Annotated in this window: 51 protein-coding genes and 1 pseudogene; 21 read left to right on the top strand and 31 right to left on the bottom strand. The window is 59.2% G+C overall.

Annotated elements, in window-relative coordinates; translation table 11 throughout:
• Positions 1-458: 458 nt before the first annotated feature.
• Both EYC95_RS26145 and EYC95_RS26140 read right to left on the bottom strand, forming a co-directional pair.
• On the bottom strand, positions 459-938 hold the full coding sequence (locus EYC95_RS26145; RefSeq protein ID WP_131062900.1) for a DUF934 domain-containing protein: 480 nt from the start codon (positions 936-938) through the stop codon (positions 459-461).
• Positions 935-2608, bottom strand: coding sequence for a nitrite/sulfite reductase (locus EYC95_RS26140; RefSeq protein ID WP_131062899.1), 1674 nt, complete (start codon positions 2606-2608; stop codon positions 935-937). The genes EYC95_RS26145 and EYC95_RS26140 overlap by 4 nt, the downstream gene beginning before the upstream one ends.
• Before the next feature lie 377 nt (positions 2609-2985).
• Between EYC95_RS26140 and ccoN the strand changes: the two genes are divergently transcribed.
• Together ccoN and EYC95_RS26125 are read left to right on the top strand one after the other, a co-directional pair.
• The gene (gene ccoN / locus EYC95_RS26130) at positions 2986-4413 is read left to right on the top strand and encodes a cytochrome-c oxidase, cbb3-type subunit I (RefSeq protein ID WP_131062898.1); all 1428 of its coding nucleotides are present in this window, start codon (positions 2986-2988) and stop codon (positions 4411-4413) included.
• A gap of 15 nt (positions 4414-4428) precedes the next feature.
• Complete coding sequence (locus tag EYC95_RS26125; protein ID WP_131062897.1) at positions 4429-4650, top strand: cbb3-type cytochrome c oxidase subunit 3; 222 nt, start codon at positions 4429-4431, stop codon at positions 4648-4650.
• Positions 4651-4780: 130 nt separating this feature from the next.
• Here the strand turns inward: EYC95_RS26125 and EYC95_RS26120 are convergent, their stop codons facing one another.
• Positions 4781-5275, bottom strand: a complete 495-nt coding sequence (locus tag EYC95_RS26120) for a hypothetical protein (protein WP_131062896.1) — start codon at positions 5273-5275, stop codon at positions 4781-4783.
• A gap of 245 nt (positions 5276-5520) precedes the next feature.
• Between EYC95_RS26120 and EYC95_RS26115 the strand changes: the two genes are divergently transcribed.
• From EYC95_RS26115 to EYC95_RS26095, 5 genes are all read left to right on the top strand, one after another.
• Positions 5521-6888, top strand: coding sequence for a hypothetical protein (locus EYC95_RS26115; RefSeq protein WP_131062895.1), 1368 nt, complete (start codon positions 5521-5523; stop codon positions 6886-6888).
• Between the two features lie 54 nt (positions 6889-6942).
• Positions 6943-7272: a hypothetical protein gene (locus EYC95_RS26110; RefSeq protein ID WP_131062894.1), complete on the top strand. Its 330-nt coding sequence runs from the start codon at positions 6943-6945 to the stop codon at positions 7270-7272.
• A complete protein-coding gene (locus EYC95_RS26105; protein WP_256657003.1) occupies positions 7269-8201 on the top strand; it encodes a halovibrin HvnC in 933 nt (310 codons plus the stop codon). Before EYC95_RS26110 ends, EYC95_RS26105 begins: the two co-directional genes overlap by 4 nt.
• Before the next feature lie 56 nt (positions 8202-8257).
• The gene (locus tag EYC95_RS26100) at positions 8258-9184 is read left to right on the top strand and encodes a halovibrin HvnC (protein ID WP_131062892.1); all 927 of its coding nucleotides are present in this window, start codon (positions 8258-8260) and stop codon (positions 9182-9184) included.
• Positions 9185-9311: 127 nt separating this feature from the next.
• Positions 9312-10004, top strand: coding sequence for an aspartate/glutamate racemase family protein (locus EYC95_RS26095; RefSeq protein ID WP_131062891.1), 693 nt, complete (start codon positions 9312-9314; stop codon positions 10002-10004).
• A 1-nt stretch (position 10005) separates the two neighbouring features.
• Here the strand turns inward: EYC95_RS26095 and EYC95_RS26090 are convergent, their stop codons facing one another.
• From EYC95_RS26090 to EYC95_RS26080, 3 genes are all read right to left on the bottom strand, one after another.
• Entirely contained in the window at positions 10006-10527 is a 522-nt protein-coding gene (locus EYC95_RS26090; RefSeq protein WP_131062890.1) for a GNAT family N-acetyltransferase, read from the bottom strand.
• 89 nt (positions 10528-10616) lie between these two features.
• A complete protein-coding gene (locus tag EYC95_RS26085; RefSeq protein ID WP_131062889.1) occupies positions 10617-11546 on the bottom strand; it encodes a LysR family transcriptional regulator in 930 nt (309 codons plus the stop codon).
• Between the two features lie 87 nt (positions 11547-11633).
• Positions 11634-12074, bottom strand: a complete 441-nt coding sequence (locus tag EYC95_RS26080) for a carboxymuconolactone decarboxylase family protein (RefSeq protein ID WP_131062888.1) — start codon at positions 12072-12074, stop codon at positions 11634-11636.
• Between the two features lie 205 nt (positions 12075-12279).
• Here EYC95_RS26080 and EYC95_RS26075 point away from each other — a divergent pair, with 205 nt between their 5' ends.
• From EYC95_RS26075 to EYC95_RS26065, 3 genes and pseudogenes are all read left to right on the top strand, one after another.
• Entirely contained in the window at positions 12280-13713 is a 1434-nt protein-coding gene (locus EYC95_RS26075; RefSeq protein WP_131062887.1) for a PLP-dependent aminotransferase family protein, read from the top strand.
• 123 nt (positions 13714-13836) lie between these two features.
• Positions 13837-14130, top strand: a complete 294-nt coding sequence (locus EYC95_RS26070) for an antibiotic biosynthesis monooxygenase family protein (protein ID WP_131062886.1) — start codon at positions 13837-13839, stop codon at positions 14128-14130.
• Between the two features lie 481 nt (positions 14131-14611).
• Positions 14612-15321: pseudogene (locus EYC95_RS26065) on the top strand (ATPase).
• A gap of 163 nt (positions 15322-15484) precedes the next feature.
• Here EYC95_RS26065 and EYC95_RS26060 read toward each other — a convergent pair.
• Positions 15485-20386, bottom strand: coding sequence for an NAD-glutamate dehydrogenase (locus tag EYC95_RS26060; protein ID WP_131062885.1), 4902 nt, complete (start codon positions 20384-20386; stop codon positions 15485-15487).
• A gap of 503 nt (positions 20387-20889) precedes the next feature.
• Between EYC95_RS26060 and EYC95_RS26055 the strand changes: the two genes are divergently transcribed.
• The 7 genes from EYC95_RS26055 (at position 20890) to EYC95_RS26025 (ending at position 28379) form a co-directional block, all read left to right on the top strand.
• Positions 20890-21243, top strand: coding sequence for a hypothetical protein (locus EYC95_RS26055; RefSeq protein ID WP_131062884.1), 354 nt, complete (start codon positions 20890-20892; stop codon positions 21241-21243).
• A 290-nt stretch (positions 21244-21533) separates the two neighbouring features.
• On the top strand, positions 21534-22493 hold the full coding sequence (locus EYC95_RS26050; protein ID WP_008150800.1) for a MoxR family ATPase: 960 nt from the start codon (positions 21534-21536) through the stop codon (positions 22491-22493).
• Between the two features lie 5 nt (positions 22494-22498).
• Positions 22499-23443: a DUF58 domain-containing protein gene (locus EYC95_RS26045; RefSeq protein ID WP_131062883.1), complete on the top strand. Its 945-nt coding sequence runs from the start codon at positions 22499-22501 to the stop codon at positions 23441-23443.
• On the top strand, positions 23440-23934 hold the full coding sequence (locus EYC95_RS26040) for a DUF4381 domain-containing protein (RefSeq protein WP_131062882.1): 495 nt from the start codon (positions 23440-23442) through the stop codon (positions 23932-23934). Before EYC95_RS26045 ends, EYC95_RS26040 begins: the two co-directional genes overlap by 4 nt.
• Positions 23927-25006, top strand: coding sequence for a VWA domain-containing protein (locus EYC95_RS26035; protein ID WP_131062881.1), 1080 nt, complete (start codon positions 23927-23929; stop codon positions 25004-25006). Before EYC95_RS26040 ends, EYC95_RS26035 begins: the two co-directional genes overlap by 8 nt.
• Positions 25003-26742 (top strand): VWA domain-containing protein, encoded by a 1740-nt coding sequence (locus tag EYC95_RS26030; protein WP_131062880.1) that lies wholly within the window; start codon positions 25003-25005, stop codon positions 26740-26742. Before EYC95_RS26035 ends, EYC95_RS26030 begins: the two co-directional genes overlap by 4 nt.
• The gene (locus EYC95_RS26025) at positions 26739-28379 is read left to right on the top strand and encodes a BatD family protein (protein ID WP_131062879.1); all 1641 of its coding nucleotides are present in this window, start codon (positions 26739-26741) and stop codon (positions 28377-28379) included. The genes EYC95_RS26030 and EYC95_RS26025 overlap by 4 nt, the downstream gene beginning before the upstream one ends.
• 136 nt (positions 28380-28515) lie before the next feature.
• On the opposite strand, the gene EYC95_RS26020 is transcribed toward EYC95_RS26025, so the two are convergent.
• From EYC95_RS26020 to EYC95_RS25950, 15 genes are all read right to left on the bottom strand, one after another.
• Positions 28516-29127 (bottom strand): formyltransferase family protein, encoded by a 612-nt coding sequence (locus EYC95_RS26020; protein ID WP_131062878.1) that lies wholly within the window; start codon positions 29125-29127, stop codon positions 28516-28518.
• Entirely contained in the window at positions 29118-30242 is a 1125-nt protein-coding gene (locus tag EYC95_RS26015) for a GNAT family N-acetyltransferase (protein ID WP_131062877.1), read from the bottom strand. The genes EYC95_RS26020 and EYC95_RS26015 overlap by 10 nt, the downstream gene beginning before the upstream one ends.
• Positions 30239-30391, bottom strand: coding sequence for a hypothetical protein (locus tag EYC95_RS30245; protein ID WP_165557507.1), 153 nt, complete (start codon positions 30389-30391; stop codon positions 30239-30241). The genes EYC95_RS26015 and EYC95_RS30245 overlap by 4 nt, the downstream gene beginning before the upstream one ends.
• Complete coding sequence (locus EYC95_RS26010) at positions 30360-30554, bottom strand: Com family DNA-binding transcriptional regulator (RefSeq protein ID WP_131062876.1); 195 nt, start codon at positions 30552-30554, stop codon at positions 30360-30362. The genes EYC95_RS30245 and EYC95_RS26010 overlap by 32 nt, the downstream gene beginning before the upstream one ends.
• 138 nt (positions 30555-30692) lie before the next feature.
• Complete coding sequence (locus EYC95_RS26005) at positions 30693-31145, bottom strand: YiiX/YebB-like N1pC/P60 family cysteine hydrolase (protein WP_131062875.1); 453 nt, start codon at positions 31143-31145, stop codon at positions 30693-30695.
• 2 nt (positions 31146-31147) lie between these two features.
• Positions 31148-31726 (bottom strand): hypothetical protein, encoded by a 579-nt coding sequence (locus EYC95_RS26000; RefSeq protein ID WP_256657002.1) that lies wholly within the window; start codon positions 31724-31726, stop codon positions 31148-31150.
• Between the two features lie 9 nt (positions 31727-31735).
• On the bottom strand, positions 31736-32884 hold the full coding sequence (locus tag EYC95_RS30765; RefSeq protein WP_256657001.1) for a hypothetical protein: 1149 nt from the start codon (positions 32882-32884) through the stop codon (positions 31736-31738).
• Complete coding sequence (locus tag EYC95_RS25985; RefSeq protein ID WP_131062874.1) at positions 32884-33432, bottom strand: phage tail protein I; 549 nt, start codon at positions 33430-33432, stop codon at positions 32884-32886. The genes EYC95_RS30765 and EYC95_RS25985 overlap by 1 nt, the downstream gene beginning before the upstream one ends.
• Positions 33425-34546: a baseplate J/gp47 family protein gene (locus EYC95_RS25980; protein ID WP_131062873.1), complete on the bottom strand. Its 1122-nt coding sequence runs from the start codon at positions 34544-34546 to the stop codon at positions 33425-33427. The genes EYC95_RS25985 and EYC95_RS25980 overlap by 8 nt, the downstream gene beginning before the upstream one ends.
• Positions 34530-34907 carry a GPW/gp25 family protein gene (locus EYC95_RS25975; RefSeq protein WP_131062872.1) on the bottom strand — a complete coding sequence of 126 codons (378 nt, stop codon included), beginning with the start codon at positions 34905-34907 and terminating at the stop codon, positions 34530-34532. The genes EYC95_RS25980 and EYC95_RS25975 overlap by 17 nt, the downstream gene beginning before the upstream one ends.
• An 80-nt stretch (positions 34908-34987) precedes the next feature.
• A complete protein-coding gene (locus EYC95_RS25970; RefSeq protein ID WP_131062871.1) occupies positions 34988-35539 on the bottom strand; it encodes a phage baseplate assembly protein V in 552 nt (183 codons plus the stop codon).
• Positions 35540-35555: 16 nt separating this feature from the next.
• Entirely contained in the window at positions 35556-36668 is a 1113-nt protein-coding gene (locus EYC95_RS25965) for a phage late control D family protein (protein WP_131062870.1), read from the bottom strand.
• A complete protein-coding gene (locus EYC95_RS25960; RefSeq protein ID WP_131062869.1) occupies positions 36656-36862 on the bottom strand; it encodes a tail protein X in 207 nt (68 codons plus the stop codon). Before EYC95_RS25960 ends, EYC95_RS25965 begins: the two co-directional genes overlap by 13 nt.
• Positions 36862-37743 carry a phage tail protein gene (locus EYC95_RS25955; protein WP_131062868.1) on the bottom strand — a complete coding sequence of 294 codons (882 nt, stop codon included), beginning with the start codon at positions 37741-37743 and terminating at the stop codon, positions 36862-36864. The genes EYC95_RS25960 and EYC95_RS25955 overlap by 1 nt, the downstream gene beginning before the upstream one ends.
• Positions 37743-40352, bottom strand: coding sequence for a phage tail tape measure protein (locus tag EYC95_RS25950; protein ID WP_131062867.1), 2610 nt, complete (start codon positions 40350-40352; stop codon positions 37743-37745). Before EYC95_RS25950 ends, EYC95_RS25955 begins: the two co-directional genes overlap by 1 nt.
• Before the next feature lie 21 nt (positions 40353-40373).
• Here EYC95_RS25950 and EYC95_RS25945 point away from each other — a divergent pair, with 21 nt between their 5' ends.
• Positions 40374-40634: a hypothetical protein gene (locus EYC95_RS25945; protein WP_165557505.1), complete on the top strand. Its 261-nt coding sequence runs from the start codon at positions 40374-40376 to the stop codon at positions 40632-40634.
• Positions 40635-40669: 35 nt separating this feature from the next.
• Here EYC95_RS25945 and EYC95_RS25940 read toward each other — a convergent pair whose 3' ends face one another.
• Positions 40670-41011 carry a phage tail assembly protein gene (locus tag EYC95_RS25940; protein WP_131062865.1) on the bottom strand — a complete coding sequence of 114 codons (342 nt, stop codon included), beginning with the start codon at positions 41009-41011 and terminating at the stop codon, positions 40670-40672.
• A gap of 160 nt (positions 41012-41171) precedes the next feature.
• On the opposite strand from EYC95_RS25940, the gene EYC95_RS25935 reads away from it, so the two are divergent.
• Entirely contained in the window at positions 41172-41471 is a 300-nt protein-coding gene (locus EYC95_RS25935; protein WP_131062864.1) for a hypothetical protein, read from the top strand.
• Positions 41472-41514: 43 nt separating this feature from the next.
• Here EYC95_RS25935 and EYC95_RS25930 read toward each other — a convergent pair whose 3' ends face one another.
• The 8 genes from EYC95_RS25930 to EYC95_RS25895 are packed head-to-tail and all read right to left on the bottom strand — an operon-like array spanning position 41515 to position 47011.
• The gene (locus tag EYC95_RS25930; RefSeq protein WP_131062863.1) at positions 41515-42039 is read right to left on the bottom strand and encodes a phage major tail tube protein; all 525 of its coding nucleotides are present in this window, start codon (positions 42037-42039) and stop codon (positions 41515-41517) included.
• Positions 42039-43463, bottom strand: a complete 1425-nt coding sequence (locus tag EYC95_RS25925; protein ID WP_131062862.1) for a phage tail sheath subtilisin-like domain-containing protein — start codon at positions 43461-43463, stop codon at positions 42039-42041. The genes EYC95_RS25930 and EYC95_RS25925 overlap by 1 nt, the downstream gene beginning before the upstream one ends.
• Positions 43464-43467: 4 nt before the next feature.
• Positions 43468-43701, bottom strand: coding sequence for a hypothetical protein (locus EYC95_RS25920; RefSeq protein ID WP_131062861.1), 234 nt, complete (start codon positions 43699-43701; stop codon positions 43468-43470).
• Positions 43692-44186 carry a Gp37 family protein gene (locus tag EYC95_RS25915; RefSeq protein WP_131062860.1) on the bottom strand — a complete coding sequence of 165 codons (495 nt, stop codon included), beginning with the start codon at positions 44184-44186 and terminating at the stop codon, positions 43692-43694. The genes EYC95_RS25920 and EYC95_RS25915 overlap by 10 nt, the downstream gene beginning before the upstream one ends.
• A complete protein-coding gene (locus tag EYC95_RS25910; RefSeq protein ID WP_131062859.1) occupies positions 44186-44617 on the bottom strand; it encodes a gp436 family protein in 432 nt (143 codons plus the stop codon). Before EYC95_RS25910 ends, EYC95_RS25915 begins: the two co-directional genes overlap by 1 nt.
• 3 nt (positions 44618-44620) lie before the next feature.
• The gene (locus EYC95_RS25905; RefSeq protein WP_131062858.1) at positions 44621-45601 is read right to left on the bottom strand and encodes a major capsid protein; all 981 of its coding nucleotides are present in this window, start codon (positions 45599-45601) and stop codon (positions 44621-44623) included.
• A 13-nt stretch (positions 45602-45614) separates the two neighbouring features.
• Positions 45615-45983 (bottom strand): head decoration protein, encoded by a 369-nt coding sequence (locus EYC95_RS25900; protein ID WP_131062857.1) that lies wholly within the window; start codon positions 45981-45983, stop codon positions 45615-45617.
• Between the two features lie 8 nt (positions 45984-45991).
• A complete protein-coding gene (locus EYC95_RS25895; protein WP_131062856.1) occupies positions 45992-47011 on the bottom strand; it encodes a peptidase in 1020 nt (339 codons plus the stop codon).
• A 169-nt stretch (positions 47012-47180) separates the two neighbouring features.
• Here EYC95_RS25895 and EYC95_RS25890 point away from each other — a divergent pair, with 169 nt between their 5' ends.
• Complete coding sequence (locus EYC95_RS25890; protein WP_131062855.1) at positions 47181-47432, top strand: hypothetical protein; 252 nt, start codon at positions 47181-47183, stop codon at positions 47430-47432.
• A gap of 50 nt (positions 47433-47482) precedes the next feature.
• Positions 47483-48337, top strand: coding sequence for an RES family NAD+ phosphorylase (locus EYC95_RS25885; RefSeq protein ID WP_256657000.1), 855 nt, complete (start codon positions 47483-47485; stop codon positions 48335-48337).
• Positions 48338-48454: the final 117 nt, after the last annotated feature.

Below are 48454 nucleotides of genomic sequence, written 5' to 3'. Positions count from 1 at the left end.
CGGTTTACGTTCCACGCTTCCTTCCCACACTCGGTCGCCCTCATGCAGTTGCGCTTCGCTTCATTCGCTGTGGCCAGCTCAAGAGAGGACTTTCACCTCTAGGATGGCGCCCATGCTGGGCGCACAAATAACTGGCCCACAGCGCCACAATCAGCAACAGCGCAATCAGCCCCAACATCTTTTTGCCCACGCTCAAACCAGACTCCTTTCTTTGCCAACTCCCTGATGAGGCGCGGACTCTACCAAAATGCCATCAGCGCCCCAAGCAAAAACACAAGAGCAAGCCTGTAGCAGCTGTCGAGCTTGCGAGGCTGCGTTCGGCGACGAAGTCGTCGTAAACCCTGCAAACGCGGTTTTCCTGTAAACCGCATCGCTTGATTTCACGACGACTTCGTCGCCGAACGCTGCCTCGCAAGCTCGGCAGCTGCTACAAAAAAAGCAGTGTTGGAGCTTGTGTGTCAGCGTCTTCTGAACAACGGCCGCGGTTCAATCACCGAACGCCCGTACAACACGCTCATCCCGGCCAGTCCCTTCAGCGCGTCCTCAGCGGATTTGTCTTCGCGCACCGCAAAGCTGTCGAAACCGCATTGGCGCATGTGGCTGAGCTGATCGCGCAGCACATCACCGACCGCGCGCAACTCTCCCGTCCAGCCCGATCGAGTGCGCAGCAGGTACGCCTGGCTGTAACCGCGACCGTCGCGAAAACTCGGGAAATCCAGCGCAATCAGCGGCAATGAGTCAAACCACGGCTTGAGGCTTTCCACTTCATCATCCGGCCCCAGCCATACCGCATGCTGCGCCGGCTCCAGAAGCCAGCGACTCAACGGTAATATCAGCGGCCCGGCCGGTAACTCACCCTCCAGTTCCCGGACCATTACCCACGGATCGTCAGCTACAATCCGCGCCACACCCTCCTCTAGTCGCAGCAGATTGTTCATGCCGAGACCTCCAGCACCTTCGGATAAACCTTCTCCTTGAATGGCTCAAGACCGATGCGTTGCAGAGTGTCGACGAACAGTTCTTCGCTCTCGCGGTAACTGACGAACGTAGCGATGATCCGCTCGATTACCTCGGGCACTTCGGCGGCGCTGAAGGACGGGCCGATGACCTTGCCCAGGGCGCTGCTCTTGCCCTGGCTGCCGCCGAGGGTGATCTGGTACCACTCGCTGCCGTTCTTATCGACCCCCAGAATGCCGATGTTGCCGATGTGGTGGTGACCGCAGGCGTTCATGCAGCCGGAGATGTTCAGGCTGATGTCGCCCAGGTCGTGGAGGTAATCCAGGTCCTCGAAACGGCCTTGGATCGCTTGGGCAATCGGGATCGATTTGGCGTTGGCCAGCGCGCAGAAATCGCCGCCGGGGCACGCGATGATGTCAGTCAGCAAACCGATATTGGCGCAGCCCAGTCCTTGCTCGCAGGCCAGGCACCACAGCGTATAGAGATCAGCCTTGGGCACGTCCGGCAGCACGATGTTCTGTTCATGGGCGATGCGAATCTCGCCGAAGCCGAACTGCTCGGACCACTCGGCCACGGCCGTCATCTGCTCGGTCGTCACGTCCCCCGGCGGTGAGTCGAAGCCCGGTTTGGTCGACAGCACGACGCTGGTGTAACCCGCGACCTTGTGCGGCTGGACGTTGCGCGTGACCCAGCGCGCGAAGGCTGGGTTCTCGGCCAGGTGTGTGCCGAAATCCAGGTCAGTGTCGGACAGTGAACGGTAGTCGGGGGACACGAAGGCACTGGCGACACGCTCATACTCGACGTCGGTCAACTGCGCCGGGCCGTCCTTGAGGTACTGCCATTCCTCCTCCACTTCCTTGGCGAAGGCTTGGATGCCCAAGGCCTTGACCAGAATCTTGATCCGCGCCTTGTATTTGTTGTCGCGTCGACCGTGGCGGTTGTAGACCCGCAGCACCGCCTCGACGTAGGACAGCAAATGCTGCCACGGCAAGCCCTCGCGGATCTGCAGGCCAAGTATCGGCGTGCGCCCCAGCCCACCGCCAACGATGACCCGCAACAGCATCTGCCCACTGTCATCGCGATAAAGGTAGAGCCCGATGTCATGCATCATAATGGCGGCGCGGTCCTGCTCCGCCGAGCAGATGGCGATCTTGAACTTGCGCGGCAGGAACAGGAACTCCGGGTTGATGGTCGACCACTGGCGCAGGATCTCGGCCAGCGGTCGTGGGTCCATCAGCTCGTCCGCCGCCACACCGGCAAACGCTTCGGTGGTGATGTTACGCACGCAGTTGCCGGAGGTCTGGATTGCGTGCATCTCGACCTGGGCCAGCCGTTCGAGAATGTCCGGCACCTGCGCCAGTTCGATCCAGTTGAACTGCATGTTCTGCCGGGTGGTGAAGTGGCCATATCCGCGATCATAGTCCCGGGCGATGCTCGCCAGCGTACGCATTTGCCTTGCGCTCAGGGTCCCGTAAGGGATCGCCACACGCAGCATGTAGGCGTGCTTTTGCATGTACAGGCCGTTCTGCAAACGCAGCGGCAGGAACTCTTCTTCACTCAACTCGCCCGTCATGAAACGCTCGACCTGATCGCGAAACTGCGCAACGCGTTCGAAGACCAGGGCCCGGTCATAGTCATCGTACTGATACATGTGGCTACCTCATCAGGGTCTGGCATTGAACCTGTGGGAGCGGGCTTGCTCGCGAAAGCGTTGTGTCAGGCGACATCACTGCTGACTGTGCCACCGCCTTCGCGAGCAAGCCCGCTCCCACAGGGAATGTGGTGCGCTCGGGCTCTGTGGCTCGTTTGAGGTGTCGACTATGAACCTGCAGCGCAGTGCGTTACAGATTCACCTGAATACTAAAAAACCATATCAGAGCGCGTCAGATCACAGCAGGCATGCCTTGCATCTGATCCGCATAAACTCGGTTTTTCTGAGTCTGTTTTGTTTCCGACAGGGTTTCTACAGTTGACGGCATGCCAGTCCGGGTGGCCTGGCAAGACTTTGCAACCGTGGAAGCATTGACCATGAGCACAGCAACAATCGGACAGGCCTATAACTACAAGGTCGTCCGCCAATTCGTCGTGGCAACCATCGTATGGGGTGTCGTGGGAATGGCGATGGGGGTATGGATTGCCTCTCAGCTGGTGTGGCCCGAGATGAACCTCGACCTGCCGTGGACCACCTTCGGCCGCTTGCGCCCGCTGCACACCAGCCTGGTGATTTTCGGCTTTGCCGGCAGCGCGCAATTCGCTGCCAGCTACTACGCGGTGCAGCGCACGTGTCAGGTGCGGCTGTACTCCGACAAACTCGCCGCGTTTACTTTCTGGGGCTGGCAGTCGGTGATTGTGGTGATGCTGATCACCCTGCCGCTGGGCTACACCACCACCAAGGAATATGCCGAGATCGAATTTTCCGGCGCGGTGTGGATGACCGTGGTGTGGGTCGCTTACGCCATCGTGTTCTTCACCACCGTGGTGCAACGCAAAACCAAACATATCTATGTCGGCAACTGGTTCTTCGGCGCCTTCATCGTGGTGATTGCGATGTTGCACGTGGTCAATCACCTGTCGATTCCGGTGGACTGGTTCAAGTCATACCCGGTGTATTCCGGTGCCACCGACGCGATGGTCCAGTGGTGGTACGGGCACAACGCCGTAGGCTTTTTCCTGACCACCGGATTCCTGGGGATGATGTATTACTTCGTACCAAAACAAGTCGGGCGACCGGTGTATTCCTATCGTCTGTCGATCGTGCATTTCTGGGCGCTGATCACCCTGTACATCTGGGCTGGCCCGCACCACTTGCACTACACCGCGTTGCCGGACTGGGCGCAGTCACTGGGGATGGCGATGTCGCTGATCCTGCTGGCGCCGAGCTGGGGCGGGATGATCAACGGGATGATGACGCTCTCCGGGGCCTGGCATAAGTTGCGCACCGACCCGATCCTGCGCTTTCTGGTGCTGTCGCTGGCCTTCTACGGGATGTCGACGTTCGAAGGGCCGATGATGGCGATCAAAACGGTGAACGCCCTCTCCCACTACACCGACTGGACCATCGGCCACGTGCATGCCGGCGCCCTCGGTTGGGTAGCGATGATCACGTTTGGCGCCATCTACCACATGGTCCCGAAAGTCTTCGGTCGCGAGCAGATGTTCAGCACGCCGCTGATCAACCTGCACTTCTGGCTGGCGACCATCGGCACGGTGTTGTACATCGCCTCGATGTGGGTCAACGGCATCACCCAAGGGTTGATGTGGCGTGCAATCAACAACGACGGCACGCTGACCTATTCGTTCGTCGAGGCGTTGCAGGCCAGCCATCCGGGGTTCGTGGTGCGTTTTGCTGGCGGCGTGTTCTTCCTTAGCGGGATGTTGCTGATGGCGTACAACACCTGGCGCACCGTGCGGGTTTCGGACGTGGCGATGGCCGAACTTGAAGCGCAGATTGCCTGAGGCGAGGAGCTAAAGATGACCGAGATTGTGCTGAATCTGTTTGGAGTCGTGGGGTTTTGGCTGGCGATCGAGTATTGCTTGAAACATCAGACGGCTGAGAGTCTGGAAGATGCCAGCCTGATGCCGTTTGCCGATGACCCTGAGGTGGCGCGGCGGGTGGAGCTGGCGACCGGGAAGACCGTAAAAGCAGTGGCGCCGGAAGAAGCCAAACCCGGTTGGGGCAACCTCGAAATCTGACACACACCAAACCAATGTAGGAGTGAGTCTGCTCGCGATTGCGGTTTAGCATTCAACATTTATGTTGGCTGTCCCACCGCCATCGCGAGCAGGCTCACTCCCACAGGGTTCTGTACCAGGCTCGGTGGATTCAGCCACGTTCGCGGGGAATAAGACTCTGCAACTGCTGCGCCAGGAAGTTTGCATCGAACGCAAACGTATCCGGGTCCTTCAACCCATTGGTCTTGCGCCATTGCCAGTTGGTCGACGGTGGCAGGCACACCAGCGAAATGCTGCCATAGCGCGCTGCCGTCAACCCCATCACCGCCAACGAAATCTGACCACCGACACCCATCACATCCGGCACAAACTCCACCGGTTTACCGGCGATGACAATGCCCAGTTTCTCGGTCTTGAACGTCGACGTCTCGACCGGAACACTCGGCCCTGAAGCGACATACACCTCGCGACTCACCTCCAGCAGATTCGGCGCCTGGACCGGTTCCAGCCACTGCTGGATCTGATCGAACAGTTCACCGATACGCGTCGTCCACACGGCTGATTGCGACTCAAACATTTGCTTCTTGTGCGCTTCGCTTTCTGCGTAGTGGCGAAGCATCTCGCCCAGTTGCTGTATGTCGTCCATTGCGGTGTTCCTTTGGTTGAAGCGGTGCTGCGGAAATCAATCATGGCAGATGCAAGCCACCGGCGTACGACAAAGCTGACGTGTGATCGCCCTTTAATGATGGATGAATACGACCAACGGTTACCTTTCAAGGGGTTTACTGCCTTTTACCTGTCAGATCTGACAGTAGCTGATGCCCACGTGTTGGTGTTTGATGGTCTCGCAGTCGAGATACGGATCAAACACACAACCGGGGGCCGCAGATCATGAGTTACCCACTATTGGCAATAGACAAAATATTTATTCCCCGGTGGGCGACGCCGGTCATTCATCCCGACGGTCCCGAGGGCGGTGTCGGGCTAATCCTGGTAACACCCGCCGGCGTTCAAGTGTTGGTCGACCCCTGGTTCAACATGAGTGAATACGATACTGCAGAGCTGTTGATTAATGACCTGTCCACGGCCGTCGACTCCAAAATTATCCAGCCGGGTGAGGAAAACAAAAGATTCACGTTGAATCTTCCGGGCGGGTTCGTGCAAAACGGTATCAACCGGGTTCGTTTGAAAGTCACACGTATCAGTCAGGGACCAGAAACGTCGGAGGACCTCGTCTTTCTCTTTAACACCCCCCGGCCTGGCGGTGAAGTTACCGGATCCGGGGACAATCCCAACCTTGGAATGACTCTCCCTGCGGATGTAGTCGCCAAGGGGCTGGATGCCAATCGCGCGGCGCAAGGGGTAGACGTCACACTCAAGTACCCTTACATGCGGGCGCACGACAAAATTACGCTCGATTGTGATGGCCATACTGTCCTGCATACAGTGACGGCAGCACAAGCCGCCGCCGGCACAGTGGTGTTGAGGCTTTTTGCAGATGCGTTCAAAAATGATAATCCCCAATTTGCAATGCGCTTCAGGGTCGTGGATCAAATTGGAAACTCATCCGGCCCGCAGGCAATCTGGTCGCGCACGGCTTACATCGATGTGCATATCAAACGACCGGTTCTGGATCTGAAACCGCCTAAAGTGCTGGAGGCCTTTGGAAATGATGGCAAGGAATTGACGTTTGATGACATGTACTCGGCCGAACACGCCAGAGTGCAAGTTGCTTATACCGGCTCGCTCAGCGGGCACACCGTCAAAGTGTATTGGGTTGGCCGAAACAATACCTATGGCAGTGAAGTTCAAACGATCGGGCAACCTGGCCAAACCCTGACATTCCTGATCCACCGTCTGGATGTCATCGACTGTATTGGCAGCGGCGCGAATGTGTATTACACGGTGGAATATTCCGGAATTCCAACCCCGATCCGGTCGCGCTCACTGAACCTCACCGTTACACATCAAAGATTTCATCTGCCTGAGCCCACACTGTCGTCAGATAAACGCACGGCAACCGTCAGTTATGTCGGCATGACCAGCGGATATTTGGTACGCATTGCCTGGCACGGGAAAGTCACTCGTTATGGTCCCGAAGTACCTATCACCAATACTGCTCAGATGAGGCTGTCCATTGATCCTGCCTGGATTGCTGAAAGTGCAGGACTGCCGGTGCGTATCAACTTCACGATTCTTCGCGCCGGCAGTGGTGATCGCTTGATGTTTTCGTGGATCTTGCGCTTGCAAGTCGAATAACAAACACAACAGCAAAAAAATATCTAAATATTCAGCACCCTCAAGGACGACATTATGAATCGCCACGTCTGGTCATTGCTTTTCGCAGGATTTTTCATAAGTCATCACTCAGCATCGTATGCAGATACGTTAACCAACAGCGCAGCAGAAGGCCGAAAAATAATCACACTGCAACGCTGTGCAAAATACATCGAAACCGCCGAATGGTTTCTACGGGACTACAAATGGCCTATCGCAATCACTCCCACTCCCTGCGCAAGAGAGACACAGGTAGAACAAACACCTTATCTTTTGGATGAACTTACACGGGACTATTCCAATAGTAAATACTGGAAAAACACCCATGGACTGCGTCAGCCTGTTGATGAAGGAACCTTATCGTGAAAAATTTATTCCTTATTGTATTCGTCGCATTAATCATGGGTTGCTCACCCACCCGCACAATTTTACCGAATGATGTCGGCGTCCTTGACAGCCCTGCCGCCCGGAATGGCGCGGCAGTAGCGGCCCAGCTAATAACGCTTTACGGTAGGAAGTTCCCCAATTGCAACAAGGTCGACTCTCAACCGGCGTTCTTGTGTTCTGGCGTAACACTCAGGGTGACCGTAAAAGATCCCGCTGGGCACTACAAAGTGTGGGATCCCAGTCCTGTCTCAGTAAAAAGCGGCGGTATTTCAGCCTCTTACCTGAGGGCCGACGCAAACTTCGGGCGCCTCGCATGGGGTTATGGCAATGGCTACATCTTTTACCCCTTTCTTGAACAACCGGCCGGGCTGGATCAGTTGCACTATTTATGCTCCTACACCATGGACGCTTGGGGTTGGCATCGCAGTCCAACGGAAGTTTGCGGGCCATCAGCCACTTATCCCGTACAAAGCAAACGTTGCCAGGATGCCGGTGTAACTACTGCAGCACAAGCGGTAGCTGTATGGAATATCCCGGGGGGCAGTCCTAATTTGCGCCAATGTGGTTTCGATGTCTCGGACGATCGCAATATGTTGGCAGGGCCTGCGTTTTACCAATCCTTACTGGCGAAGTCCATGCTGGGCACTACAGGCTTTAACGAACATAACGAGATCATCATTCGTACCTGGCCTGCTGGACGTGCCAATTGGTTGCCTATCATGGCGTTCTTTTTCATCGCCGGCGGCTCTAATCAAGGATTGGCGGATGCGCAATACAATCAAAAAGACTTCTACAATTCAACCAATCCGAAAAGGATTGTCCCCATCATTCGCCTGACACCGTCCGCCAGCGCAACCGGTATTACCACTTTTACGTACGTTGCCGCCGACCAGGCGGTCGGTCTATGAGCACGCCCGGAAGTTAATACAAACAATTAAAAGTACAACTTAAAACGGATAATAATATGAAACGAATTATATTAACGCTTTTTGTCGCGTCCGCCCTCGGGTGCGTACATGTCGACAGCCCAACCCAAGACTTTACAGCGTCCAGTGCATCGCAGGTGGCCATGACAGGACCGGAGGTCGTCACCTTGCTAACGACACTTTATAACCGGGTCGACCCCAACTGTAAAAACTTTCCCACCGCACCGGCATTTTTATGTTCGGGCATTGTACTCAGAGTCACGGACAAAAAGCCTGGCGAAACGCATCATGTATGGAATCCGAGCGATACTTCTGTTAGAAACGACGGTGTTTCGTTTTCCTACATCAGAAAGGATGCAAATGTCGGGCGACTCGCATGGGGGAAAAACAATGGCTACATGTTATACCCCATCTTCGGGGCGCCGCATGACAAGGTCGATCTCGATTTCCTTTGCTCCTTCCCCATCGACGGCTGGACCTGGAACCGAACCACACCGTGCGGTGCTCACGCGTCGTTTCCTTCTCAAAGCCAACGTTGTCGCAGTGCAGGTGTGACCACGGCAGAACAATGGAAGGCCGTTTGGGACAGCTCACCGACCAATCAACATATTCGCCAATGCGGTTTTGATGTTTCGGAGGCAACAGGTAAACCGGCTGCAGATGCTTTTTATCAATCCGTACGGGCAAGAGGGATGTTAGGCGCAACCGGATTTAACGAACAAAACGAAATCGTCATCAAGACATGGTCACAGAATATGCAGCAGACGCTGCCCCTGATGGCCTTCTTTTATATCTTCGGGGGGAACAATGACGGTCTTGAGGAAGCCCGTAACAACCAGAAGGATTTTTATGACTCCACCAACCCAAGGATCTGGGTGCCCGTCATAAGGCTCATTCCGTCTTCGTTACGTTCCGGCAACGCAAGTTTTCAATACGCCGCCTCGGATCAACTGGTCTCACCTTGATCGCCCGCGCCCGCATACCCCTGAAGCGGGCGCTTCAGGGCGAGCGAGACATAATCCACCCAATACACTGGCATCACCTGCCCAAAACGATGGACACTCTCCCCAGTTGGAAAAATCGGAGAGTTACATGCGCACCATCGGCCTTATCGGCGGCATGAGCTGGGAGTCCAGCGCCGAGTATTACCGCCTCATCAACCAACAGGTTCGCGACCGGCTCGGGCCGTTGCGTTCGGCGAAATTGCTCATGTACAGCGTCGACTTCGGCCCTGTCGAACAGGCCCAGCATGCGGGTCGCTGGGACGATGCGGCGGCGATTCTGGTGGATGCGGCGCGGCGGTTGGAAGCTGGCGGCGCCGAGTGCGTGGTGCTGTGTACCAACACCATGCACAAGGTGGCCGGGCAGATTCAGGCAGCCATCAATATTCCGTTTTTGCACATCGCCGACCCGACCGGGCAAGCCGCCGTGGATGCCGGTGCACTGAAGGTCGGTTTGCTCGGGACTGCCTTCACCATGGAACAGGTTTTTCTCAAGGATCGCCTGAGCGCGATGGGCTTGACGGTGCTGGTGCCGGACGCCGAAGAACGCAACGCCGTGCACCGGATCATCTATGACGAGTTGTGCGTCGGGGTGATCAACGAAGCGTCGCGCAAGGTGTATCAGCGCGTCATCGAGTCGCTGACCCGGCGAGGTGCCCAGGCGATCATTCTCGGCTGCACCGAAATCGGCCTGCTGATCAAACCCGAGCACTGCGCCCTGCCCTTGCTCGACACCACCGAACTGCATGCGCAGGCGGCGGTGGCTTTCGCATTGGGCGACTGAATCAGTCAGATCGGGGCGTGCGACGCAGGCGCGCCATGCTCAAGGTATCGACCAGCCGGCCGTCCCGCACGGCGTAGTCGCGGAACAGGCCTTCGGTCTCGAAGCCGAACTTGCGGTAGAGCCCGATGGCCGCTTCGTTGTCGGCGTACACCGAAAGCTCGACCCGTTGCAGGTTCATCCAGTTGTCGGCGACGTCCAGCGCAGCCGCCAGCAGTTTTGCCCCCAAACCTTTGCCCTGCCATTCCACCGCGACCGCCATGCCGAGACTGCCGGCATGGCTGCGGCGGATCCGCGAGAACTGTTCCAGGCCAATGTTGCCAATGACCATTCCCTGATGCAGCGCAACCAGTTTCACCAGCCGCTCGTTATCCGATGCCAGGCGTTTACGCCAGACTTCAGTGGATTGAAACGGCATTTGCAACACCTGACGGGTAATGGCCGGGTCGTTGTAGAGCGCGGTGACACCGTCGATGTGGGATTCGCTGAAGCGTTCGAGGGTGATGGCAGGTTCGGTGGCGGGCATGGGTGACTCATCCTTGATGCAGACATGGCCGGCAACTCTACAACGCGTTCTTCCTATCTGGCGAGAACCTTTGTGGGAGCGGGCAGTGTTCAGGCTTCAAACCACTCGCGCCGCTCATTGAAGGTGTTGTGGATCAGCTCGACAATCATCTGCACCTCCGCCTGCCCCTTGGACTCGGCGTTGACCGCCATCCACACCTGGCGCTGCATCGGCTGGTCGAACAGCCCCGACAGCCCCGACAGCGCAATCAGCCCGCGATCAAACCGGCTCATATAATTGGGCAGCAAACCGATGCAGGCGCTGCAACGGATCATCTCCAGCATCAGCTCATAAGAATGCAACTGCACCACGCCGGCCAGGCGCTGATCGATCACAGCGTGCCACGGCCGAAAACTCTCGACCTGACGGTCAGGCAGCCATTGCACCAACATGAAGTCGGCCAGGTCATCGAGGCTGTCGGGACGGGCCGCAACCCGCGAATAACGTTTGGCGATGTGCGGCAGATAGTCCAGTCGCGCCAGGCGCTGCGGCTCACTGATCGGGAAATTCGGGCCCGGCAGCGGTGAATCGGGGCCGGCCAACCACAGCACCACGTCGGCACTGATCGCCTGCAACGACAGTTCACTGTCCAGCGTGATGATATCCAGGCGAACGCTGGCGTTGCGTCGCAACAGCGAGACCAGATCTCGCCCCAGAATGTCGTGCAGAATCGACTCGGCCACGGCCAGTCGAATCAGCGGCTGTTCGATCACCGGCACGTCGTGCTCATGGGCCAGGGCGATCAATTGCGCCTGAAGCTGCAACCCTTCATGACTCAAGGCCAGGCCATTGTCCTGATGATTGAACAGCGAACACTGCAATTGCGTTTCAAGTTGCGCCAGGTGTTTGCGCAACTGGGTTGATTTGATGTTGAGGCTGCGGGCCGCTTGCATGAAACAACCGCAACGGGCGCTGACCCGGAAAGACTGCGCCAGTACCGGATCGATACTGGCGGCGCGGGTGGATTCCATGAATGACATCAATGACTCCTTGTCGATCTATCCTTGAAAACCTCATCCTGCGCAGCGTTTATGAACCTGACGTGACACCCGGCGCGGAAAATCGATTCAGCTGCTGGGGCTTTGCCGAAAACTCACCGCCAGGCGATTCCAGCTGTTGATCGTGGTGACCGCGATGGTCAAGTCGACCATTTCGTTTTCGTTGAACTGCTCCCGGGCCAAGGCGTAGACGTCGTCCGGCACATGGTTTTCAGAGAGCAAGGTTACCGCTTCGGTCCAGGCCAGCGCCGCGCGTTCGCGAGGGTTGAAGAAGCCGCTGTCGCGCCACACCACAATCGAATACAAGCGCCGATCGGTCTCGCCGAGCCGCCGTGCATCCACGGAATGCATGTCGGTGCAGAAGGCGCAGCCATTGAGTTGCGAGGCGCGGATCTTGATCAAATGCAGCAAGGCCGGCTCAATGCTGAGGTTGCTGGTCAAGGCCTCCATGGCAATCATCGCTTTCATCGCTTTGGGCGATGCGCTGTAGTAATCCAGGCGGGCATTCATGGAGCGACCTCTTGGATCAAATAGAGACTTCCAAGGTAGGCGCTGGCGCACGGACGTTACAGATCCAATTCAGCGAAAAAGCCGTGGACCATTCGCCGGCAGACCAATCCGGGGTTTTTCGCCCACGCAACTTCTGCACAGCGGCTCATGCGGGTAATCTGGCGCGACCCACAAGCGCCTCAATCGCCCCAGGAGCCTCGCCGGTATGGAACTTCATGTCGTCATCAACGGCCGCAAGGACCTGGCAGGCCAGTTGTACAACCAACTGCGCAGCGCCATTGAATCCGGCCGCCTGACAGCCGGGACACAGTTGCCGCCCAGCCGCTTGCTGGCCGAACAGCTGAGCATTTCGCGCAAGACCATTTCCGACACCTATGCACAACTCACGTACGAGAACTTCCTCACCGGGGTGATCGGCAAAGGCACGTTCGTCAATGCCCGGACAGCCAACGCCGCCCCCAAGCAAAGCCATTCGCAGTTGGCGAGCTTTGAGGTGATCGAGTCCTGGCGCAAGCTGCCGGTGTTTTTGCGTCACCCGACCCTGGAAGGCTCGTTACGCTACGACTTCATCGGTGGCGCGACCAGCAAAGGCCAGTTCCCGCAGGACGATTGGCGGCGCTGCACCTCCCACGCGTTACGCCAGATCGCCGCGTCGAAGGGCTTCTACAGCTTGCCCGAAGGCCTGCCGGCGCTGCGTAATGCAATCGCCCGACACATCGCGTTTTCTCGCGGGGTCAATTGCCAGGACGAAGACGTGGTGGTGTGCAACGGCGCGCAACAGGCGCTGGACTTGATCTCCCGGGTGTTGACGCGTCCAGGCAGCATTGTCGCCATGGAAGACCCCGGCTATCCGCCGGCACGTCTGTTGTTTGGCACCCACGGGGCCACGGTGATCGGGGTGCCGGTGGATGCCGAAGGGATTGAGGTGGATAAAATCCCCCTGGGCACCCGGCTGATTTACGTCACGCCGTCCCACCAGTTCCCGTTGGGCATGCCGATGAGTCAGGCGCGCCGGGTGGCGCTGCTGGAGCGGGCCCACGAGTTGGGCGCGATCATCATCGAGGACGACTACGACAGCGAATTTCGCTACGAAGGCCGCCCCACCGATTCACTGCAAAGCATGGATGAGCGCGGCATCGTCGCCTACGTCGGGACCTTTTCCAAAACCATGTTGCCGGAGCTGCGGCTTGGTTATGCGGTGTTGCCGCCGGCGATTCTTGAAGCCGTCATCCGCGCCAAGCAGCTCACCGACCTGCACACCTCCACCCTGCCCCAATGGGCGCTGGCCAAATTCATCGCTGAAGGCTGCCTGCTCAAGCACATCCGGCGCTGCCATACGATCTATGCCGGGCGCCGCGAGCGGATTCTGACGCGCATGGCGGGCGACCTTTCACCCTGGCTGGAACCTGTGCCCACTACGGCCGGTTTCCACATGGTGGTTATGTGCAAAGTGCCTATCGATATTCCATTGGTGATCGAGCTGGCCAAAAAAGTCGAAGTCGGGCTCTACGCGATCGACAGCTTTTTCTACCAGCAAGCGCCACGGGCCGGGCTTTTCCTGGGCTTTGGTGCCATCGAAACCCTGGACATCGACACCGCGCTGGACCGTTTGCACGACATTCTGCAACAGGTGGCCTGATCGATTGGTCTGCGGCTTTATCCGGCGATTGGCTATTGGCGGTCCCAAGGTGCAGGCCTATCCTGCATAAGCGTTATCCCTCAATGAGCAGGATTCGTCCGGCCTGATTCAGGAGTGTGAGCAATGTCCAACGAAGTGATCAATACCATAAAGGTGCAGGCCGCCGCCGGCCGCTCGGATGAACTGGGTAAGCAACTGCAAAAGATTGTCGACACCCTGCGTCAACAACCGGGCTGTGATTCCTATATGGTCGACCGCTGCCCAGAGGACAGCAACCGCTGGAACGTCAGCGCCCGCTGGCAATCGGAAGCGGCTATGCAGATGCATTTCAACTGCCCTGAAGTACAAGGCTTCATTGGCCTGATCGACAGCCAATTGGCGAATTCAGTGGATTTCAACAGCTTCCCGATTCGCTAGACCCTTTGTAGCAGCTACCTTGTGGCAAGGGGATTTATCCCCGTTCGGCTGCGCAGCAGTCGTAAAATCAGACCACGCGGTTTCTCAGCAGGACCGTGCTGGCCGGGTTTACAACTGCTTCGCAGCCGGACGGGGATAAATCCCCTCACGACAAGGCAGCTACAAAAAATTCTGTGTTGGATTGGTCCCCTCACCTTCCCGAATATTGGCTGTTTGATTGGATCGGACTGCGGATTATCGTTGTTTCCACTTGGAAAACTGATCGCTGAAAGACAGCCATAAATAAAAGGCCCGAATTAACGTTCCGGGCCTTTTTATTTCCCGGTGTAATGACCGGGCCTCGTTTAAGCCCAATTAAACTATTGGTCACCCAGGAAGTGCTGATTGGCTTCACTAAGCAGCGACAGGTTTAGTCTTGAAACACGCCGGGCAACCCGGCACTACAACTTTGCGACCCAAGTTGTTCCACTGGAAAAACACCATGAAACTTGCGCTTGTCAGTACCTTAACAATGACCGTTCTGTTGACGGGCTGCTCAGTTCCCACCGCACCCAAAGCGGTATCTTCGCTGGACGGCGTCTTCACTGAGCCGGTTGGCCGCAGCAGTGCCACGCATGTTCCCAATGGCAGCCATGTTTCACTGGGCATCGTCTACCGCCGCAACATCCAGGCCAACCGCGCCTACCTGCAGCACTATCAGGCCAACGCCGGCACCGGTTTCGACCAGAGCCTGCTGGTGCAGCCGATCCACGACGCCTACGTGGCCACCTCCAGGCCGGACCATGCGGTGGACTGGGTCAAGGCATCGTTGCAACGCCAGTTCGGCTCGGTGACGGTGTTCCCTGACATGCAAAGCCTCAGAGCGGCGAAGCCGGACGTGGTCGCCATCGTTGACACCCGCAGCCAATTGATGACGTCGCGCAGTTCGGATATCGAGGCAAATGTGAGTGCGGAGTTCTATGATTCGAACTTCAATTACATCGGTACTGCACAAGGCATGACGCTAAGGCGCTGAGTCCAGCGTGGGCGGATTACAAACGTAGCGAAGAGTCAGTGGCGGATATTAATGAACAACAGAATGTGCAAGTACGGGCATTACAAATGTTTGACCAGTCGCTCAGTAATTTATTGACCAGATCGACAGATAAAGTGTCGACGATCGACAACACAGCAGGTCAGAAGTTGTATTAAGGCGAATGGCCTCTTCGCGGGCAAGCCTCGCTCCTACAAGGAACCACTCATTCCCTGTAGGAGCGAGGCTTGCCCGCGAAGAGGCCCGCCCCAACACTACAAAACTTGCAGATAAAAAAAGCCCCGCCTCTTTCGAGACGGGGCTTTTTCATTCAGCGACTGATCAGGCCGCCGGCTCCAGTTCTACACTGGCGGTGACAGTGGCAGGCACTACCGCTTGCCCACTCAACGCCAGGTCCAGCAACTCACGGTTGGCCACCGCATACATCGCGTAGTCAGTGCCGCTCGCCGCACGGATCTCCACCAGCATGGCGCGCCAGCGTTCGATCATGCCTTTGTGCTCTTCCATCCACAGCGCCAGGCGTGTTTCCACGTCCTGGGTGCCGTCGCCCTGTTGCAGGACCGAGATGGTGATCGCACGTTGTTGCCAGTCAACGTCATCACGGAACGCCTCACGGGCCAGGGCCTGCCAGTTGTTTTCAACCGGCAGAGCGCTGATCTGTTGCAGGTACCAAGTGATGTCCAGCGCGCTGCCCACGGCGAAGTAAGCTTTCGCCACGTCCGCAGGGTTCTGGCCGGTCACGTCGGAAGCCTCGATGATCGGCAGCAGCGTGTACAGGTGCGAAGTGCCAGCCACCATGCGCGCGAGCAACTCCGGCACACCGGCTTCGACGTACGCCTCATAGCGGGCCTGCCAGTTCTCGTGGATCTCGCCACTGAGCAGTTCGTCGAGCTTGAGACCCAACTCCTTCAGATGCGGACCGAAGTGGGCGACGTCACGGGCAGCGTTCTGCTCGTTGCGGCGGGCACGCAGGAACCAGCGCGTAGCGCGACGGCCCAGACGCATCAGCTCGTCCATCAGCTCCAGTTGTACGTCGGCGGAAACCTGGTAATCCAGTGCTTCGATCTGACGGAACCAGTGCGGGAGATGGAAGATGTCACGCACGATCACATAGGCACCGGCCACGTTCGCCGGGCTCATGCCGGTCGACTCTTTGAGTCGTTGAACGAAGGTGATACCCATGTGGTTCACCAGATCGTTGGCGATCTGGGTGCTGACGATTTCGCGCTTCAGACGGTGACGGCGCATGGCGTCGGAGAACTTGCTCACCAGGCTCGGCGGGAAAGCGGTTTCCATGTCGCGCGTCAGGTAGTCGTCGTCCGGCACCTGGGAGTTAAGCAGCGCTTCCTTGAGGTCGATCTTGCTGTAGGAGATCAGCACCGACAGCTCGGCACGGGTCAGGCCATGGCCTGCCGCGATGCGCTCGTTGATCGCTTCTTCAGCCGGCAGGAACTCGATGGCGCGATCCAGCTTGCCGCGGCCTTCCAGATCGTTCATCAGACGCTTGTATTCGGCAATCCGCGGCAAGGCACGACGGGCCGCGAGGGACAGGGCCTGAGTCTGCTTGTAGTTATTGCCGAGCACCAGGTTGCCGACTTCGTCGGTCATGCTCGCCAGCAACTGGTTACGTTGCTTGTCGGTCATGTCACCGGCCTGAACCACTTCGTTCAGCAGGATCTTGATGTTTACTTCGTGGTCGGAGCAGTCCACGCCACCGGCGTTGTCGATGAAGTCGGTGTTGGAACCGCCGCCATTTAGACCGAATTCGACACGACCCAGTTGGGTCATACCGAGGTTACCGCCCTCGCCCACGACTTTGCAGCGCAGTTCGTTACCGTTCACGCGCAGTGCATCGTTGGCCTTGTCGCCGACATCGGCGTGGCTTTCGCTGCTGGCTTTGACGTAAGTACCGATACCGCCGTTCCACAACAGGTCCACCGGGGCCTTGAGCAAGGCATTCAGCAGTTCGGTCGGGGTCAGCTTGTCAGCCTGAATGTCGAAACGCTCTTTCATCTGCGGGGAAATCGCGATGCTTTTCGCGCTACGGGAGAAGATCCCGCCGCCTTCGGACATGATGCTGGTGTCGTAATCCGACCACGCCGAACGCGGCAGGTCGAACAGGCGCTGACGCTCGGCAAAGCTGTTCGCCGGCTCAGGGTTCGGGTCGATGAAGATGTGCAGGTGGTTGAATGCGGCGACCAGTTGCAGCGTCTCCGACATCAACAAGCCGTTACCGAACACGTCACCGGCCATGTCGCCGACACCGACCACGGTGATGCTGTCTTTCTGCACATTGATGCCGCGTTCGCGGAAGTGACGTTGTACGCCAACCCACGCGCCCTTGGCGGTGATGCCCATCTTCTTGTGGTCGTAACCGGCCGAGCCGCCCGAGGCGAATGCATCACCGAGCCAGAAGCCATAGTCGATGGCGATACCGTTGGCGATGTCGGAGAAGGTCGCAGTGCCCTTGTCCGCAGCGACCACCAGGTACGGGTCATCGTCGTCATGACGCACAACGTTGGCCGGCGGAACCAGCGCGCCGTCCTTCAGGTTGTCGGTGATGTCCAGCAGGCCCGAGATGAAGATGCGGTAGCAGGCGATGCCTTCGGCCGCGATCTCGTCACGGCTGCCACCCAGTGGCAGGCGACGCGGCAGGAAGCCGCCCTTGGCGCCGACCGGCACGATGACCGAGTTCTTCACTTGCTGGGCTTTTACCAGGCCCAGGACTTCGGTACGGAAGTCTTCTTCACGGTCAGACCAGCGCAGACCACCGCGAGCAACGTTGCCAAAGCGCAGGTGCACGCCTTCGACGCGTGGCGAGTAAACGAAGATTTCGAACTTCGGTACTGGCTTCGGCAGCTCGGGAATCTGGTGCGGGTTGAACTTGAAGCTGAAGTAGGACTTGTTCTTGCCGTTCGCATCGGTCTGGTAGAAGTTGGTCCGCAACGTGGCCTTGATCAGGTCCAGGTAGCGACGCAGGATGCGGTCTTCGTTCAGCACCTGGACTTCGTCCAGCGCGGCAATGATCGCGTGTTCCAGGCGTTGCTGCTTGTCTTCCAGATCGTCGCCGGTCAGCTTGCGCGCCAGGTAGAAACGGGTCTTGAACAACCGGGTCAACTCGCGAGCGATGTCGGTGTGGTTGTTCAGGGTGCTGGCGATGTAACCCAGGTCGAAGCCCAGACGAATCTGCTTCATGTAACGGGCGTAGGCGCGCAGCAGCGCAACATCGCGCCATGGCAGGCCGGCGGTCAGCACCAGACGGTTGAACGCATCGTTCTCGGCATCGCCACGCACGATGTGGACGAAAGCGTCCTGCAGGGTGTCGTTGAGTTGCTGGATGTCGAGTTCCAGGCCTTCGGCAGCGGTGAACGCGAAATCGTGAATCCAGAACTCGCGGCCGTTGTTGTGACGCAGGCGATACGGGAATTCACCCAACACGCGCAGACCGAGGTTTTCCAGGATCGGCAACACATCGGACAGTGCCAGCGGCGTATCTGCGTGATACAGCTTGCAGTGCAGTTCGCGTTGACCGGACACCTGACCCAATGGCTGATAGAAGCTCATCACCAGTGGATTTTTTTCGGTCAGGCTCAGCAGGTGCTGCATGTCGACCACCGCCGAATGCGCGGCGAAGCGCTCGCGGTACCCGGCCGGGAAGCCTTTCGGGAAATCGGCCAGCACATTGGTGCCGCTCGCCTCACCGAAGCTTTCAACCGTCAGGCTCGCGTAATCGTCCTGCCAGCTGCGGCAGGCTTGAACCACTTCTTTTTCCAGCAGAACCGGATCGATGTCGAGACGGTTCTTCGGGTCGACGCGCAGAATCAGTTGCACGCGAGCCAGCACGGACTCGGAGAAGAAGGTCCAGAACTCGCAATCCGAGGCTTTCAGGCGATCCATCAGCACTTGCTGGATTTTCTGGCGCACTTCGGTGGAGTAGATGTCACGCGGCACGTAGGCCAGGCAGTAGCAGAAACGGCCGTACGGGTCTTTGCGCAGGAACACGCGAATCTTGTTGCGTTCCTGGATCTGCACGATCGACATCACGGTGCTGAACAGCTCGTCCACCGGGGTCTGGAACAGATCGTCGCGCGGCAGCACTTCGACTACTTGTGCCAGTTCCTTGCCCAGGTGAGCCTTGGGCTGGAAGCCGGAACGGCGTTCGATTTCTTCGACCTTGCGGCGGATGTACGGAATGACCCGCACGCTCTCGCCATACACCGACGAGGTGTACAGGCCCATGAAACGGCATTCCTTGATGACTTTGCCGTCGGCATCGATTTCACGGATCGACACGTAATCCGGGTAGGCCGGACGGTGTACACGGCTTGGGTGTGCAGCCTTGGCGAACGACAACAGGGTCGGTTCACGCAGGTAGTTCACGGCGTAGTCTTCGATGCGCAGGTCATCGTAGGTCAGGCCGGTGCGCAGCAGTTTGGTCAGACCGAGGAAGGAGTCCTGGTCGTAGACGATGTGACCACCGTCGACTTCATCGCGAACCACAAATTCTTCATAGCCCAGGAACGTGAAGTGGTTGCCCACCAGCCATTCCAGGAAGCTTTTGATTTCGGCTTTTTCTTCTGGATCGACAGCGAACTGGCTGCTGTCCAGGTGGCTCAGGATTTCCTGGACCTTGGCTTTCATCGGTTCAAAATCGGTGACCGCGACGCGGACTTCACCGAGAACCTGCTCCAGCTCTTTGGTCAGGACATTGAGCTCGGCCGCGTTGGCGCAACGGTCGATTTCCAGGTACATCAGCGATTCTTGCAGAATGCCTTCGCCCTGGGTGCCTTTCGGCAGGATTTCCAGCAGCTCGCCCTTGCTGCCGCGACGCACGCTCAGCACAGTGGTTTGCAGGGTATGAATGCTGTAGCCGCGACGGTTCAGCTCGGTACGCACCGAGTCCACCAAAAATGGCAGGTCGTGGTGCAGCACTTCGACCGCGGTGTGGGTCGACTGCCAGCCGTGGCGTTCGTAATCCGGGTTGTAGACGCGCACTTGCGGTTGCGCGTGATCGAAGCGCTCAAGCAGGCGCCACGCAGAAAGGGTGCAGCCGGCGAGGTCGGACAACCGACGTTGGGTCAGCTCGTCCAGGGAAATGATGCCGAAGAATTGTTCAGCGAACAGCGCCACTTGTGGCAGTGCCTGTTCACTGATGTGCTGGGCCAGTGCCGCTTGCAGTTGGTGCTGGAAGTCGGCTTTGCTGGCTGCGGTGAAGAACGCCATCTGTGGTACTCCGCTTGGGCTTGTTATTGATGGAAGCGTCGCGTGCAAAACCCCTTTCGGGGCTATCCGTCACCCTGTTCCTGATTCTCGGGCAGAGGAAACAGGGTGACAGGTGGGTGAAGCTGGACGAGACACTCAGGTCACATTCACCTTCCATGAAGGGTTATCGGCAAAAACGCCTGTGCGATGAATTGCACAATGCCTTTACGGATATCCATTCGATGCGCAGCTTAACGAGTGCGGCAAGGCCTGTGCTTGCGGCGCTGCGACATATTCGGTCATCGGTACGCAGCTCGCGTCATATGCCTCGAACAACACTAGCAGCCGTGCAGGAAAACGGGCGTTTTATCCCCGGTTTTACGGTACATCCGTACCAGAAATGACCAGCAACACCCCAAGTGTTCACGACACATCCTCTGACACTCAGACAAGCAGAAATTCCCGAGGGCTGGCAGAATCGCCTTTTATTGCGTTCACAACGCTCGCCGAGCCAGGATTTCCCCATGCAAATGACCACCCCACTCTTGATCGTCAACCCGTGCGATGACGAAGAAGACAACATGGCCATGCTCTGCTGCCACAGCGAACAGGGCGACATGTTCCTGATGACCCGGTATCCGGACGAAGACGCGCTGGACATCAGCCTCGGCGACGAACCGTCGACCCTGGACGGGGTGAAAGTGACTCTCAGCGCTACCCGGCTGCTGATTGAGATTGCGGCGGCGGATGCGGATGCGTTGAATGGGGATGATTCGCTGGAGATCATTCACAGTACGGATGCCGGCGATCTGGCGGAAGTGGAAGAAACGCTGCAGAACATCCTCAAAGGGACTGGCATCTATATAAGCGAGATTTGATGGCGCCTGAACGGGCGCCTTCGCGGGCAAGCCTCGCTCCTACAAGGTCAGTAGCGTCCGCAGATAATGCGTACGACTCAATACCTGTAGGAGCGAGGCTTGCCCGCGAAGGCGTACGAAAGCACACCGCAAGACCCAGCCACTACAAATCTCCAACAATTTCCCCAACCATTTCCCACACTTTGCACAAAATGCCGTTAGTCGCCGCCCCCCGCGATGGATTAAAGTAACGCCCCCAGCCCTGGCGTTATTCGAACGTCTTCGGTCACCCTTTCCAGGAACAGTCATCGATGGAACATCGTGAAGCGCTGCTAGCGCTGCGAACCTTTCTTTCAACGCAGATTCTCGGCCAGGAAAAACTCATCGAGCGCTTGCTCATTGCCTTGCTCGCCGACGGCCACATGCTGGTCGAGGGCGCCCCGGGGCTTGCCAAAACCAAGGCCATCAAAGAACTCGCCGAAGGCATCGAAGCCCAGTTCCATCGCATCCAGTTCACCCCCGATCTGCTGCCGGCCGACATCACCGGTACGGAAATCTATCGTCCGGAAACCGGCAGCTTCGTGTTCCAGCAAGGCCCGATCTTCCACAACCTGGTGCTGGCGGACGAAATCAACCGCGCCCCGGCCAAGGTTCAGTCCGCCCTGCTTGAGGCCATGGGCGAACGCCAGGTCAGCGTCGGGCGCAGTACTTACGAGCTGTCGCCGCTGTTTCTGGTGATGGCCACGCAAAACCCGATCGAGCAGGAAGGCACCTATCCACTGCCCGAAGCGCAGCTCGACCGCTTTCTGATGCACGTGAAAATCGGTTTCCCGGACGCCGCCGTCGAACGCCGAATCCTGCAACAGGCCCGTGGCGAAGCCCTTAACGGTGAAACCAAGCCAGAGCGCCGGGTCAGCCAGCAGGCGATTTTTGCCGCGCGCAAGGAAATCCTCGGCTTGTACATGGCCGACGCCGTGGAGGAATACCTGGTGCAACTGGTCATGGCCACGCGCACCCCGGCCAAGTTCGACCCGGAGATGGCTGAATGGATCGCCTACGGCGCCAGTCCGCGCGGCTCGATTGCCCTCGATCGCTGCGCGCGGGCCCACGCCTGGCTGGCCGGTCGTGACTTCGTCAGCCCGGAAGACATTCAAGCGGTGCTGTTCGATGTGCTGCGTCACCGCATCATTCTTTCCTTTGAAGCCGAAGCCGCGGGCATCGATCAGGACCGGGTGGTCCAGCGGATTCTCGACGTCGTAGCCGTCGCTTGACCCCGATGAACGCCCTCCTGCCGCCCGAGCCGGGCATCCGTGTCAGCCTCGCCGAGCTGATCGAGATGCGCCATCGCGTGCGCGAAGTGCAGCTGTTTTCCACGCCGAGCCAGCGCAGTCCGCTGATCGGCCTGCACCACTCCAAGCTGCGCGGCCGCGGCGTGGACTTCGATCAGGTGCGGGTCTATCAGGCCGGCGATGACGTGCGAAGCATCGACTGGCGCGTCACCGCCCGCACCCAGGAACCCCACACCAAGCTGTTTCACGAAGAACGCGAGCGACCGATTTTCATCATGGTCGAGCAAAGCCGTCGGCTGTTTTTCGGCTCCGGGCTGATGTTCAAATCGGTACTCGCCGCCCAGGCTGCAAGCCTGATTGGCTGGGCAGCACTCGGCCATAACGACCGGGTTGGCGGGCTGGTATTCGGCGACAACGAGCATTACGAGATCAAACCCCGGCGCAGCAAACAAAGCCTGCTGCAACTGCTTAACCGTCTGGTACGGGTCAATCAGTCGCTGCACACCGAAAGCGAGCAAAACCGCGACTCCCTCAACCTGGCGTTGCGGCGTGCACGGGAAGTGCTGCGCCCCGGCAGTCTGGTGATCGTGATCTGTGACGAACGCGCATTGACCGAAGGTTCCGAACAGCAGTTGAGCCTGTTGTCGCGCCATTGCGATCTGTTGCTGCTGCCGCTGTCCGACCCGCTGGACCACGCCCTGCCCGCCGCCGGGCTTCTACGTTTTGCCGAACGTGGTGCGCAACTGGAACTCGACACGCTCAATTTCGACCTGCGCCAGACTTACCGCGCCCAGGCCGAAGCGCGCATCGCCCGCTGGGAACTGCTCGCGCAAAAGCTGCGCGTATTGCTGATGCCCTTGAGCACCCAAAGCGAGATGGTCGAGCAACTGCGCGAGTACCTGAACCCACAGAAACCGGGGAAAGGTCGATGAGCAGCCTCGATCAACTGCAACCGCTGATCTCCCCGCCTCCCATCGAGTTCTGGCCACCCGCGCCTGGCTGGTGGCTGTTGGTGTTGTTGCTGCCGCTGATCGGTTTCGGGCTGTGGAAGGCGCGGCGATTCATTCCGAACAAACGCCCGATTGTGCGCGCCGAACAACCGCTGGACCCGGTGCGTATCGCCGCACTCGCCGAACTGGCGCGGTTGCCAAAACCCTACGACGGCGCACCGGCCGGCGCCTGGTTGCAGCAACTCAACGGCTTGCTCAAGCGCCTGTGCCGCAACCATTACCCCTACAGCCAGAGCCATACCCTCAACGGGCGCAAATGGCTGGCGTTCCTCGACAACCGCTGCCCGGCCGCCGGCCTGACCCGCTGGATGGTGCTGGTCGAAGGCGCCTACAAACCTGAATGCAAACTCGACGACAAGGCCATCGCCGGCCTCACCCAGGCCGTCGACACCTGGATTCGCAAACATGTTTGAGTTCGCCTGGCCGTGGATCTTTGCCCTGCTGCCGCTGCCCTGGTTGATGCGCATCCTGCTGCCGGTGGCCGACAGTGGCGAACCGGCGCTCAAAGTCAGCTTCCTCAATGACCTCGAAGGCCTGGCCCGCCGCCGTGCCCGGGCCAACCTGCCGGCCTGGCGCCAGCAAGCGCCGTTCATTCTGTTATGGCTGTTGTTGCTGATAGCCGCGGCGCGCCCGCAATGGCTGGGCGAACCACTGCCGATCGCTGCCAGTGGTCGCGATCTTTTGGTGGCGGTGGACGTGTCCGGCTCCATGGATTTCCCCGACATGCAGTGGCAGGACGAAGACGTCAGCCGACTGTCGCTCGTTCAGCATTTGCTCGGTGATTTCCTTGAACGTCGCGACGGTGATCGCGTCGGCCTGATCCTGTTCGGCAGCCAGGCTTACCTGCAAGCGCCACTGACGTTCGACCGGCACACCGTGCGCGTGTGGCTCGACGAAGCGCGAATCGGCATCGCCGGCAAAAATACCGCCATTGGCGATGCGATCGGCCTGGCCCTCAAACGGCTGCGTATGCGGCCGGCCCAGAGCCGCGTACTGATTCTGGTCACCGACGGCGCCAATAACGGCGGCGAAATCGACCCGCTCACGGCGGCGCGACTGGCGGCGAAAGAAGGCGTGAAAATCTACTCGATCGGCATCGGCGCCGACCCGGAGCAAAGTGGCACCTTGGGCTTCCTTGGGATCAATCCGAGCCTGGACCTCGACGAACCGGCCTTGAAAGCCATCGCCCAAGCCACTGGCGGTCAGTACTTCCGCGCCCACGATGGCAAAGAGCTGCAGACGATCAAGGACACCCTCGACAAACTGGAGCCGGTGACTCAGCAACCGACCCAGGCCCGCCCGGCGCAGGCGTTGTATCACTGGCCTTTGGCGATGGCGCTGCTGCTGAGCATGTTGCTGGTGGTGCGCGAGCGTTGGCCGGACAACGCGCTACAACGGCTGTTCACCAAGGATCTGTTTTTGCAAACGCAACTGCCTGACTGGCGCCAGCGGCTCAAACGCCTGCGTCTGCGGAGGCGCCGATGAGTGCGCTGTGGCCGTACTGGTTCCGCCCCTGGTGGCTGCTGTTGTTACCGTTGCTGGGCTGGCTGCTCTGGCAACTCTGGCACCGGCAAAAACGCGCTGGGCGCTGGCAGATGATCCTGCCACCGGCCTTTCACGCCGCCTTGTTGAGCGGTGGAAACGGTCGCGACAGCAAGCTGCCGTGGGTCGTCCTCGGCGTGGCGTGGGTGCTGACCGTCCTGGCCTTGTTGGGGCCGAGTTGGGAGCGCGTCGAACAAATCAGCCAGAAATCCGCCGACCCGCTGGTGGTCGTGCTGGAGCTGACCCCGGAAATGCTCGCCACCGACGTTGCGCCGAACCGACTCGAACAGGCCCGACGCAAACTGTTGGACCTGCTGCAAATCCGTAGCGACGCCCAGACTGCAATCGTCGTCTACGCTGGCAGTGCCCACACCTTGGTGCCCCTGTCGGATGACCTGTCGACCAGCCGCAATCTTCTGGACGCGCTCAAACCTTCGCTGATGCCCGAGGCCGGTCATCGCGCCGATCTTGCGGTGACCAAGGCCCTGGCCCTGCTGAATCAGGGCGCTTTGGGTGACGGCCGGATCCTGTTGATCGGTTCAACCCTTACAGAGCTGGAACGCGAAGGCATTCGCCAGGCGCTGGACAGAAAATCGACGCAGTTTCTAATGCTCGGAATCGGCACTGCCGAAGGTGCGCCGGTCGCACAGGAGGACGGCAGTTTCCTCAAGGACGATCAAGGCGCGATTCTGGTGGCACGCCTGGACAGTCCGAGCCTGAAAGCCTTTGCCAATGAACTCGGCGGACGCTATCGCCCGGCGCGTCTGGGCGATACCGACTTGCGTGGGCTCGGCCTGCTCGACGGTCCACGTACGCTGCGCAACGACGGCCAGACCTTGCGCCTGGACACCTGGGCCGATCAGGGTTACTGGTTGCTGCTGCCGTTGTTGCTGCTGGCGGCGTGCGCCGGTCGCCGTGGCTGGTTGTTCTGCCTGCCTTTACTGTTTCTGCTGCCGCAACCGAGCTATGCCTTCGACTTCGAAGACTTGTGGCTGCGCCCCGATCAACGGGGCCTGCATTTACTCAGGCAAGGCCATCCGGCCAAGGCTTCGCAGCATTTTGAAGATGCGCAGTGGCAAGGCGTGGCGCTCTACGAGGCCGGCGACTACAGCGGCGCCGCCCAGCGGTTCGCCGAGGGCAATGACGCGCACGCCCACTACAATCGTGGCAACGCCCTGGCCAAAAGCGGTGAGCTGGAAGCGGCGCTCGATGCTTACGATCAGGCACTGGAGCGGCAACCGGATTTGCGCCCGGCACAGACCAACAAGACACTGGTAGAAAATCTGCTCAAGCAGAAAAACGCACCGCCACCGGTTGAGCCGCAGAAATCCGCCGATGACGACGCCGAGACCAGCGCGCAGGAACCGCCACCGGGTGCCGCCACGCAACCGGCGGACAATGACCACCCGAAATCCGACGCCGAGCAGGCCACGCCGGACGCCGGGCAGCAGGCCACAACACCGCCGAAACCGGGCACCAATGAAGTCCCGGGCAGTGAACTGGGCGATGAGCAAACCACCACGCCACCGCTGCGTCCGGCCAGCGACAATATCGATGGCGAACAGCGTCAGGCGCTGGAGCAATGGCTGCGCAAGATCCCGGATGACCCGGGTGAACTGCTCAGGCGCAAATTCTGGTACGAACAGCAACAACATCAGGATCAGGAAAAAACTCGATGACCCGCTTCACCCTTTTCATGCTCGCCCTGCTGTTCTGCACCGTTCAGGCCCAGGCAGCGGCGCTGGTCGCCAGTGTGGATCGCAGTCGCCTGAGTTCCGGTGAGACGGTCGAACTGACCTTGGAATCCAACGACGTGACGCAGTTCGGCAAGCCTGACCTGGCGCCGCTGGAACCGCTGTTCGAAGTGCGTGGCACCCGCCAGGTCAACCAACTGACCACCCTCAACGGTGACAATCGCGCCACCACGCGCTGGATCATCACCCTGCTGCCGAAGGAAAACGGCAGCGTGACGATTCCATCGCTGCAGCTGGGCGAGGTGCAGAGCCAGCCGATCACCGTGCAAGTGGTCGAGAGCGAAACCCAGGACACCACGAACAAACTGGCCCCGGTGTTCATCGACGCCAGCCTCGACCAGACCAGTGTGTACGTGCAGGCCCAGGCCATCCTGACGTTGCGCATCTACCATTCGGTGTCGCTGTACGACGACAGCAGCCTGACCCCGTTGCAGATTCCCGATGCGCGTATCGAACAACTGGGCGAGTCGCGCACGTACGAGAAAGTCATCAACAATCTGCGTCATGGCGTGATCGAAATGCGCTATGCGATCTACCCGCAACACAGCGGCGAACTGACCATTCCGGCGCAGCTATTCAGTGCAACGCTCGTGGACACGCAGCCCGCCCAGGACGCCGCAACCCAAGTGCCAAAATCCGGAAAACTGATGCGAGTCAGCTCCTCCCCGATTCTGCTGACGGTCAAGGCCAAACCCATTACTTACCCTGCCGACCTGCCATGGCTGCCGGCCCGTAGCCTGAGCCTGAGCGAAAGCTGGAACCCGGAGCCGGACCACGCGCAGGTGGGTGACTCGCTGACCCGCAGCCTGACCTTGAAGGCCGAAGGCCTGGCCAGCTCACAACTGCCGCCGCTGCCCGCCACCGACGTCAACGGCCTGCGGCGCTACCCGGATCAACCGGTGCTGAGCAACCAAAGCACCGAGCGCGGCTTGACTGGCAGTCGTGAAGATCGCGAAGCGTTGGTGCCAGGCCGCAGTGGCGCAATCGAATTACCCGCGGTGGAAGTGGTCTGGTGGAACACCTTCGAAGATCACCTGGAGCACAGCAGCCTGCCGGCCCGAACCCTGCAAGTGGCGAGCAATCCAAGCATGGTGGTTGATACACCAACGAATACCGCGCAGGTGAATGCCGGCGTCGACAGCGAAACCCTGTGGAAGTGGAAACTCAGCACGTTGATTCTGGCCTGTACCACGTTGCTGGGCTTTGGCCTCTGGTGGCGCGCCCGCTGGCAACCTGCAATCCTGCGTGCCGCGCAGACCGGCCCGAGCCCGCGCACCGTCCTCGACGACCTCAAACGCGCCTGTCAGGCCAACGACTCCCACGCCACCCGCCAGGCCCTCGACGCCTGGGCCCGGCAACAACCGGAAACCCTGGCCGACATGGCCGCCCGCTTCGTGCCATTGTCCGACGCGCTGGACGGCTTGAACGGCGCGCTCTACAGCGAAACCGGCCAGCACTGGCAAGGCGAAGAATTGTGGCGGGCAATCAAGGCGATCCCGATTGCCGAGCGGGTTCAGGACCCGGTGGGTGACAGTGGCCTTCCGCCGCTTTACCCCAAATAATCACCAATCCTTCTGGTGAAAGTGATGCGCGGCGCGAAAAATTCGGGCTTTGATGCGCGATAAATGGACGTGGAAAGTTTTTCACAGAGTGCAAAAGAATTGCATAAAGAAGGCCCCCTGTGGGGCCTTCTTCGTTTCACCTCGATAGTCGCCTGTTCGATACCCCCGGTTCCCAGGTCGCCAATGCAGGATCTTGTGGATGGCCTTTACAGTAGACGCCGGCATCGAGCATGGACAGCGCCTGGGAGAACAGGCGAAGCCCCATCGGGGCAAGTTCTCTGCGCCATAGCACTTGAGGCGTGTCATCCGGCCGGACGTGGCACCAGTCTTGGGCGAGTACTGGCCCTGTGTCCGCCCCGTCGTCCAGCCAATAGACCGAACCGCCTGTTACCGGTTCTCGCATATGAACCGCCCAATGCACCGCGTCCCGGCCTCGATGCCTTGGCAGCAACGAGGGGTGGTAGCCCAGCGCGCCGTGTGTCGCCTTGGCGCGGACGTCTTCTTTTATATAGACGTGGGCGTGTGCGGCGAGGATGACGTCACACGCCGGCACCTGGTCAGCGTTCAGGTTGCCTTGAGCCCAGTCCGCCGGCACACCCAGTTGTTGCGCCGCCGCGTAGAGCCGGTCGTATTCGCCATCAGCGCCGAGGGCCGGGCTGATGGCGATTACCACCTGGTGACCTTCGGCCAGGCAACGTTTCAAAAGCTCGGCCGCCAACCACTTCTGGCCGATGATCGCTACTCGCATGCGTTCTCCCCAAGGTAACGAAAGCCCTGAACTGCCCGAAAGTGGCCGCCGAAACCGCTGCCGGCATTGGAATGCCGGCCGAGCCGGCGGTTACTTTCTTTGAGGCTTTGACGGCTCTTTGCGTAGTTGCCGCCGATCAAGGCGGCCGAGACCTGCGTCCACCGCTCATCCCTGCGAAGTGCCGCCGCGAGGCCGGGGTGGCTGGTATGGAAGAGCGTGCGCAGCGGCCGCCCGTAGCGGTTGCTCCCCTCCAGCCACTGGCGGCACAAGGCGCTGAGGAAGCGCATCCCGACCCCGGCGCCTTGCCACTCAGGCATCACCACCAGCCGGCACGCCCGCGCCTCGATCAGCCCCGGCCGGGTCGAAAACGCGATGTGGGCCACCGGTTCCCCGTTGACCCAGCCAACATAGTGGGTGGAAGCGACCATCGGCGGCAGCTTCAGATAGTGATGCGGCTCAAACAGGGCATAGTCGCGCTGCTTAGCCTCGCGGACCTCAAGCTCAAAGCTTGGTCTTGGCCGAAGCCACCCCCGATGAAATTCGCCGGTACCGGTGTCGTAAACCCAGTCAGGCTGCACCCAATCAAGGATGTCGTAGTGGCAGGAAAGGAGAACCACCCGCCCGGACGTCCGGCGCCAAGCCTTGGCGAAAGCAGCGGCGCCCACGCGGGCGATCTGCCGGTCTACTACTGAGCTGAACTCATCGACGACAGCCATGCCAGGCGCTTCACAAACAAGCCTGGCCAGGTTCGCTCGGAACTGTTCGCCGTTGGATAGCACCGCGAACGGTCGAAGCCACGCCGGCACTGTGCCCAACCCAACGGCCGATAAGGCCCCGGTCACGTCATCGAATGAACCCATCGGGTCAATCGCGTCAATCATGGGCAGGTTCTTTGGCCAGCGGGGAGCGTAGAGTGAGCCAATGGCCTTGCCCAGCGTCGTCTTTCCGGAGCCTGACGGCCCAACGATGACGCCGATTTTCCATGGCAGATCCTCAATCGGCAGCTCGGCCGCGATATCGACGTCACAACCTGACTCCACGTTGAACAAGGATTTAACCCGTGCGGCCCGGTAGCTATCGAAGTCGGAACAGCGGTGGGATACCTGAACCTTCATACGCACACCACCCGGACTTTGTACCCGAGGGATTTGAGCTGTTGAAAGGCGCTCTGCTGCTCTGATTCATTGGGGCAAACCACGATGACGCCAAATTGTGGCTTGTACTTGAACCCATTACGGCCTGGGGCTTTGCGTTGCTTTTCCATGACAGCCTCTATCATCGGCGCTCGGCGGCGCTTGAGAAACGAGGCTCACGGCCTTCTGGTGGTTGATAGCCCCGCAGCGGGGGCACTTTATTTGAACCTCGCTCGGCGGCAACATCTTCGCGAGCAACCTACGGCATTGACCACAACGGACTTCTTGCATCATCTGCAAACCTTTTGCACTTCTGGTAGGCTCCCGTCCGCTCGCGCGAGCGAGGGGGCCTAGGCCGGTTCGCAGGCTACATCTGCCTACTGGCGGCCGGTTCAGGTGCTCGAACATCTGAACCGGTCGCCCTCTTTTATCTCACCACGTACACAGCTCGCCCACGGGCGGGAGCATCCATAAATGCTGCGGCGTTACCCGGCGCAGACTTTCACAGCGGTACCAAGGCTCACCTGCTTCGGCCGCTGACCAAGCGATCAGCTCGGAACAGAACCAAGCATCCCGACCTTGCCAATCGCGGCGTAGCCCCAAGCCGAGAACGGCAGTCCAGTCGTAAGGTTTACCGAGCTGGCTGCGGGCGGAGTCGACGATTCTCTGCGGATCGCGGGCCGGCAACTCGGCAATGGCGACCTCTTTTGCCCGGCCGATGGCTTCGTCAAGGTTGATCAGGCGCACGCCATAGAATGGGGTCGCCTCGATCACCTCGCCGCCGTCAACCAAGGCGACATGGCTCCAGCGTGACCAGGTGGCCGCGCAGATCAGGGCACCCAAAGGGCTTTTCGAACGACTGAACAAAAGCCGAACGGTACTCATCGTCAACCCTTCGCGTTGCCGACGCCGGCAACGGCCGTTTGAATCGCCTTGATAGCATCATCAGCAATCTGTTTGGCCTCCGCTGCGGCACCCGCCGCGATCTTCTGTTTGATCAACTCCTTCGCCTGAAGGCGATGCTCGCGGATTTGGTACAACACCTCCGCATACTGTTCCGCCTCGGCCAATATGCTGTCGGCCGCCTCACGCGGGGTTCGCCCCGTGATTGCCCACGCGGCCACTGTGCGCGGTACCGCATTGTCCGGGTAGCCGTCGTCCTTGAACTGCTGGGCCTCAGCGGCTGCGCGCTCGTACTCAACTGCCCGCAGTGGATCGCCGGCAACTAACCGGCGCATTTCGTCAGCGTAGTTGTCGATCCGAACACAAAGCTCCTCGGCTGTAGGGGCTGGCTCCCCGTCCTGCAACCACATGCCCGTCCATTCCCCTGTTGCCTTATCCCGTGCCCCGGCGAAACGCGGGTTCCAGCAAGGTTGAGGAAGCGGTATCAGTGTCCAGTTTGGGTAGTTTTTATTGTCGGCATCGGAGTAAAGAAACCCGCCTTTTGAATCGAGGATGTAATACATGATTTGCCTTCACGCTAGCTGAGTGCATAAGTGAATCTGAGCTTGGTAACCACCGGCTCCGTTCGTAGCGCCTACTGACAAGTCGATCGTCAGGTAGCCGTTGATTTCAAGTGACCAGGAGAGGTAGCCAAACGCCAAAGGTGACGACGTAACCCAGTCCCCGGTACCGCAACATCTGAATCGAGGTCTTGCCCCAGGCGGCAGGACGCACAGCAAGGCAGACTGGGCGCCAAGCGCGACTCCACGCGCAAAGTCGATGGAGACATACAAGTTGCCGTTGGCTGTCCAGTAGCGCGACGTATTGGCGTCGTAAAACCCGTTTAGAAAGGCTGGAGCGGCTAAATTTTTAGTTGCAGAGAAGTCGGTAATAGCTTGGCTCACCACCCACTGAGTGCCCGCCGTTGTGTAGGCGTCGGCTATCCCATAGCCGGCGAGAGTGGTCGGTTTTCCAGTCCCGATTTTCGACCAGTCAAGGGATGGGATGTCTGCTGCTGTAAGCGCTGAAGTCCCGATAACCAAGCCTTTTGCGTTGACGGTGACCTTCGTGTAGGCACCGGCTGCAACGCCTGAATCGGCAAGCGTTAGGGAAATGTTGGCGCTCGCCGATCCGTCAAATGAAGCGCTGCCGCTCGCCGCGCCGGTGATGGAAATATTGCGTGCTGTTTCGAGCTTTCGGGCCGCTAATGCGGTTCCGCTGATCCCGAGCGCGTCAGTGATACCGTACCCGCCAAGCGTGGTGGGCTTGCCGGTCTTTATCTTGCTCCAGTCCAGATCCGGGATGTCCGAACTGGACAACGCGCCGCCGTCTATCACCAGCCCTTTAACGTTGACGGTGACCTTCTGATAGACGCCCGCTGTTACCCCGCTGTCAGCAAGTGTTATGGCGATGTTGGCGTCCGCGCTGCCATCGAAAGACGCGTTCCCAGACGCGGCCCCGCTGATGGATAACTTGCGCGCCGTTGCCAGCCTGGTGGCCTTGAACGCGATTACGGTGCCCTCAACGAGTCCCTCAAACTTGGCCTTGAGCCAGACAGTCCGGCTCGCAAGTGCCTTGGCCGCTTTGTTGGCGATCCCATCGGGGCCGCCTAATACGGGGTCGGGCGTCTCAATCTGATAGACGCCATCCGGCCACTCTGGCGGTTCGGGTAGGTTTGCCATTATTTACTGCTCCCGTGATTGTATTGACCGTTGTAGTTCTCCAACCCGTTGTACCGGAGCGGGACAGCCTGGTAGTCGAGGGCGACCAACCGGCAACGAGCTGGAGCGACGGCAAGAAGAAGGCGGCGCAACATGGCCGCCTGGTCGTTGGTAATGACTCGTTCCAAGAGCGCGACCCGGTAGAGAGACCAAACAGGCGCGCCGCCTTCGGCCGGACTTACTCCTTCATCAATGCGAACTTCCCCAAAGCCCAATAGCCGGAAGACCTCTCTAATGGCCCACGGCGTGCCCTTGAAGCGGTGCAGCTCGGAGGCGTTTTTTATGAGGTCTCGCTTGGCGTCCACCGATTCGGCCAGTTGCCAAGCCACCTCATCCATCAGCGAAAACTGATCGGCGAGGTGCGGCAAAATTGCTGGTTTAACCAGGTCAACCAAGTAAACGAGCATCGAGTTGATATCGATCTCGTCCAGCGACTCTTGGAGCAGTTCACACAGGGTTGCGAAGCGCTCATCGCTCGCGAGCGCTGGGGGCAACTGTTGATTAACCAATGGCCACCCCCGCATCGATCAGCTGGATCGCAGTGCAATTGGCCCAATCATTTGTTTCGAGCACCGACAACACATCGGGGTACTCCAGCTCTGCCCGATAGACGCCGCTCACCTGCAGGAGAGCGGTCAACTGTTCCCGAACGATGTCCCGCCCGAGCCCCGCCCGGCGATCCTGTGCATAGGCATATGCAGCCGCATGGGCAGCGGCCAACGCCGTTGCTCGATCCGCTTCCACATAAAAAGTAAGGCGGGCCTTGATCTGAAACGGCCACTCAACCGGGCTGTAGGCGTGCACGGTATCGGTCAGCGGGCGAGTTTTTTCGCCGCTGAGGCGGCTTTGCATGCGCTCCAACAACTCAGCGGCTGGCAGGCCCGTATTCGTCAATGGGTAAACCGCTACGTGTCCATCCGGCTGGCCCTCATCGGGGCCGTGAACCGCTACATCGGTAATGGATTGATGCACAGCCAACGCGTGATAGCGGTAAGCGCCCCGGCTGCCGGCATTACTAAAGGCTTCGGGCGCGAGAATGATCCGCTCGCGGTAGCGATCGTCCGCTTCGTCCTCCGCGCCCTCGGCGGACGTTGTTGTGTTGGTAGCAGTCATGCCGGCAGCCGGGGCGTTGGCAAGACTACTGATTTGCCCAGCGGCCCAGCCGTTGCCCAATACCCCAGCGGTCAAGCACGTCGCCGTAACGCTGATGGTGGCTTGGCCGGCGGGAATGACCACGTCTTGATCAGTCAGAAAAACGAGTTTTCCGTCCTGAGTGCTGACCTTTGTGCCGGCGCGAATCAGCAACGGCTGTTGTACCGCCGCCGGCATGCTGAAGCGCAACATGCACCGGGCGGGAACGGCCAATAGCCTTGGGGTGGCTACCAGTTCGCCCAGATAATCCAGAATCGGGCCTTTCGCGAACCGTACCAGGAGCTGCTGGCCAGCGTTCTGTACGGCCGCCTCCTGACGCGTTACGGCGTAGGCTATCTGGTCGATGAAAAGGCGTTCCACCTGCGCGGGGTAGAGTGTCTTCCCTGACTTTTCCTCATAGCGCGCAATCAACTTCGCCTCGGTTGCTGCGGGGTCTACGTTGATAAAAATAGGTTTAGGCAGCTCGCGCAAAGGGCACCTCCGTCAACTGTGGAACGCCATCCGCTACCCGCCACTGCACGCGCATCGTGATCCGCGGGGCATCGATAATCACCTCGACCTTCACGACCGAGACACGGGTTTCCCATCGGCGGATCGCGTCGACCGCTTCGCGAACCAGGTGCGGGGTGACGCGGTTTTCTGGCCAGTCGATATAAAGGTGAAGATCGCTGCCGAACTCAGGCCGGTGCGGGTCGCTGCCTTTGGGCGTGGACAGCACGATATGAATTGCCTGGTCGATATCGCGCAGGCCTTCGACAACCTCTCCCGGGGTGCCGAGGGCGGGTTGCCAGTGGGCAGCGGTGATGTTGGTGTAGGGAATGGGCGTCGTCATGCGCCCATCATGCGAAAGCCGCCGGGCGGCGGCTTTTAATCGAGTTTAAAGAGGATCAAACAATGGTCGGTCATTGCGGGCTAGTGGGAGTGATGGTTTGAGTTGCCGCCAACATCCATGACAGATCCGGCGGCGTTGACGTTGCCGCCTACATCCAGATTGCCTGCAATCGCGAAATTGCCCGTCGCCTTGACGTCCGGGCTGTCCAGCGTCACCGAAGGCGCCTTAACCGTCACGGGCATACCGCATTGAACATCCAGATCCTTATCGCAGACGAGTTTGGTCTGCCCGACGCACACCAACGACATGACATGCTCGGACCGGTCGTAGGTGACCGTCGTCCCGTCACTGAAACGAACATAGTCCGTATCTTCGTCCGTGACCGGGGGCGGCTCTGCGGTTGAGTAGACGCCGCCGAGGTAGACGCCGCCGACGCCATCAGAGTCCAGCAATATCGCGACTTGCTCACCCAGTTCAGGCATTAAGGGGCGGCGCTTCGTGCCCTGACTATTACGCTGGGGGACGCTCAACCAGTAGCTTTCAACGCCGTCGCGATCATCCAGTCGGACACGTATTTGGCAAGTCATGTAATCAACGGCGCTGACTTCACCGTACTCCAGCTGGACGCCCATTATTTGCTCCCCATGGTCAAGCCACCGTTTCGTTTTGAATGCCGTAGGTCGAAAGCGCGAGATCTGGCTTGATCTTGTCCGCCGTCAGTCCGATTGAAGGCGCCGATACGCGGCAAGTTGAAGGCTCCACGGTGTAGCCGCCGCTCCTGGTCATTCGGTGCTGCGACGAGTTGATGAGGTAATTTCCGCCCAACATGCCGGCCGCGACCAGGGTCACGACGTTCCCGCTGAACAGGTTGGGCCGGCCCATGGACGACCAACTGCCGGTTGTCCTTTCGCGGTTCGCCTTCGCTAGCTCTGCTTTGGCCTTTGCCTTGGCCTCATCCTCGGACGCGCTGCGTTTGCGGCTCTTTTTGGTATCGCCGCTGGTGGTGCTTTTGCTCACGCTGCTGGGCACGGCAACTGTTTCGCCGTTCTCCATCTTGTAAGCCACCAACTTCTTTTTCGCGGGGTCTTTGTGCTTGACCTCTATGGCCTGCGGAATGTCCTTGATCTGATCTTGCAGACTGATTCGGCTCAGATCCCCGAGGGTAAAGCTGGCAACCGGAGCGGCTTTGACAAGTTCGCTGATCGCATGAAAGACCATTCGCGAACCCGTCACTTTGAAGGCGTAGTCGTACTCCCCGGCAAGATCGCGCAGAAACTCCAGATCGGTGTTTTGCTGAGTCAGCCGGTCGAGTTTGATCGGCTCGATGCTGCCGACAAGCTCCAGCCCTTGGCGTTCGGCGATCTGATTGGCGATTGCATCCAGCGTTGTGTTCTCGTAGGCCCGGTGTTCCGTTGTGCGCAGGGACGCTTTGATGCCCGTGGCCAGACCTTCTATGGTCACCGTGAAGGGCGGGCCGTTCAGCTCTACGCGGTCAATTTCAAAGCTACCAACCGCCCGTAGCGGCTGGCCCTCCCAGCCGATGGCCAGACTCAAAGAATCGCCGTGGCCGGGATACCAGGCGTCACGCCATTTGCCCTCGGAGTCCTCCAGTTCAACTGAAAGGCTGTCAGCCTGGCCCGTGAGAAAGTCCGTATACGTCAGCGAAAGCAGATGCGCGCTGACATTGCGGGTGATGTTGCGCTGTTGGTAGTTGAGGACAAAGCGCGCCTCGGGCACCTGAGTCGGGCTTATCGCATCCACGGCGGCAGGTCCTCTGCAGAGGGCGCTGGCTCAAGAACCGGGATGGCCAAGGTCAGACCGGCGGGCAGCTCGGCGGTGATTGGAACGTGAGGGTTTGCCTCAATAATCGGCGTGTAACGGTGAGCATCGCCGTAGTATTGCCAGGCTAATTGATCCCAGCGCTGGCCCTCGGTTGTAGTGTGCGGGATGAACATCATGCCCTCCGGGTAAGTACTTGTGCGGCCAAGCCCGAAAGCCTGGCGCTGGCGCCGCTCATCTTCGTAAACGCTTGGTCGAGCGAATCCTTGGAGGCGGAGAACCGTTCGACGATGTTGTCAAGGTCGACCGGGTTGAGGCTCGATCTGGCGCCCATAACGCCGCCCAGTACATCCTCGCCGAGGAGGGATAGATCGGCGCCATCCTTCAGCAAGCCGGCCATGTCTTTCAGCCCCTGCAGCGGCTCTATAGCCCGCGCAGTGACGCCCAGTAACTGGGGCACTTGGCCGAGGATCATCGAGGGGTTTCCGCTCTTGACGGTTTCGTACAGGTTCTGACCCGCCTTCAAAATGTTGCCCGCGGTTTTGGCGTGGCCCAGCACCATCTGCGTCGTACTGGGCGATGGCATCAAGCGCGAGAGCAGCCCAGGAGTGCCGGCGCCGGCTGCGGCCGTGCCGGTTACGGCCGGATCGAGCAGTCCCGGCCGGGCAACCTTGCGCGTGAAGGCGCCGGTGTACTCTTTCAGGCTGAGCTGAACCGTGGCGGCCTGCACCTGGCCTACGGCCGTTGCTCGGCGCGTCGTCTTGCCCATGTTGCAGATGACATAGGGGCCGAGGTACTCGCCGCTGCCCATGACAAAGGCCAAGGGTTCGTGCTTGCTCTTGGCAAGGCACAAGGCCCGAAGGCGTTCTTCGGGATCTCCGAGCAATGGGTGCAGTTCAATGGTGAGATTGCATTCATCCAGCCCCTCGCCAATCCATTCCAGTAGTGGCTTGCCTTGAATCCGCGCATGTTCCGCCCAGTCAGCCGTCCCGCTCTGTTCCATGCCGGTAATGCCGCCGGCAACGGTGAATTCGATGTCCCCCAAGATGGCAAACATTAAACGGTTACCTCATCCGAAGAGCCATAACTGAGGCGGCGTTTGTCGCGCATGTAGCGATCCATCATCCGCATAAATTCGGCGTAACTGGCCTGCAATCCCTGATTGATTTGATCCATGCCGGCGCCGGCCGGAACGGTGATTTGTGGGGAAAACGTAAAATTCACTTGGCCGCCGGTTCCACCAGAGCCGCCCAGTTGGCCGCCCCCGGCAGGCGCCATCATCCCGGCTCTGGAAACGTCCATTGGATTTGGCGGCGCCATGTCAACGCTGGTCTGTCCCGCCATGCCAAGCGCGGCGTCCCGCACAAGGCCCGCTTGGGAGCTGATGCCGATGGCGGCGCCTTCGCTGATGTTTGCGCCGTACCCGATGAATACCCGGCTTGGCGACTGGATGCCGAGTTTCTCGGTGAACCAGCCCTGAATGGATGAGCCGATGCCCAACACGCTTTCCTTCAGCGCGCCCGCCATGTTGGTGATGCCGTTGACCAGGCCGGTAACAATCATCCCGCCAAATTCGGAAAACTTGCCGGGTAGCTCAAACCCGAAGTAGTTCATCACAGCCGCGAAGGCCCGGTAGAACATCCCCACCGGGGAGAAGTTGAGCAGCGTTTGCGCAATGCCGGAGATGCCGCCGCTGAAGCCTTCTTTGATCTCGGCCCACAAGCCGCTGACAAAGGTCTTGATCGGGCCCCAGTAGCGGTAGATCAGGAACGCCGCGACAGCGATGCCGGTGATGGCCAGCCCGATCGGGTTCATCAACAGCGCCCGGCCGATCCACAAAACGGCCTGCCCAACAAGGCGTAAGCCCGTGAGTAGTTGGCCGCCCAGTGCTTTGCCCAACATCACGCCGCCACGGGCCAGCCATGCGGCGCCTCTGCCGGTCGCGGTAAGCGCCGTGCGAAGATCGTTCAGGGCGGCCCGGCCAAGCCAACTGGCGGCACGTCCTGCGGCGCGCATTCCTTGTGCGCCTTTGCCAAGGCCGTTGATCAACGGGGCAAACTTGCCGCCGTGCCACGCCGCCTGCAGGAGCGTCCACTTGGACGACAACGATGTCATGGCGGTCTTCATGGCCACCAATGGCGACAGCACCAGGTTGGCCCCGTAGGCCACGCCGATGAATGCCATCTTGCCAACCAGCAGGCCGCCGACCAGGCCAACGATCCCCTTGATCAATGCGGGGTTCTCGCCCGCCCAAGCGGAGAACGATTGCATCAGCGGAACAACCGCTCGGCTCACGTCCACGATTGCCGGCAACAAAGCGTTGCCGACTGAAATGCCGATGTCAGCCAGGTTGTTGCGTAGTTCCTTGAGCTGCTCTTTCGAGCTGCCCATACGCTTGGCCCAATCTTGATCGAGTACGCCTTTATCGGCCGCATCCTTGCTGCCTTCCTTGATGCCGCCGAGATCCTTCTGATTTGCCAGCGCCGGGCGCACGAAAGACAGCACCTGCTGGTCGGCAAACAGCTCGCCGAGCTTGTACGCCTCATCGAGCCGGCTCAGCGCCGTTTCACGCTCTTTCTGATCCTTGATATCCAGCGCTTTGCTATAGGCGGCGGCAGCGGCCGGCCCCTTGGTGCCGAGGTGCTTGGTCAGAATCTTGATCATGGCCTCGGCCGGCGAAAGCCCCTCACTGACCAGGTTCGTCATGCTGCTTTTAAGGTCGATCCCGGCCTTTTCAAACGCCTTGAGTGTCTCGGGCGCGGTGAGTTTAGAAAGGAAGTTCTTGAAGTTGTTGGCCGCCTCGTCGTTGGAACCGGCGCCCCGGCGGGCAATCTGCAGGGAGGCGCCAATCTCGGCAACGGCGCGCTCGCCAGTGATCCCCAGCGCGGCAAACTGGGGCGTCAGTTGGGGCAGCCATTTGGCCATGTCCGCAAGTTCGAACTGGCCGCTTTTGCCGGCAAACGCCAGCATGTTCATGGAGCGCTCAAGTCCGGCCGCGCCTATGCCGAGGTTGTCATTGAGCGCGATGGCCACCGATCCGAGATCGTCCATGCTTGCCCGCGTTGCGGTCGCAGTTTTGGCCATTACCGGGGCATAGGCTTCCAGTTCCTTGACGTTTGCAATACCGCCGGCAATCAAGACGGCGGTGCCCTTGGCCACATCGGTTTGGGTCTGGTTCCACTTTAGCGCGGCCCCGCGCATGACATCGCTCAGGCCTTTCTCCTGCGCCTCATCGAACCCGCCGGTAATGGCAATGTCACGGGTCTGGTCTTGGAATTCGATAGCCGTGCGCATCGACTGAACAATTGGGGCGCCAAGCGCTGCGCCTGTGCCGGCCACTTCCAGCGCCTGCCCGCGCAGTTCCCCGCGTTTGTTTTTTAGCGTTTCACCACGCGCAATGCTTGCGGTCAGGCGGTCTTGCTTGACCTTGAGTTGGTCAATTGAGCGGCCCACCAGGTCATATTGCCGGCGCAGCCGTTCAACGCCCGTTCCGCCCCGTGCAAGGGCGGCGGACAGTTCGGTGCCGATAAGTTTTTGCTTTGCGGTGAGGCCATCGGTGGCGCGGCCGAGTTGTTGTACGGTCGATTTGGCAGAGCCGAAAGCGGCGCTGAGACTGCCAGATACGGCGGCCCCGATCTTCAGTCCAACCAGTACTTCGTTAGCCATAAAGTTTGCTACGCTATGGGCATGTTTGAAAAAACCGCTCTACGCACCGCCAATACTCTGTATGCACTGGCCATCGGCGCCGGTGTGATCGGGCTCGCCTGGCTTTGCCTGGCTCACCTGCCGTTGTGGGCTGCGGTCGTCGTGTTCTGCATCGGCTTGCCATTGCTGGCTTCGGTAGCCGCCCCTATCGCAGCGGGCGGCGCTTGGTTGGCTGGCTTGGCGGTGGGTCTAGCCGCAATCATTGGCCGTTCAATCTATCGGCGAGTTCGATCCGCCGGTTGATCTCTTTGTGACACACGTCAACCCAAATCCAATACTCATCCATCGACAGCCGGCGAATCTCCGACGGCTGCATTCTCAGAATCAGCAACATCGCCGCGTCCCAGGACTGCAGCGATGTCTCCGCCGTCCGCCATTTCCCGAAACACCGCTGACAGAATTTTCGAGTCGGCAACATCCAAATCGCCTAGGTCTTCGATAGTCAGGCCGGTCATTTTCGCGAACAGGAAATCTTCCTGCGCGCCTTCGTCCTTGGGCGAGTAGCTGTGCGCGGCGGTAAGGTCTTTGCGCTTGAGGCGTTTGATAGGCAGCGACGCGAGATGCGTGCCCAAAGCGGATGTGAAAGGAAATTTGAGTGGGAAACTGAGTGGGTCGGCCATATTCGTTGCTCCAGAAAGGGTTGCTCTAAAAGAGTCCTGAGCATCGCATCCGGCAGTGGCGGTGACTATTAATCGGCTTTAAAGAGGCCTGCAAGCCTCAGAGAATTGCCCTAACATCATCCATTCAATGAGATATCTGAGCACCATGGAGAAGGCGAGTATGAGCGACAGTAAGCAGGAACAATTCAATGTGTTGACTCGACAAATTATCGAGCTTGTTATTAATGAGTGTCCCGTGCCGGTACAGATCACGGCTGAGACATTTGAGCTGCCGAAGGGTGAGTACCAGGCCAGCGGCATGATCGGATTCTATAAAAACACACCTCAAGAGGAGGTGCTGAAGTGCACGTTAAAGTGGCTGGAAGCTGAAAATTTTATTAGGGAAAAAGGTGGCTACTACGTCGCCACCCTTCAAACATTGAAGCTGTACAACTCGGTACCGGCAGCACTCACCGAGTAATAAAAAAGGCAGTCATCTCAACGTTGACTGCCTTTTTTTCTGCCTAAGCTTGACCGATATTCTGCCGATATTTCGACAACTGATCCTGCCCACCAACCTTGAAGATGTTGGCCAACCAATCCAGCAAGACGATTTCCTGCCCGTTCAGAACCTGACGCACATATGTTGCTGAGAACGGCGTTTCATACTTGGTCGGATCTCGCGGCTTGTGGCCCCCGAGTTGGTATTCCTTACCGGTGATGGTCATCGTAGTGACCAGCGGCAATTCCTCGACGAGGCCGGCACTGTTGAACACCTGGACGTTGTTGCGGCACTGTAACTGGACGCTCTTGAATGGCGTCACCAGTTTGCTGGCGGCCTCGTAGTACAGGCTGTTCCAGATGAATTTTCCCTCCAGTTTGTCGATGCCGTCCGGCAGTTCGATCAGGCCGACCATGCCCAACCCTTGAAAGTCGCTGGTCACTGTTTTGATAGATCCAAGATCGACCTCTTCCAGCTTGCCAAAGAAGCTGGCGCCATCGAGGTAGACGTTGGCGTTGGAAATGCGGTGAGCGCTGAAGCCAGACATTACTGTGCCCCCAGATTGACCAGGTATTCCCCGGTGATTTCGGTTTCAAAAGTGCCGCGTTCGAACGGCAGCGGAATGCCCAGCTTGTAACTGAACAGAACGTGACCTTGCTCCAACTCGGTCTGCGGGTTGCGGGCCGGGTCGTACCAGCATTCGCCGCCGAGCAACGCCTCATCGCCGATCAACTTTCGAATCAGCAGATTGACGCTTTCGGTAACGCTGGTGATCAGCGACGAGGTTATGGGCTGGTCAACGAACTGGAGCGAGCTGTAGCGGATCGACTCGTCGATGACATCCTTGGTGCGCCGGACGTTTTCGAAGTTGCGCATGTGGGTCACGGTTGGCCAGGCTGCCGTCCGGTTTCCCCACAGGCGTAGCCCGGTGCCGAAGGAGTTGAAGACGGTGGTGATGCCGTTTTCGTTGAGCAGGTTGACGTCGCTGGATGGGTCATCGATCCGCGCACTGAGCGGGCGCTCCAAACCGATAACGCCGATCAGCTCCTGGTTGGAGCTGCTCCACCAGTACCCCTTATCGTTATCAACCTTAGCCCGCAAGCCGGCGGCGCGGATCGACAAAGGCTGCAGGCGTTCGCCGTTGGTAGCCGCGTCGTAAACCTTCACATGCGGATAGCACAGCCGCACGCGGTCACTGCTGGTGTTGAAGTTGATATCGCCGGCCGGGCCGCGCCCCGCGATAACCTGTTGAACAGTGGTTCCGATTGGCGCGTCGATGTACGCGACGCCGCCCACTTGAATTGCCGAGGCGATCAGGTCGACGCTCACCGAGTTGAGGGTGCTGAATCCGGGAGAGATGAAGATTTTCCCGAAGAAGCCCAGCAAGTTGTAGCTGTCTTGAAACGCTTTCATGCCGGTGCGTTTTCCGGCAACGGTAACGCCGCCAATGATATCGGCCGGCGTGACCTTACTAGGGTCGGCGTAGGCGTAATCAGCTTTTACCGGCCCATTCGCTGGAATGACGCCGCTGGCTATGCGCTTCACGCGGCCGGTGAGCATGTCCACCGAGTAGTCCGAATCTTTGGCGTAGGTGTTCGTTCCTTCGGGGGATTTCAACACCAACGATTGCAGCGCGCCGTGCTCCAGCTGCAGCAGATCGTTGTCGTTGAACGTGCGCTCTTGCCCCGTCAGGCTGGTGCGGTGAACCGCCGGATTGAGGACGTTGACAACCAGCACTGTGCCGGCGCCGAAGTCGTAGATGCCTTCCAACGCTTCAGGGATGCTGAAGCCTGGCAGGTGGGAGCCGAACTGCGCGCCGTCGATTTCGTTCAGCGATAAGGTCAGCGTGTTCACCGGCCCGATAGGCGCGGTACCGACCAAGGCAATGACGGCCGACTTGACGACCTTGATCGGGCGAGCGCCACGCTCGACCTCAATAGTCTCGATGCCGTGCAAATAGTTAGCTGGCATGGGGTTACTCCTTTTCGACTTTTGGGGGCGCGGGAGTGGTCTTGGCGGCCCGCTTCGTTTCGGCTGGCAAAAGCTCCAGATGCTGGAGTTCCAACAGCACCAGCGTGTATTCATGTTCGGGCGGCAACTCGGCGGGCATGCCAGGCGAAAGTTGCACATCCAGCAGCTCGCGGCTTTCGCCAACCCGAAGGGTGGCGGCGCTTGGGGGGCCGTTGTAGAGATAACGGGTCAGTTCCATGAGGCGTCCTCAAATTGGGGAACGGTCAAAAGCGGCCCGCTTTCAGGAGCCGCAATTTGAAGTTGGGTGGAGCGAGTGGCGAAGTCCTGGGCGTACTGCCAAACGCCGTTCATGTGGCCAATGAAATGTTCGAAAATCGGGCGGCAAGCTTGGTCGCAGTGCGGCGCGTACCAACCCGTAAGGCAGGCACGAATGCGGTCGAGATAGCTGACAACGCCGTCCTTGCCGTTGAGCTGGCGGAAGACCAGCGTCAGCCGCAACGTCATGTTGCGGGCTTGAAAGATCGCGCCAGTGCTTTCCGATCCGCCGAAGGTCGATTTCCCGTAAGCCAGCAGAATTGATCCACGCGGGTGGTTGAGCCGGTATAGAGCTGGATTTTCGGGAAACAGCTCGACCATCAATTCGTCACTGAAGGCGCCGCGCAGACGCGCCAGCACCGCGTCCATCAGTTGCTCGGTTTGGGTTTTGAGTTCTACCTCGGTCATCAGTAGCGCTCCCATGTGTCCGCGCCGAACTGCTGCTTGCGCACGCGGACACGAACCTCGCCCGGCTCCGGCGCGGCGTGGCCCGTGGGCATGCCCAGAGTGACCACGCCGTCACGGATGCTCTCCAGCAGCTTGATGGTGTCCTTACGACTGTCCTTAACCGCATCGGGCAACGCGCCCTCTGGCCGGCGCTGATACAGCCAGTGCCGCGCCAGATACACCACTGCATCCCGCAGCACGGTCGGCACCGGATCGAGCGGCAGGTTGTAACGACCCCGAAGGTAGCCATCCACCAGCTCTTCCGCCTGCCGCACGCCGTCTTCGATCACGTTCTCATTGGGCAGCATGGCGGCCGGGTCATCGTTGGAGAGCTGAATCAGCGTCATCGCCGGGATGGCGTTGCCGATATCGGCGCGGTTGCAGTAGCGCATGGGTTAGCTCATCTTCAGTTCGACCAGGGCTTCCGGGAACAGGCACATGGCCAACGGGTTTGCCTGGGCTTCGACATCCCAGCCTTTGCCCAATTTGCGCTCCTCAGCCTTGCTGTAGAACGGCTGGCCAATGGTGTTGACGGTTTCGTTGTAGTTCGCCGGGGCGTTGAACATGCGGAACACGCCACGGGCCACCGGGAACACCTGGGCGATGTCGGCCGGAATGAAGCGCTGGCCGCTGACGGTGACGTCGTACTCGATGAACTCAATGCCGCCGAAGGTGAAGCCCGAGCGCACATCGCCGCCGAGTCGATCCTGCGCTTCCTGGTAGTTCGCAAATGCGGCTTTGACCTTTTCATGGTCAATCATCGAGTCGAACCAATCCGGCCCGCACAACGCACGGAAGCCTGTGACCATCACGCCGCCCAGTTTGGATTCGGAAAAGCGCTTGGCGTCGAGGCAGGCCTTGCGCACGTTGGTGCCGGCATTACTTAGCGCCACCGTGATTTTCTTCTGGCTGACTTCAAACTCTTTGAAGAGGTCAGTCAGGACTTCGCCGTCCGCATCCAGCAGCTTGCCGCGTAGTGCGCCCACTCGTTGGAATTCACGGGTGGCTTCGATACTGTTTTTCAGCTCCTGCAGGTTGTCGTTGATCACCGTCGCTACAGGCGCGGTGGTGTCTTCCTGGCCAAACGCGGCAACCCCCTGCAACTGGCTTGGCAAGATCGGTCGGTTGAGCGGCAGGTGCAGTGTTTCAAAGGTGCGGCGTTTACGTTTGCTGCCCTTGATTGGGGCCGGGTCATCATTACGCGATGTGTTGGGCACCAGCACCAGGCGGCCCTCGTGCTCGTCGATGATGACGCTGGTGCTGGTGACGCCTTTTTCATCAAACAACCCCATCGCGCCGACTTTTCCGGGGATGGCGGGAAGCTTGTTCACGGCGGCGGTGAGGTTGGCAACGCTGAACATGTCTTGCAGATTCATGGAGTACTCCAGATCAAAGGGCAGCGCGGGCAACGATGCCCAGGGCGTTGAGTTCGTCCAAGGCGGTGGCCTTCTGGGCTTCGGTGATGCCTCCCGGCCAAGCCAGTTCGGCGAGATCGACAACGGCGCCGCGAGAAACCACTACGCCCGTCTGGTCGCTGACTGTTGCGTCCACGGCTTCAATCAAAACCGCCGCCGTTTTTTTGGCCGCGCCAGTGCCGGCAAGATCGACCACCTGGTACTTGCCGGAGACTTTTGCCAACACCTGGCCGAACGCGTAATTCACCCCGCCCAGCAGGGTGACTTTGTCCTTCGTCCAGCCGGGGCAGACTTCGACCAGCAGCAAGTCGCCCGGATCTTTCGGTTGAGTAAACGTGGCCATGGGGCCTCCTATCGTTTGGAGCGGGCTTCAGCGTCGGCCAGCAATGGGTTGGTGGATTGGGGAATGGTCTTGCCGGCACGGGTCTTGGTGGCGACCTCCGCGAAGCTGACGCCGCCGGCCAGGTCGCTGAAGATCGCTTTCAGGCCGTCGCTCAACGGCTCGCGGTCGTCCTCTTCGCCGAACTCCAACGGCGTTACGCTGGAGTCGGCGTAGTCCAGTGCGGCAATCACTGCCGGGGCGTGAACCGGTTTCATGCCCGCCGCCACCAGTTTCTCGGCGAATTCGGCGTTCGCCGCGTGGATAGCGTCCTGCGCGGCGGTGCGGGCAGCCTTGTCGCGCTTGGCGATGTCGGCTTTAAGGCGCTTGTTCTCCGCCTCCAGGGCGGCGTTGTCTTGGTCGGGCATGCTGGTTACCTCAGTGGAACGGGTGGACTCGGAGAAAGCGGGCTGATCGCCCGGTTTGGGTTGTCGGGCGATTTCGGCGAGGCTGTCGATGGCCCACGACGGGGTCACCTGGTCGGCAATGTCCTTGTCGAATTTGCCAATGAGCCACTCGCGGAAACGGCGCCACATGTCAGAGCTGAGTTCGTGGCCGTAGTCGCCAAACTCGATAACGCCTTCTTCCCCGTCGGCCAGTTCAATGGTGCGAAGCCCTTTTACGGCCGGCGGTTGGGCGCCGAGGAAGCCGACATGGCGCAGGTAGTACACGCCGGGCACGGGGTTGTTGGCGGCGTCAGGCTCGTAGAAGGAGGCGGAAATTTTCTTGTAACTGCCTTTGGCCACCTGTTCGGCGAAAGCGGGGTCGACTTGTTGCGGCTCGGCGATCAGGCCTTGGGCTGTGGCTGTCAGCGACTTGACCCAGCCGGCGGCCGGGGCGTCATGCTTTGGGTGGCCGATGACCATGGGGGCTTCGTGCAATGCGGGGTCATATGCGTTCACCGTAGCGGTCAGATCGGACTCGCTGAAGTCGAAGCTGACGCCATTCATTGCGGTGTGACTGCCGGATTTGAAGATATGCAGTGGTTTCATGGCTGTACGCTGCGTGGAGGTGATGCGCACAGCCTGAGCCTATAGATGGCTCAGGACTTTTAATCGGGTTTAAAGAGTGTTTTTAGGTCAGGAGAATTTGAGTAGTATCTCCAGCGGTACAGCAATTACAAAGGGATTGTAATTTCTCCACTAGGCAAGGAGCCTGCCCATGAGTACGAAACCGACGGACACGTTTGCCGCTCTTAAATGGATGAACCATTCGCAGAAAGCGCGCTGGTATTGGTTGCTGCGAGCCATTGACGAAGCTGAAACGCAAAGACAAATGGATCAAGCCAAGTGCCTCGCCGAGGGCTACTTACTAGGCCTGTTTGATGCGCGTGTGTTTGATGAAGCAGAACGCGCAGCTCTGCATGAGGAAGCGTTGACACGAGAAAAGACTTCAACGCTTTTCGACGCATAGCGGCATAAATACGCTTGTTGGCCCGGCATTAAGGGCACATGGGGATGAAAATGGACGAGATATTCGAGCCGATCTGCAGCGAATGCATACATGATGACTTTCTCCGGGACCGAATTCTCCAGTTAGAAGCCAGAGCCGAATGCTTGAACTGCGGCAAGGAAAATTCATCGATTGAGCTGGACACATTAGTCAATGAGATAGCTCAGATTTTGATCGATACGGTGGAGATCGGAGACCTAGTAGATATTTGGGACATGGACAGGGATCGCATCAGCCACACCGAGCAACATGGTGACCCACTCAGCTATTTCATTGGGGAAATCCTTCGGGTAGAAGATGACGACGATCCAATCATCGAGTATGTCTTGGAGAGGCTGGTGAATCAGTCACCAGGCGATGAGGGTTTCTTCGACGCGGAAGCCTATACGAGAAAAAACCATCTTCCCTTTGAAGTGCAGGAAAACTGGATCGAGTTACGAAACGGACTCATGCATAAAAGCCGCTTCTTCAATCACAAAGCCAGAGAGTTCTTGGAGTGGTTGTTCGAGGGGATCGACTCTTATCATGTGGTTGGCTTCGGCCCCGGTGTTGTTCGGATGCTGAATCCAGTTGACTGTAAGCCGATCTTCCGCGCACGCGACTGCACTCCGCCGAAAGACTACAGTACGGATATTTTGGCCAACCCCAGTGGCCAACTAGCCGCGCCCCCAAAGGAGCTAGCGCCTGCGGGTCGCATGAGTCCGGCCGGGGTGCCGGTGTTCTATGGAGCTTTCGAACGTAGAACGTGCATTGCTGAACTCAGGCCACCGGTCGGGGGCAAAGTCATCAGCGGCCAATTCAGGCTCACCAGAGAGATACGGGTACTCGACTTCACCGCGCTGGAAGATGCTTACGAGAGGGTGTAATTAGTTTTGTGTAAACGGTCATTTGGCAGGAGACTGCCTACCCCAAGGAAATCCAATGACCGAGTCAAAACCCAAGCGAGCCAAACGAGTCAAGCCTGATCCTGAGCTGGTTAAACT

This window comes from Pseudomonas sp. BGI-2, from assembly GCF_004310295.1.
Taxonomy (GTDB): Bacteria; Pseudomonadota; Gammaproteobacteria; order Pseudomonadales; family Pseudomonadaceae; genus Aquipseudomonas.
The sequence above is the reverse complement of the archived record's forward strand: the minus strand, read 5'-3'. Positions and strand labels throughout refer to the sequence as shown.

Coding starts and splice junctions, on each gene's coding strand:
- EYC95_RS26085 (WP_131062889.1), bottom strand. CDS start 11,546: ATGTCATTCATGGAATCCACCCGCGCCGCCAGTATCGATCCGGTACTG.
- EYC95_RS26015 (WP_131062877.1), bottom strand. CDS start 30,242: ATGAAGGTTCAGGTATCCCACCGCTGTTCCGACTTCGATAGCTACCGG.
- EYC95_RS25955 (WP_131062868.1), bottom strand. CDS start 37,743: ATGTTTGCCATCTTGGGGGACATCGAATTCACCGTTGCCGGCGGCATT.
- EYC95_RS26115 (WP_131062895.1), top strand. CDS start 5,521: ATGAGTTACCCACTATTGGCAATAGACAAAATATTTATTCCCCGGTGG.
- EYC95_RS25940 (WP_131062865.1), bottom strand. CDS start 41,011: ATGGCCGACCCACTCAGTTTCCCACTCAAATTTCCTTTCACATCCGCT.
- EYC95_RS26120 (WP_131062896.1), bottom strand. CDS start 5,275: ATGGACGACATACAGCAACTGGGCGAGATGCTTCGCCACTACGCAGAA.
- ccoN (WP_131062898.1), top strand. CDS start 2,986: ATGAGCACAGCAACAATCGGACAGGCCTATAACTACAAGGTCGTCCGC.
- EYC95_RS26010 (WP_131062876.1), bottom strand. CDS start 30,554: ATGATGCAAGAAGTCCGTTGTGGTCAATGCCGTAGGTTGCTCGCGAAG.
- EYC95_RS26070 (WP_131062886.1), top strand. CDS start 13,837: ATGTCCAACGAAGTGATCAATACCATAAAGGTGCAGGCCGCCGCCGGC.
- EYC95_RS25970 (WP_131062871.1), bottom strand. CDS start 35,539: ATGGGCGTCCAGCTGGAGTACGGTGAAGTCAGCGCCGTTGATTACATG.
- EYC95_RS26045 (WP_131062883.1), top strand. CDS start 22,499: ATGAACGCCCTCCTGCCGCCCGAGCCGGGCATCCGTGTCAGCCTCGCC.
- EYC95_RS30245 (WP_165557507.1), bottom strand. CDS start 30,391: ATGGAAAAGCAACGCAAAGCCCCAGGCCGTAATGGGTTCAAGTACAAG.
- EYC95_RS26055 (WP_131062884.1), top strand. CDS start 20,890: ATGCAAATGACCACCCCACTCTTGATCGTCAACCCGTGCGATGACGAA.
- EYC95_RS25950 (WP_131062867.1), bottom strand. CDS start 40,352: ATGGCTAACGAAGTACTGGTTGGACTGAAGATCGGGGCCGCCGTATCT.
- EYC95_RS26025 (WP_131062879.1), top strand. CDS start 26,739: ATGACCCGCTTCACCCTTTTCATGCTCGCCCTGCTGTTCTGCACCGTT.
- EYC95_RS26110 (WP_131062894.1), top strand. CDS start 6,943: ATGAATCGCCACGTCTGGTCATTGCTTTTCGCAGGATTTTTCATAAGT.
- EYC95_RS26140 (WP_131062899.1), bottom strand. CDS start 2,608: ATGTATCAGTACGATGACTATGACCGGGCCCTGGTCTTCGAACGCGTT.
- EYC95_RS26075 (WP_131062887.1), top strand. CDS start 12,280: ATGGAACTTCATGTCGTCATCAACGGCCGCAAGGACCTGGCAGGCCAG.
- EYC95_RS26090 (WP_131062890.1), bottom strand. CDS start 10,527: ATGCCCGCCACCGAACCTGCCATCACCCTCGAACGCTTCAGCGAATCC.
- EYC95_RS25905 (WP_131062858.1), bottom strand. CDS start 45,601: ATGAATCTGCAAGACATGTTCAGCGTTGCCAACCTCACCGCCGCCGTG.
- EYC95_RS26095 (WP_131062891.1), top strand. CDS start 9,312: ATGCGCACCATCGGCCTTATCGGCGGCATGAGCTGGGAGTCCAGCGCC.
- EYC95_RS25960 (WP_131062869.1), bottom strand. CDS start 36,862: ATGTTCATCCCGCACACTACAACCGAGGGCCAGCGCTGGGATCAATTA.
- EYC95_RS26125 (WP_131062897.1), top strand. CDS start 4,429: ATGACCGAGATTGTGCTGAATCTGTTTGGAGTCGTGGGGTTTTGGCTG.
- EYC95_RS26005 (WP_131062875.1), bottom strand. CDS start 31,145: ATGAGTACCGTTCGGCTTTTGTTCAGTCGTTCGAAAAGCCCTTTGGGT.
- EYC95_RS25900 (WP_131062857.1), bottom strand. CDS start 45,983: ATGGCCACGTTTACTCAACCGAAAGATCCGGGCGACTTGCTGCTGGTC.
- EYC95_RS25920 (WP_131062861.1), bottom strand. CDS start 43,701: ATGGAACTGACCCGTTATCTCTACAACGGCCCCCCAAGCGCCGCCACC.
- EYC95_RS26050 (WP_008150800.1), top strand. CDS start 21,534: ATGGAACATCGTGAAGCGCTGCTAGCGCTGCGAACCTTTCTTTCAACG.
- EYC95_RS30765 (WP_256657001.1), bottom strand. CDS start 32,884: ATGGCAAACCTACCCGAACCGCCAGAGTGGCCGGATGGCGTCTATCAG.
- EYC95_RS25890 (WP_131062855.1), top strand. CDS start 47,181: ATGAGTACGAAACCGACGGACACGTTTGCCGCTCTTAAATGGATGAAC.
- EYC95_RS26035 (WP_131062881.1), top strand. CDS start 23,927: ATGTTTGAGTTCGCCTGGCCGTGGATCTTTGCCCTGCTGCCGCTGCCC.
- EYC95_RS26060 (WP_131062885.1), bottom strand. CDS start 20,386: ATGGCGTTCTTCACCGCAGCCAGCAAAGCCGACTTCCAGCACCAACTG.
- EYC95_RS25945 (WP_165557505.1), top strand. CDS start 40,374: ATGTTTGAAAAAACCGCTCTACGCACCGCCAATACTCTGTATGCACTG.
- EYC95_RS25885 (WP_256657000.1), top strand. CDS start 47,483: ATGGACGAGATATTCGAGCCGATCTGCAGCGAATGCATACATGATGAC.
- EYC95_RS26030 (WP_131062880.1), top strand. CDS start 25,003: ATGAGTGCGCTGTGGCCGTACTGGTTCCGCCCCTGGTGGCTGCTGTTG.
- EYC95_RS25915 (WP_131062860.1), bottom strand. CDS start 44,186: ATGACCGAGGTAGAACTCAAAACCCAAACCGAGCAACTGATGGACGCG.
- EYC95_RS25910 (WP_131062859.1), bottom strand. CDS start 44,617: ATGCGCTACTGCAACCGCGCCGATATCGGCAACGCCATCCCGGCGATG.
- EYC95_RS26080 (WP_131062888.1), bottom strand. CDS start 12,074: ATGAATGCCCGCCTGGATTACTACAGCGCATCGCCCAAAGCGATGAAA.
- EYC95_RS26040 (WP_131062882.1), top strand. CDS start 23,440: ATGAGCAGCCTCGATCAACTGCAACCGCTGATCTCCCCGCCTCCCATC.
- EYC95_RS25975 (WP_131062872.1), bottom strand. CDS start 34,907: ATGACGACGCCCATTCCCTACACCAACATCACCGCTGCCCACTGGCAA.
- EYC95_RS26145 (WP_131062900.1), bottom strand. CDS start 938: ATGAACAATCTGCTGCGACTAGAGGAGGGTGTGGCGCGGATTGTAGCT.
- EYC95_RS26000 (WP_256657002.1), bottom strand. CDS start 31,726: ATGTATTACATCCTCGATTCAAAAGGCGGGTTTCTTTACTCCGATGCC.
- EYC95_RS26100 (WP_131062892.1), top strand. CDS start 8,258: ATGAAACGAATTATATTAACGCTTTTTGTCGCGTCCGCCCTCGGGTGC.
- EYC95_RS25935 (WP_131062864.1), top strand. CDS start 41,172: ATGAGCGACAGTAAGCAGGAACAATTCAATGTGTTGACTCGACAAATT.
- EYC95_RS26020 (WP_131062878.1), bottom strand. CDS start 29,127: ATGCGAGTAGCGATCATCGGCCAGAAGTGGTTGGCGGCCGAGCTTTTG.
- EYC95_RS25925 (WP_131062862.1), bottom strand. CDS start 43,463: ATGCCAGCTAACTATTTGCACGGCATCGAGACTATTGAGGTCGAGCGT.
- EYC95_RS25895 (WP_131062856.1), bottom strand. CDS start 47,011: ATGAAACCACTGCATATCTTCAAATCCGGCAGTCACACCGCAATGAAT.
- EYC95_RS25930 (WP_131062863.1), bottom strand. CDS start 42,039: ATGTCTGGCTTCAGCGCTCACCGCATTTCCAACGCCAACGTCTACCTC.